Raw genomic sequence first — 57,263 nt, forward strand, 5'->3', positions numbered from 1 at the left:
TTGCGACGCCCATCAGCTTGTCGCGCGTCTCATTGCTCAGCACAAAATTGCTCATGCGATAAATCCCTCGTGATCAATAGATGTCGGGTTCGCCCGGCGTCGGGCCGAAGCTGCGTTCCAGGAAGTCGAAATCGCAGCCGGTATCGGCCTGCGCCACATGGCGCGAGAACATCCAGCCATAGCCGCGGCCGAATTTTTCCGCCGGCTTGACCCAGGCATCGCGCCGCCGCTTCAGCTCGTCCTCGTCGACAAGCATGTCGATGCGCCGCGCCTCGAGATCAAGACGAACGATATCGCCGTTGCGCAGCAGCGCCAGCGGGCCGCCGACATAAGATTCCGGCGAGACGTGCAGGATGCAGGCGCCATAGCTCGTGCCGCTCATGCGGGCATCGGAGAGGCGGAGCATGTCCCTGTAGCCCTTCTTCAGCAGTGCTTTCGGGATCGGCAGCATTCCCCATTCCGGCATGCCGGGGCCGCCTTGCGGGCCGGCGCCGCGCAGTACCATGACGTGGTCGGGTGTGATGTCGAGATTCTCGTTGTCGACGGCCGCCTTCATCTCCGGATAGCTGTCGAAGACCAGTGCCGGTCCCTGATGCTTGTGGAAGCGTGGGTCGCAGGCGGCCGGTTTGATGACGGCGCCGGTCGGCGCAAGATTGCCCTTCAGCACCGCAAGCGACCCCTCATGATAGACCGGATTGTCGAGCGAGCGGATGACGTCGTCATTGTAGCATTTCGCCCCCTCCAGCGTCTCGCCGAGGGTGACGCCGGAGACGGTCAGCGCCGAGAGATCGAGCTTGGAAGAGAGCTTCGCCATCAGCGCGCGCAGGCCGCCGGCATAGTAGAAATCCTCCATCAGATAGGTCTTGCCGGTCGGTCTGATATTGGCGAGCACCGGCGTCGTGCGCCCTGCCTTGTCGAGATCGTCGAGCGAGAGATTGATGCCGGCGCGCCTGGCCATCGCGATCAGATGCACGACGGCATTGGTGGAACAGCCCGTCGCCATCGCCACCGCAACCGCATTGTTGACGGCGGCCTGCGTGACGATCTTCGAGGGGACCAGATCTTCCCAAACCATCTCGACGATACGCCGGCCGACAGCTGATGACATGCGGATGTGATTGGCATCCGGCGCGGGGATCGAGCTTGCACCAGGCAGGTTGAGGCCCAGCGCCTCGGCGATCGCCGTCATCGTGCTTGCCGTGCCCATGGTCATGCAGTGACCATAGGAGCGGGCGATGCCGGCCTCGACATCGACCCATTCCTTCTCCGAAATGGTGCCGGCGCGGCGCTCATCCCAGAATTTCCAGGCATCGGATCCCGACCCCAGATATTCGCCGCGATAATTGCCGCGCAGCATCGGGCCGGCCGGGAGGTAGATCATCGGCAGCCCCATGGAAAGCGCGCCCATGACGAGGCCGGGCGTGGTCTTGTCGCAGCCGCCCATCAGCACGGCGCCGTCGACAGGGTGCGAGCGCAAGAGTTCTTCTGCTTCCATCGCCAGCATGTTGCGATAGAGCATGGTCGTCGGCTTCACATAGCTTTCCGACAGCGAAAGGGCAGGCAGTTCCAGAGGGAAGCCGCCGGCTTGCAGGATGCCGCGTTTGACGTCCTCGACGCGATGCTTGAAATGCGCATGGCAGGGATTGGCGTCGGACCATGTGTTCAGGATGGCGATGACGGGCTTATCGGTCCATTCTTCGGGCGCATAGCCCATCTGCATCGTGCGTGAGCGGTGTCCCGAGCTTCTGAGATCATCAGGCGCAAACCATCTGGCACTGCGCAAGTCCTGGGGCTTCTTCCTGCTGTTCATCGTATTTGCGCCTTGTCTTTAACGAGGGGCGAAGAGTGGGGCGATGTAAGCGTCGCACAATTCCGATTGCTGGCTGCGACATCTGCACGCTCAATCCTGTTGATTGCGCCAACTGCCAGAAATGAGGTTGGCGTCGGCTCACTAAAGCACTAATGTATCAGTGCATCAAGCCATGAATTGTGCTTAATGAGTAGACGCTCTTGACCAGAAAGGCCGCCGGTGAAGCTCAATCCGAAGGAATTTGCCCTTGATCGCTCCCGCCAAGTCGCGCCTCAGATTCTGGAGATCCTGCGATCACGCATTCTTTCGATGAGCCTGCCGCCAACGACAGTCTTGTCGCGCATCTCGCTGCAACGCGAATTCAATGTCAGCCAGACCCCCGTGCGCGATGCCCTGATCCGGCTTGAGGAGGAGGGGCTGGTGGAGGTCTATCCGCAATATGCGACTGTCGTTGCGAGGATCGATATTCGCAACGCGACCGAGGCGCATTTCCTGCGATTGTCGATCGAACTCGAGGCGGTCCGCAGGCTGGCTGCGGATTCGCCTGCGGAAACCGCAGCAATCCTCGAAGGCATCCTGGCGCGCCAGAAGCATATGGCGTCACAGGAAACCTATGATCTCTTCGACATGCTCGACAAGGATTTCCATCGCGTTCTCTATGAGCGGGCCGGCATTCTCGGTCTCTGGTCTACGGTCCGGCGCCAAAGCGTGCATCTCGACCGGCTGCGCATGCTCAACCTGCCAATGCCAGGCAAGCTCGAGCAGATCATTGTCGATCATCAAGCCGTGGTCGATACTGTCCGCTCGGCCGATGCGGAAGCCGCCGTCGCTGCTCTGCGCCGGCATTTGTCAGGCACCTTGTCGATCGTCGATCTCATTTGCGAGCAATATCCGGATTATGTGAGCCGTTAGCCTGTCGGCTTTTCGGACCGATGTGAGGTGTGGAGCGTACCAGAACCCGCATTGGCTTGTGTCTTACTTCATGCGACAAGGTTTACAGGCAAACAAATCATGGAGTTCGCTTGACCATCGGGCTTGCGCATGCCGAGTTGATCGCAGTTTTGACGGCCGTTACGGGCGGCGATCCAAGGGTGATGACGGTTCGGTCGGGCGATGCCTTGCCATCCGGCCCGTTTGAACTCGGACATCGCACGCTGCAGAGCGGATTGCGCGAATGGATTCAGGAACAGACGGCCCACCCTGTCGGCTATCTGGAGCAGCTCTACACGTTTGCTGATCGCGATCGAAACAACGAAATTCTCGGCGGGCGCACGATTTCCATCAGCTATCTGGGGCTCGTGCGCGAGCAGGCGGCCCCCGGGGGCGGAACGCCGGGCTGGCATGGCTGGTATGAATATCTCCCTTGGGAGGATCATCGGGGCGGGCGACCGGCGATGCTGGACGATATCGCCGCTCGGCTCACATCCTGGATCGAGGAGGACGCGATGCGCAGGGGCCAGCGCCGCCGGCGGGCCGACTTCGATTTCGGGCTGAATGGTGCGGCATGGAACGAGGATCTCGTTCTGCAGCGCTATGAACTGCTCTACGAAGCAGGGCTCGTTGCCGAGGCGGGCTGCGATCTCAAGCATAATTTCGGCCGGTCGATGTTTGCCGATCATCGCCGCATCCTTGCGACCGGCATGGCCCGGCTGCGGGCCAAGATCAAGTACCGTCCCGTCGTCTTCGAGCTCATGCCCGAGAATTTTACGCTGCTGCAATTGCAGAAGACGGTCGAGGCGCTCGCCGGCCTGACGCTGCACAAGCAGAATTTCCGCCGGCTTATCGAGCAGCAGGAGCTGGTCGAGGAAACCGGCGGCACTGAAAGCGAAACCGGCGGCCGTCCCGCCAAGCTCTTCCGCTTCCGCCGCGCCGTGCTTGAAGAGCGTGAATTCGCCGGAACGAAATTACCCCTCTCCCGCAATTGACATATGCTCACACTGAGAATATCTATTTGCTCATAATATACTCAAAATGAGTATAATAAGGAGCCGGTCATGAATCTTCCCGTATCCGCATCCCCACTCTACGATCGTGTCAGCCGCGTCATCCCGAAAGCCGAATGGCTGTCATTCCAGGACGACGTCGAGGCGATCCTTGGTTTGAAGCGGCGGCACAATGCCGTCATTCTCGCCCACAACTATCAGACACCGGAAATCTTCCATGGTGTTGCCGATATCGTCGGCGACAGTCTCGCGCTTGCGCGGAAGGCCGTGGAGGTCGATGCCGACATCATCGTCCTGGCCGGCGTGCACTTCATGGCAGAGACTGCCAAGCTACTGAACCCGGAAAAGACCGTTTTGATCCCTGATCTGGAGGCCGGTTGCTCCCTCGCGGAATCGATCACGCCGGAGGATATCGCCTTGCTGCGTCAGGCTCATCCCGGCGTTCCCGTCGTCACCTACGTCAATACGTCGGCAGCCGTGAAGGCGGCTTCCGATATCTGCTGTACTTCGGGCAATGCCCGGCAGGTGGTGGAATCGCTCGGCGTGCCGAAGGTGCTGATGCTGCCGGATGAATATCTTGCGCGCAACGTCGCGCGCGAAACCAATGTCGAGCTCATCGCCTGGCATGGGCATTGCGAGGTTCACGAACTCTTCACAGCGGACGATATACGCCAGCTCCGTGAGAATTATCCCGGCGTAACCGTGCTGGCTCATCCGGAATGCCCGCCCGATGTCGTCGAGGCGGCGGACTTCGCCGGCTCGACTGCCGTCATGTCCGACTATGTCGGCAAGAAACGTCCGTCGCGCGTCGTCTTGCTCACCGAATGTTCGATGAGCGACAATGTCGCTGTGCATCATCCGGACGTCGAGTTCATCCGGCCCTGCAATCTCTGCCCGCATATGAAGCGCATCACCCTCGGCAACATCCGCAAGGCCCTGGAAGAAGGGCGGCATGAGGTGACGGTCGACCCGGCAATTGCCGCCGACGCCCGTCGGGCGGTAGAAAGGATGCTGGCGATATGAGCGAGATCCTCGAAGAACTTGGCGGCCGCGTCGTCATCGTCGGCAGCGGCCTTGCCGGATTGATGACGGCGCTGACGCTGGCGCCCGAGCCGGCCGTTATCGTCACCCGTGCCCTGATCGGAGCGGAAACGTCGAGCGCCTGGGCACAGGGCGGCATCGCCGCCAGTATCGGCAAGGGCGATAGTGCAGCCCTGCATCTCGCCGATACGCTTGTCGCCGGCGACGGGCTTTGCGACGCGAAAGTGGCGGCAAGGATCGTCGCCGAAGCGCCTGCGGCCATTGCGGCGCTGGAGCGTTTGGGCGTCGAGTTCGACCGCAACGATGCCGGCGAATTGTCCCTCGGCCTCGAAGCTGCCCATTCGCTTCGACGTATCGTGCATTCCAGGGGCGATGGTTCGGGGGCTGCCATCGTCCGCGCGCTCGCCGAGGCGGTCGCCCGCGCGCCATCCATCACGGTGCTCGAGGGCTGTCAGGCGCAACGCCTGTTGCTGGATGGGGATCGCGTCGCCGGCCTTCTGTGCCTGACCGGCAAGGGCAATATCGTCTTGCCGTCCTCCCGTATCGTCCTTGCTACCGGCGGCATCGGCGGTCTCTTCGATGCCACGACCAATCCGGTTGGCAATTTCGGGCAGGGGATTGCGCTTGCGGCACGGGCCGGGGCACGGCTTGCCGATATGGAGTTCGTGCAATTTCATCCGACGGCGCTCGACAGCCGCCGTCGCCCCCTGGCGCTTGTCAGCGAGGCGGTTCGCGGCGAGGGCGCGCTGCTCGTCAATGAAAGCGGCGAGCGCTTCATGGCCGGTGTCGAAGGTGCCGAGCTTGCACCGCGCGATGTGGTTGCCCGTGCCATCAGCGCGGAAATCGCCCGCGGCGGTCGGGTCTTCCTCGATGCGCGAGGCGCGCTCGGCAATCGTTTCGCCGCGCGCTTTCCAGTCATCGAGGCCCTTTGCCACGAGGCGGGCGTTGATCCGTCGAGCGATCTCATCCCGGTGCGTCCGGCCGTTCACTATCACATGGGCGGCGTTGCGACCGACGAGAGCGGCCGCAGTTCGGTTCCCGGCCTATGGGTTGTCGGCGAGGCGGCTTCCACCGGCTTGCACGGCGCCAACCGCCTTGCCAGCAACTCCCTGCTCGAGGCCGCGGTCATGGGCATGCGGGCGGCGCGCGATATCGCTGGCACGGATGCAAGCCTCGCAAGATTGCCGAAGCAACATCCCGAGACATTCGCGCCAGACCCGACGACCGTCCGGCCGATTGTGTCGCGGCATCTCGGCGTGTTGCGCAATGCCGGTGCCATCCATGGCGCGATCGCGGCCCTTCTGCCGCTTTGTGAGAACGAAAGCACGGCAACTAACCCTGCGCTGGTGGCCTTGCTGATCGCCGTCTTCGCAAGTCTCCGGATGGAATCACGCGGCGCCCATGCGCGCACGGATTTTCCGCTGAAACTGCAATACGCGCAGCGCCGCATGATGTATCTCACCGACGCCCTCGATATCGCCCGGTCCGTCGTTCCCTATTCGATGGCAAGGAGTGCCTGACATGACGCTTGCTCCCCTCCCGCGCGTGATCGTTGAGCCGCTTGTGCGCAATGCGCTTGTCGAAGATCTCGGCCTTGCCGGCGACGTAACGTCCACCGCCGTCATTCCGGCGGAACATCGGTCCCGCGTTGCTATGGTACCCCGCGAGCCGGGCGTGGTCGCGGGCCTCGATGCCTCCGAGCTGGCCTTCCAGCTGGTCGATCCCGCCATCGCCATGACCCGTCATGTGCCCGACGGTACGAAGGTTGATGTCGGTGAGGTCATCGCGACGATCGAAGGACCATCCCGCGGCCTGCTGACAGCGGAACGCACCGCGCTCAATTTCCTCGGCCATCTCTCCGGTATTGCCTCCGTGACCGGCAGCATCGTCGAGGCGATCGCCGGCACGAAGGCATCGATCGTCTGCACGCGCAAGACGACGCCGGGCCTCAGGGCCCTGGAAAAATACGCCGTGCGCGCCGGCGGCGGCATGAACCATCGCTTCGCGCTCTATGACGCCGTGTTGATCAAGGATAATCATGTCGCCATTGCCGGGGGTATCGCCGAAGCCATCCGCCGCGCCAAGGCGGGCGTCGGTCATATGGTCAAGATCGAAGTCGAAGTGGATACGCTCGCGCAGCTTCGCGAAGCGATGCAGGAGGGTGTCGACGCCGTGCTGCTCGACAACATGACACCGGATCAACTGCGCGAGGCAGTTGATATTGTCGGCGGCCGGGCCATCACGGAAGCCTCCGGCCGCATTACGCCGGCAACGGCTTCCGCAATCGCCGCTACCGGCGTCGATCTCATCTCCGTCGGCTGGCTGACGCATAGTGCGCCGACGCTCGATATCGGGCTGGACTGGAAGGCTGCGGCCTGAGGCAGAGCGAGCTTCTACATTTTGGGCTGTCGGCAACGCAAGGTTGCTGGCAGCCCAGCTTCCAGTTGGTCATTTATTTCGTCAATGCGGATTGCACGTCGGTCAACGCAAAATCATCTCCGACATAGAGCAAAGGGGCTGAATGTCGTTTGGCAAGGGCATAGGCGAAGCAATCGCCGAAATTCAGGCCGCCTCGCGTGCCGAAACCCTTACCGTATTTCACACGGGCCTTCATCGCGGCTCGCGCGAGATTTTCGTCTATCGAGGCAATCCCGATGCGGAATTCGGTCAAAAACTCGTCTAGATCGGCAATCGCCTCATACCGGTCTCCTTCTTTGATCCTGCCCGCCATGACCGTGCCGGCTTCGACGTAATTCACAGCCGATATGAGACGCTGAGCGTCCGTCTGGAGGGCCATCACGCAGTCTGAAGCTTCCGCCTCCTCGAACATGATCGCTATGATGGCAGACGCATCAACGATCATCATCGGGGGAAATCGAGTTCTTCAGCTGTGTCGCCGACCGCTTCATCCCATTCCTGTTTCGTGACGGGTCGCCGATCGTAGCGGCCGGCGCGCCGGCGGACGAAAGCTTTCATACGGGCAGCATAGTCGCCCTGTGTCTCCTGCTCGGCACGCAGCCGTTCAAGCCGCTCGCGCATGGCCTGGGTAATGGCGTCGGTCATGGTTTCGCCGGTCAGGCGGGATAATTCCCGCGCCAGCCGATCCGCCTCTTCAGTCTTGATGCTCAACGCCATGATCGCTGCCTTTCTAGATGAACGATCTAGATAGCACGTGTATATCGCTTCTTCAATGCAAAAGGGTCTCGATCAAGTTGATCCCGGTGAACACGTAAGCCAAATTTACTCCTTGATTCTGATGCGACCAAGTCGCTGCTCAGCTTTCACACCACGACCGGCACCTGCGCGCCGTCCATGCTGATCACGACGCCGGTGACATAGCCGGCCTTGGCCGAACTCAGGAAAGCAACGACATTGGCGATGTCGCCTGGATCGGCCATGCGGCCGATCGGGATGCGCTTAAGGGCATCCGCTAGCGCTTCCTTCTCGGTCAAGCCGGAAGCCTTCACGGCCGCCTTCAGGCCCTCGGCGACACGGTCCGTCTCGGTGAGGCCAGGATTGAGGCCGACGACACGCACACCTTTGCCGGCATAGGCGTTGGCAAGGCCGACGCTTGCGAGCATCAGGGCGGCATTGGCCGATCCACCGGCCAGGTGGACGGGCGAGGCGATCTTGCCGCCATTACCGATGATATTGATGACGGCACCTGAGCCGCGCGCGCCCATGCGTTTGATGACGGGATCGATCACGTTGATGTAGGAAAAATACTTCGCATCCATCGCAGCCCGCCAGATGGCAGGCGTCAGCTCATCCGCCGGCGTGCGTGCCGCGGCACCTGCGCTGTTGACGAGGATATCGATCGGGCCGACATCGGACTCGACCTTGTTCACCACGGCAAGTGCCTGCTCGTCGGAGACCAGGTCGGCGGCGTAGCCGCGTGTGCCGGGAAGCCTGGAGAGGGCGGCATCGATATTGGACTGCGAGCGCGAGCAGATCGCAACCCGTGCGCCTTCCTGCAGGAAGAGCTCGGCGCAGGCAAAACCGATGCCCTTCGAGCCGCCCGTGATCAGAACGATTTTATCCTTGAGGCCAAGGTCCATGGAATGTCTCCGGTATGATTTGCTTGGATCGCCAAGCTACGTCCCGAAATCACCATCGTACAGGGTTGCGGTCGTCACAGCTTGGTTACCGGAGCGCGATCTTACGAAAGACGCTTGGCCTTCAGCACGGAAACGGCCGTCTCGCTGTTATGGACATAGTCGTTGGCGTCAGGCTGACGCTGCACCAGGAGAATGAACAGCAGGTCGGTCAGCATCAACTGTGCGTCGCGGGCGGTGATCGCCGACGACCGCACGCGATCCTCGTCGCCGACGGTATGGAGGCAGATATCGGCGACGCGGGCAAGCGGGTTGTCCTGCAACCCGGTGACGGCAATGACGGTCGCCTGGCGCTGGCTTGCCAGCTCTGCAATCCGCAGCGTCTCGATGCTGGCGCCGGAATAGGACAGCGCAAAGAGCAGGTCGTCAGGCCCAAGCGTCGATGCGTTGGCCATCTGCACATGGCTGTCGCTATCATGCAGCACGTTACGGCCGAGCTTCATCAGCTTGTAGGAAAAATCGCGCGCCACCAGCGACGAGGCGCCGACGCCGGCCAGATGGATGCGCCGGGCATCATGCAGCGCTTCGAGCGCCTTTTCGATATCGGCTTCGTTGTTGACGGAAATGGTCTGCTGCATGGCCTGCATCTTGCTGCCGAGCAGCTTCTGCAGGATTGTGAGATAGCCGTCGCCCACCTCGATCGTGCCATGGATCATGCCGGCCGGCGCCTGCCATTCCTGCGCTTTCGCCTCGCTGACGGCAAGCTTCATTTCCTGATAACCGGCATAGCCGAGCTTCTGGCTGAATTTCACGACACTCGACTGGCTGCGGCCGGTTTCCGCCGCGAGAGCGGCGGAGGAGAGGCGCAGCATCTGATCGGGATTGTCGATGATGAACTGTCCGATCTGACGATCGGCGGGGGCCATGCTTTCCAGCTGCGCGCTGATTTTCTTTAAGATCGACATTTGTCCCTTCAAGCCATCAAGGCCGCTTTACCCACTGACACGAGCGCATCGAAAATAGCATCCGGTTCAAGCTCGGCAATCTCGCTTCGTGCGATCGGACATTATCACAGCAGGTTGGAATAAAAAATTCCAAATCCGGTTGACACTCTGGAATGGCCGATTAGTCTTTGGAGGAGACGCGTGAAGGACTCGTGGCGTCCTCACCTTTTCCTCGACGGATTTTCATCATGGACAGACTTCGCATCTCCGGCGGCAAAAGGTTGCAGGGCGCGGTGACCATCGCCGGCGCCAAGAACGCCGCCTTGCCGCAGATCGCCGCAGCGCTCTTGAGCCCACATCCGCTGGAGCTCACGAACCTGCCCGCCGTCAGCGACGTCGAGAACATGCTCGGCGTTATTGCGCTGCACGGCGCCAAGATCGCACGCGGGCCGCATGGCACGACGGTCGATGCGAGCGAGATCGTCTCGAAGGAGACCTCCTATGATACGGTCCGGCGCATGCGGGCGACTGTGCTGGTGCTGGCGCCGCTGCTTGCCCGCTTCGGCCATGCGCGTGTTTCGCTTCCGGGCGGCTGTGCCATTGGCGCCCGGCCCGTCGATATGCATATCAAGGCCCTGGCGACTTTGGGCGCCGATATCGCGATCGAAAGCGGCCTGATCGTCGCCTCGGCGCCGAGCGGGCTGAAGGGCGCACGGATCGTGCTGAGCTCGCCATCCGTCGGCGCGACGGAGACGGCCATGATGGCCGCCTGCGCGGCCAAGGGCGAAACCGAGATCCTGAATGCCGCCCGTGAGCCGGAGGTGGCTGATCTCGCGGCTTGTCTTTGCGCCATGGGTGCACGGATCGAAGGAGCGGGAACCCATCGCATCTTCATCGATGGTGACACCGATTGGCGGTTCGCCAAGCATCACGGTATCCCTGACCGCATCGAAGCCGGCACCTATGCCATAGCAGCCGCGATCACCGGCGGTCAGCTCGAACTTATCCATGCACGGCTGGAAAATCTGGCTTCGGTCGTCCAGGCGCTTGAGGCTATGGGAGTGAGTGTCTGGCCGAGCGATCGGGGTCTCGTTGTCTCGCGAGACGGTCCGCTCAAGGGAGCCGATATCACCACCGAACCCTATCCCGGCTTCCCGACGGATCTGCAGGCACAGTTCATGGCTCTGGCCTGCTGTGCGGAAGGCGCGTCGCTGATCCGCGAAACGGTATTCGAAAACCGCTTCATGCATGTACCGGAGCTGACGCGGCTGGGCGCCAACATCACCCTGCAGGGCACGACGGCACTGGTGCGCGGCGGTGCGCCGCTCAAGGGCGCGCAGGTGATGGCGACGGACCTCAGGGCATCCGTGTCGCTGGTTCTCGCCGCCCTCGTGTCCAAGGGCGAAACCATCGTCAACCGTGTCTATCATCTCGACCGCGGTTACGAGCAGCTCGATCGCAAGCTGCGCCTCTGCGGCGCCGATATCGAACGGCTGACATCATGACGGCCGCATCGGAAAACGCTCCCTATTTCCTCGGCATTGACGGCGGTGGCACCGGCTGCCGGGCTCGCATCGAGGATGCTGAAGGCACGGTCTTGGGGCAGGGATTGTCCGGGCCGGCAACGACCCGGTTCGGGATCACTGAAGCATGGGCATCGATTTCGCGTGCCTTCGATGCCGCTATCGAGGAGGCGGGGCTGAATGCCTCCGATCTTGGGCGCGTCCATGTCGGTGTCGGTTTGGCCGGGATCGGCCGCAAGGGCGCCCTTGCCGCACTGAAGGCGATCGAACATCCCTTTGCCAGTATCCATTTTATCAGCGACGGCGAGGGCGCCTGCCTCGGCGCGCATTCCGGTCGCGATGGTGCCATTGTCATTGCTGGGACGGGCTCGATCGGCCTCGGCCTTGTCGAAGGACGGCAATTGCGGGTCGGCGGCTATGGTTTTCCCATTTCGGATGAAGGCAGCGGCGCCTATCTCGGGCTGAAGGCCGTGCAGCTTGTATTGCGTGCCCATGACGGCCGTGAACAGAAGACCGCATTGCTGGCCGAAATCATGCAACGCTTTCAGAACGATCCGATGGAGGCGGTCGCTTGGATGGACCGGGCATCGGCGACGGATTATGCCGCTCTTGCGCCCATGGTCCTTAGGCATGCCGATCAGGGCGATGCTGCCGCGCGGCGGATCGTGCAAAGCGCGGCCGGCCATATCGATACTCTGGTTCGCACCCTGTTCGAAAAAGGTGCGCCGCGCGTCTGCCTGCTCGGCGGTCTCGCAAGCCCGCTCGAGCCCTGGCTCTCGCCCGATGTACGCCGTCGATTGAAACCCAGCGATGGTGACGCGGTATCCGGTGCGATCATTTTGGCAAGACAGGCAATTTGCGGCTCTCGAACCGAATGACCTGGGATGCAATAGACGTCTTTCTCTTTCCCCTTGATTCCAACGACGGTAGGCCCTATTTTGACTATATATGGTCATTTTAGATTGAGGGCCGTGATGTCAACAATTAGCGTAGCAGAGGCAAAGGCAGGCTTTGCCAATCTGGTCGATGAGGCCGCCAACGGTGATTTTGTCACCATTACGCGCCACGGGAAGCCCGCTGCCGTACTTGTGTCGGTCGAAGCGGCAGAGGCCGCGAAGAAGGCTCTGAAGAAGCCAAGGCCGAATTTCGGGGATTTCCTGCTCACCTTCCCCGGTGGTGTCGATCTGGATCGAAACTCCTCAAAAATGAGGGACGTTGATCTGTGACGGAGTACCTGCTCGATACGACTATTATCAGCAGGTTTGCGCCGGATAAGGTGCCGCCCTCCGATGCCATCCGGATCTGGTTCCACAATCAGGGCGAAGCCGATGCGCTCTTTCTGTCGGCCATGTCCGTGTCGGAGATCGAAAAGGGAATACGCTCCCTTCATCGTCGTGGCGGAACTGAGCGAGCCAAGCGTCTCTCTGACTGGCTCGATTTCATCACGCACAGTTTCAGCGATCGTATCCTACCCATGGATGCGGTGGTTGCGCGGATCGCCGGTGCTCTGGAAGACGACGCCCTGAGCAAGGGCCACAATCCTGGCCTCGGCGACATTATCATTGCAGCGACGGCGCGGGCTTATGACCTGACGGTCATCACCGAGAACTTGCGGCATTTTCAGCCGCTCGACGTATCGGCTGATCTTCCGGCGGTTTTCAGATCGGAATGATCGCTATCTCCACAATGAATGGCAACCAGCGCGATGATGGCGACGTCTACGATCAAGCTGACTGATCTGGAGTCGAAGCGTTAGCTGGCGTCGGTCGGTAAATCACACTTACCCGCTGTGTGCTGTCGCCGCATAATCGCAGTGGTGAATTTGCGCGGCAGAATTGGAATATTTTATTCCTTTATAGATTGACGAAAGGAATAATCAGACATAGTGTTAACCAAGGTAAACAGGGAGTGGGCAGGAAGCGGAGCCGAAAAGGCCGCCCGAGCCCTGGCTGATTTTGATCGGCCGTCTGACTGAAAACCGATCCTTGCTGTGGCGTGTTCGATATTAAAGTGATCGAACTTGCCACTGCGAGCTGTTGATATCGAAGCGTTATTTCGCGAGCAGGCCCATGACAGAACAGACGTTGATATCCGAACTGGAACAATTGGTTTCCGAAGGGCGCAATCCGAATACGATGCATATCGATCTGTTGCCGACCTTCGATATCCTGCGTGAAATCAACTACGAAGATCAGACGGTGCCCCTCGCCGTCGAGAAGGTGATCCCAGCGATTGCCGCCGCCGTCAATCAGATCGTCGCCACCTTCCAGAAGGGCGGACGGCTGATCTATATGGGGGCCGGCACCAGCGGCCGTCTCGGCGTTCTCGACGCCTCCGAATGCCCGCCCACTTTCAGCGTGCCGCCGGATATGGTCATCGGCCTGATCGCTGGCGGCCCGGATGCGCTGCGGCGCTCGATCGAGGGTGCGGAGGATGATCCGGCCCAAGGGCGCCAGGCATTGGAAGAGATCAAGCTGAGCAAGGATGATGTCGTCGTCGGCATCGCCGTCAGTGGCCGCACGCCCTATGTGATCGGTGGCCTGAACTACGCCAAGAGTATCGGTGCCTTTACCGTCGCGCTCTCCTGCAATCCCAATTCCATCATCGCCGGCATTGCCGATCTGGCGATCTCGCCCGTTGTCGGCCCGGAAATCCTGACCGGTTCGACCCGGCTGAAATCCGGCACGGCGCAGAAACTCATTCTCAACATGCTGACGACAGCAAGCATGATCCGCATCGGCAAGAGCTATCAGAACCTGATGGTCGACGTCAGCGCCAGCAACAAGAAGCTGGTGGCGCGCGCCTCGCGCATCGTCATGCAAGCGACCGGTTGCACCCAGCAGGAGGCCCGCCGGGTGCTTGATCTCACCGGCAATGACGTCAAGCTAGCCATTCTCATGGAAATTACCGGGATGGGCATTGAAGAAGCCCGCACGGCATTGCAAAACGCTGATGGATTCCTGCGCAAGGCCATCAACGCCAGGACTGCTTGAGACAACCATCGCGGCATGCCGCGACGGCAATCAATGGGCCAAAATCGGTCGGGGACATTTAAAAAATTTGGAGGACTGAAAGTGGAAGGGAATTTTGGAAAGAAGCTGATTTCGGGTGTGGCGCTGGCCGTGGGGATCGGTCTGGCGACGGTTGCTATGCCCGTAGAGGCAGCGACGTTGCGCATGGCATGGTCGCAGGACGCAACCGGCCTTGATCCGCATAAGCAGACCGCCTTCTCCTCCATCCGCCTGCTGGAACTGATCTATGAGCCCCTCGTTCGCCTCGATGGCAATCTGCAGATCGTGCCCGGTGTCGCCGAGAGCTGGCAGTTCTCGCCCGACGGCAAGCAGTTGACCTTCAAACTCAATGCAAAGGCCAAATTCCAGAACGGCGCAGCTGTCACGTCGGCCGACGTCAAGGCCTCCTTCCAGCGCATTCTCGATCAGGCGACCGGCGCTGTCGCCCGCGCGAACTTCCTGTCGATCGCGAGCATCGATACGCCCGATGCCAATACCGTCGTTTTCAACCTGTCGCAGCCCGACGTTCCGCTTCTGACTGCCATGACGAGCCTCAATGCTGCCGTCGTGCCGGCCAGCGAAATCGCAGCCGGCACCATCGGCACGAAGGCGATTGGCTCCGGCCCCTTCAAGCTCGACAGTTGGGTTCCGAACTCCAAGGAAGTCTTGAGCGCCAACAAGGATTGGGCGGGCGGCGCCACCGGCGTCGATGGCATCAACATCAGCGTGCTGCCGGATGAAACCGCGATCCTTGCGTCGCTCCGCACCGGCCAGATCGATTTCGCGCTGCTGAACGATCCGCTCGTGGCAACGCTGGTGCCGAAGGAGCCGAAGCTGCAGCTCACCCGCACGCCGGTGCTCTCCTACAACGTTCTGCAGCTCAATCCGTTGCGTAAACCCATGGATCAGCTGGCCGTGCGCCAGGCGATCTCCTGCGCCATCGACCGCAAGGACGTGATGGATACGGCAGCACTCGGCGAGGGCAAGGTGACCGGCCCGCTGACGATGCCGCTCTACGCCACCGATCCCAGCAAGCTCTTCTGCTACACGCGCGATGTCGCCAAAGCGAAGAAGTTGATGGCCGATGCCGGCTTTGCCAACGGCTTCTCGGCGACCGTGATCGCCGCAACCGGCGAGCCGCCGACAGCCACGGCCGAAGCGCAGGTCATTCAGTCGCAGCTCGCCGAAATCGGCATCAAGCTCGACATCAAGGTGATGGAACTCAACGTCTATGTCGACACCTGGCTGAAGGGCAATTTCGACATGGCCGTGGCGCTCAATGGCGGCAGTGCCGACCCCTATTCGATGTATAACCGTTACTGGACCAAGACCGGCAACCTGCAGAAGGTCGCCAACTATATCGACGATACGCTCGACAGCCTGATGCAGAAGGGCCGCGCCGAAACCGATCCGGCCAAGCGCAAGGAGATCTTCGCCGAATTTGAAAAGCATCTTGTCGAGGTCTCACCCTGGATCTGGCTCTACACGGCCTACGGCTACACCGCCGAGCAGAAGAACGTCGAGGGCTTCGTGCCGACGCCGACCGGCTCGTTGTTCGGCCTGAGCAAAGTCACGATCAAGTAACGACGATCGGGAGCTAGAGCATTTCCCTTTCAAATGACGTTATGGAAGTGCTCTATCTCTTTGTTTTTACGCAATTTCGGCCGTAAGTTCACGTCTTGGTTCAGCTGAAATTGTTTTAGAGGAATTATAATGTCGTATCTGACGCGCCGGCTGATGACATTCCCGCTGATCATGCTGGGCGTGTCCATCTTCGTCTTCGTCGCCATCCGGCTGGTGCCGGGCGATGCGATTACGGCAATGCTCGGAACCAATGCGGGCCTGCTGACGCCGGAGCAGCGAGAGGCTCTTGCCGCCTATTTCGGCATCGATCAGTCCTGGCCGATCCAGTACTGGCACTGGCTGCTCGGTGTATTCCAGGGCAATCTCGGCATTTCCGTCACCTACGGGAAGCCGGTGCTCGACATCATCCTGGAACGCTTTCCGCTGACGCTCGAGCTTGCCTTGCTTTCCATGGTGATCGCGCTTGCCATCGGCCTGCCGGCGGGCGTCTTTGCCGCCACGCGCAATGAAAAACTGTCCGATCTTGCCGTGCGCATCGTCGCCATGATCGGGCAGTCCACGCCAAACTTCGTTCTCGGACTGCTGCTGATCTATGCCTTGTCGGCGGGATTTCGCGTATTGCCGACCATGGGCGCCTTCACACCCCTTTGGGAGAACCCGCTTGAAAATCTCGGCCAGATGATCCTGCCCGCATTGACCCTCGGTTTTGCTTTCGCCGCGTCGGTGACGCGCGTCGTGCGCTCGGCGATGCTCGATGTCCTGAGCGATGACTATGTGCGCACCGCCCGCAGCCGTGGCGTGCCGGCGCGTGGCGTCATCTGGCGGCATGCGCTACCGAATGCGCTGATCCCCGTCGTTACGCTGAGCGGTGTCGAATTCGGCTACCTGCTCGGTGGTGCCGTGCTGGTCGAGCAGATCTATGCCCTGCCGGGGCTCGGCCGAATGGTGCTCGATGCCATCCTGCAGCGCGATTACGCGCTGGTGCAGGGCAGCGTGCTGTTCATTGCCTTCAATTTCATGATCGTCAATCTGCTCGTCGATCTCGCCTATGTCGCACTCGATCCGCGCGTTCGCCTGGGGGAAGGCTGATGCGGATCGTCAGAGCCATCTTCGGACATATGAGCGGCCGGATCGGCGGCGTCATCGTCCTCATCTATATCCTGCTTGCCATTCTCGGCACGCTCGGTGTGACCCCGCACGATCCGCTGATGCAGAACCGCATCGACCGCTTGCATGCGCCGAGCCTCACATATTGGATGGGCACGGACCTCTTCGGCCGCGATGTCGCGAGCCGCCTGATGCACGGCATCGGTGAATCCTTCACAGTCGCCTTCTTTTCCGTCGCCGTCGCTACCCTGATCGGCACCGTGCTTGGCCTGACGGCGGCATGGTCGGGCAAACGCTGGGATGGCGTTATCATGCGCGCGATGGATGTGCTTTTAGCCTTCCCGGCGATCCTGCTGGCGCTGCTGATCATCGCCATTGTCGGCCCTGGTACCTGGACCAGCGTCGCCGCGATCGCGATCGTTTATACGCCGATCTTCACCCGCGTCGTGCGCGGCCCGGCCCTTTCTCTGAAGGCACGCGATTTTGTCGATGCCGCCCGTACCTTCGGCAGCAGCAGGTCCTATATTCTGACGCGGCATCTCCTGCTCAATCTCGTCGCACCCTTGACGGTGCAGGTAACACTGGCGCTCGCCTGGTCGCTGCTGACGGAGGCGGGTCTCAGCTTCCTCGGCCTGGGAACGCAGCCGCCGGCCTCGTCGCTAGGTCTGATGCTGAGCGACAGTCGCAATCTTATGGAAACGGCGCCTTGGCTGCTGATCTTCCCCGGCGTGACCATCATGATTTCCATTCTCGGCTTCAACCTGCTCGGCGATGCTCTGCGCGATATCCTTGATCCGAAGATGCGGAGGTCGACGGTATGACACCGCTTCTTTCCGTCTCCGATCTCAGCGTCGGCTTCGGGCGCAATGCGGAGGCCCATCCCATTGTCCGCGGTGTCAGCTTCGATCTCGAAGCGGGCGAGACGCTGGCGATCGTCGGCGAGAGCGGCTCGGGCAAGTCGGTAACGGCACTGTCAATCAATCGCCTCGTCGATTTCGGCGGTGGCCGCATTATCGGCGGCTCGATCCGGCTCAAGCGTGGCGACAACAGTATCCTCGATCTCACCAAGGCGGGTGAAGCGGAACTGACGAAGATCCGTGGTGCCGAGATCGGCATGATCTTCCAGGAGCCGATGACCTCCCTCAATCCGGTTTTGACCATCGGCACGCAGATTGAAGAATCCTTCCGGCTGCACCGCGGCCTGACCGGCAAGCAGGCAAAGGCTGCTGCCAAGGACGCGCTGGATCGCGTGCGTATTCCGGACGCGGCGCGGCGGCTGACCTATTGCCCGAACCAGCTTTCCGGCGGCATGCTGCAGCGCGTAATGATCGCAACGGCGCTTGCCTGCAATCCTCGTCTATTGATTGCCGATGAGCCGACGACAGCGCTCGATGTCACCGTGCAGGCGCAGATCATGGCGCTGCTCGCCGAATTGAAGCGCGAGACCGGCATGTCGATGATCTTCATCACCCACGATATCGGGCTTGTCGCCGGCATTGCCGACAAGGTGATGGTGATGCAGGCGGGCGAAGCGGTGGAGCAGGGCGAGCTTAATCAGATCCTCGATCATCCAACCCATCCCTATACGCAGCATCTATTGCATTCCGTTCCGCATTTTGCCTCGGGACAGGCTGCACGCACCGATTTTCAACGGGACGAGGTGTCGTCCCAGCCGGCATTGAAGGTCGATGGCTTGACCGTCCGTTTTCCGGTCAAGGGCGGCCTCCTTCGGCAGTCGAGCGGCGCCGTTCATGCCGTCGAAGGCGTCGGTTTCGACCTGATGCCGGGCGAGACGCTGGCAATCGTCGGCGAGAGCGGATCGGGTAAATCCACCACGGCCCGCGCGATCCTCGGATTGGTGAAATCGACCCGCGGCACCTTTACGACGAATAGCGGCAAGGCGGCGGATCGCACCAGCGCGGTGCAGATGGTCTTCCAGAACCCATACGCTTCGCTCAATCCGAGACTGCGCATCGATAGCATCCTTGCCGAACCGGTGATCGCCGCGGGCGGCCGCATCTCAGTCGAGACGCGAGACCGCATGGTCATGCTTTTGAAGCGCGTGGGATTGCCAGAAAACGCTCTCGAACGCTATCCGCACGAATTTTCCGGCGGCCAGCGGCAAAGGCTGTGCATCGCTCGTGCCCTGATGCTGAATCCCTCAGTGCTGGTGCTTGATGAGGCGGTTTCCGCGCTTGACGTCTCGGTCCAGGCCCAGGTTTTAAGCTTGTTGATCGAGCTGCAGCGCGAATATGGTCTTGCCTATCTCTTCATCTCGCATGACATGGCTGTTGTGGAACGCATCGCCCATCGCATCGCGGTGATCTATGCCGGGCAGATCGTCGAGATTGGCGATGCCGCCTCGGTCTTGTCGGAACCCAAGCATTCCTATACCAGGCGGTTGATCGCGGCGGTTCCGACGGTGGCGCGGCGCAAGGAAAACTTCACGCTCGACACCCGCCAGGTTCCGTCGCTGGTGCGCCCCTTGGGCTTCGAGCCGACTGTACCGGAGTGGCGTCGCTTCGCGGCGGATCATATCGCTCTCGTGGAAGCCTGAACGAAGTCGCAAGGAGCTGGGATGGCAGGGACGAGGATGCAGTTTCAGGAGCGTTTCGACCGGGCCTTTGTACCGCTCGAACAATCGGTTGCAACGTCCCGCATCCCCGGCGGTGTGCTTGGCATGATCGATCTCGACGGTATCAGGCAGGTCCGCGCCGTCGGTTCGGCACAGAAGGTGCCGAGCGCCAGGCCGATGCTGGTCGACACCTGGTTCGACCTTGCGTCGCTCACCAAGGTCATTTTCACCACGCCGCGCATCCTGGCCCTGGCCGAGGCTGGCACGATCGATCTCGACGCGCCGCTTACAGAACTTCTGCCCGATCTGCGCCAGTATAGTGCCGAAGCCTGGGAGCGGAAGGTGACGTTCCGCCAATGTCTCGGTCATCAGACGCCGTTTCCGGCAGTCGAGCCAATCTACACCTATGGCCGGGATCCAGAGCTTCTGCGCGCCTTCATCCTGCAGCGCGAATGGCGCGCCGGGCCGCCCGTCTATTCCGATATCAATTTCATTTTGCTTGGCCTTGCGCTGGAGCGGCTGAATGGGAAGACGATCCGCGCCATGGATGCAGGCCCGGGATTTGCTTTTTCCGCGCCGCCAGAATCATCGGCGGCTACGGAGGACTGCACCTGGCGCCATCGCGTCCTGTCGGGCGAAGTCCATGACGACAACTGCTCCGCGCTGCAGGGTGCCGGTCATGCCGGGCTCTTTGGAACGGCTGACGCAATCCTCGATTTCGCCAAAGGCCTACTCGATGGTAGCGGCGCATCTGCACAGTCGATCGCCCTGATGCGCCAGCCGCTTTCGGCGACGCGCACCCATGGCTGGGAACGGCCCCATGACGGTTGGCATGGCGGCGCTCTCTGCTCGCCCGGCACGATCGGCCATACGGGATTTACCGGCGTGGCTCTCTGGGTCGATTTCGACCAAGGCCGAGCCTGGACCCTCCTTACCAACCGCATCCATCCGACGCGCCACTTCGACAGCGGCATCCTGGCGCTTCGTCAGACCGTCAGCGATCTCGTCAACGCAGCATAGGAGCCTGACTATGGAACCAATCTGGGCAGTCGGTCTGATGACCGGAACCGTCCTCGACGGCAATATCGATGTCGCCATGCTGAAGACCGACGGCGAGCGCATCGAGGAGTTCGGCCCCTATGTTCTGGCTCCTTATCCCAGCTGGATTCGAGAGCTGCTGGAAGAGACGTTGCGGCAGGCGCGCGCATGGAATTTCGAGGGAGCCGAACCGGCGATCTTCAAGGCGGCCGAGGAAGCCTTGACGCGAGCGCAGTCGGAGGCGGTGCGGGAGCTCGTCGAAAGCAACGGTATGGCGATGGCAGACATCGGCGTCGTCGGCTTTCATGGCCAGACCGTGCTGCATCGCGCGCCGCAGAAGGACCGGCTTGGGCAGACGCGCCAGCTTGGGGACGGCGAGCTGATGCGTTCTATTCTCGGCACCAAGGTCGCCTATGATTTCCGCTCGGCCGACATGCGTGCCGGCGGGCAGGGCGCGCCGCTTGCTGCTGCCTATCATACCGCGCTGCTGCGCGGGGCGGGTGCAGCAGGAGAGGCGGCCATTCTCAATCTCGGCGGCGTTGCCAATGTCACCTGGTGGGATGGCGAGGGCAATTTCGTTGCCTTTGATACCGGTCCCGCCAATGCGCCGCTCAATGATTTCATCAAGTCCCGCGGGCTCGGCGAAATGGACCGTGACGGTGCGCTTGGAGCTGCCGGCAAGGTCGATGAGGCGCGGCTCGAGCGGCTGCTGCAGCATCCCTATCTGACTGCACCCTATCCGAAGTCGCTGGATCGGTTCGATTTCGGCGCCGCCATGGCGGATGGCCTCAGCCCGGAAGATGGCGCCGCCACGCTTTCAGCCTTCACGGCAAGCGCCGTCGGCAAGGCGCTGGACCTGCTGCCGCGCAGGCCCACCAAGGTCGTCGTCAGCGGCGGCGGCCGGCACAATCCGACGATCATGTCGATGCTGAAAAGCCGGGCCGGAGTCGAGCCGATCTTTGCCGAAGATCTCGGCTGGCGCGGCGATGCTGTCGAGGCGGAGTGCTTTGCGTTTCTCGCGGTGCGCGTTCTGCGTGGCCTGCCGATCAGCTTTCCCGGCACGACGGGCGTGCCGGCGCCGATGCGCGGCGGCCGCCTCGCGGAGTAACAGGCCTTAGCGCTGGCTGTCGCGTGAGAGGTTTTCGCTTCCGTCGATCGATGATATGAAGAGGCCGCGAAGTTGCGATCGGTTGGTCTCGGACGGATATCGCTTATATGGCAGGCAGGCAGTATCGGGCAGGCTTCGTCGGCATCATCGTCGCTTTTGCGGTCGCATTTGCCATTAGTGCCCTTGCTTACAGCCCCGCAATCGCTCAGCCGGAATGGCGAGTTGCGCCTCCCGTCTGCATTTCCGGACCGATGACGACGAAGACGGGCGAAACGCTGTGCCTGCGCAAGGACAGCTACAATCGCGATCTGTGCACGGCCATCGAATATTTCGCTCATACCAACCATCTGCCGCCGGATTATCTCGCACGGCTCGTCTGGCGCGAAAGCCTGTTTCGCTCCGATGCCATCAGCCCCAAGGGGGCGCGAGGCATCGCGCAATTCATGCCGGGAACGGCGAAGCTGCGCGGCGTTCGCGACAGCTATGATGCGCTTGAAGCGCTCGGCAAGGCGGCGACCTATCTTGATGAGTTGCGCGACCGTTTCGGCAATCTCGGTCTTGCTGCTGCTGCGTATAATGCCGGTGAGGGCGGTCTTGCCAATTTCCTCAATGCCGGCGGGCTTCCCTATGAGACGCGTAACTATGTGAGCGCGATCACTGCTCACAGTGTCGAAGAATGGCGCGACGATCCGCCCGATATCGCAGCCCCGGTGCTGGATAAGAGCAAGCCGTTCGTCGATTCCTGCGTCGCGCTTGCTCAGAGCCGGCGCCTGAAACCGACGCCTTTTGAGCAGGAGCGGCCCTGGGCGCCATGGGGCGCGCAATTGGCCGAGCATTTTCAGCTGGATGCCGCGCGGCGCCTATTTACCGCGAATATCCGCAAGTTGCCGTCTCCGCTGAATGCCGAAAAGCCCTTGATCGTACGTCAGCGCAATGCCGATTTCGGCCGCCGAGTCCGCTATGCGGCGCGCATAGGGCGGCAAACACGGGAAGAAGCGGATGCCGTATGCACTCAGATCCGGCAGCAAGGCGGCTCCTGCCTGGTCTTCAGGAACTAGCGCTTTGCATGGGTTCATCGCCGGTGGCGATTGTTCGATCCATCACCGCTTGATTGTGCTTTACTCCCTGATGTCGCAAGCTTATTTCTTGTAGGCCCGACCTTTGGGAGGAAGCCGTTTGGGTAGCCGAAGGAGCGTATGATGGCGCAGAAGCGTGAAGTCCCCGGTATTCGTCCCTACAACAGCCCTGCCGGCGGTTGGGGTGCATTGAAGGCCACGGCCAAGGCGGTGCGCCAGCAGATGGACATCACCGAGGCGCCGGGCCTTCTCCTGCGCACCAACAAGCCCACAGGCTTCGATTGCCCGGGGTGCGCATGGCCCGACAAAGAGCACACCTCCACCTTCCAATTCTGTGAAAACGGTGCCAAAGCGGTTACCTGGGAAGCGACGAACAAGCGTGTAACGCCGGAATTCTTCGCCGAACACACGGTCAGCGAACTTCTGACCTGGAGCGACTACGAGCTCGAGAATGCCGGCCGATTGACCCATCCGATGGTCTATGATCGGGCATCCGACACCTACCGGCCGATTGCCTGGGAAGATGCTTTTGCCCGCATCGGCGAAGTCATGCGCAGCCAGCCCGATCCCGACATGGTCGAATTCTATACATCCGGCCGCGCTTCCAACGAGGCGGCCTTCCTCTTCCAGATCTTCGCGCGCGAATACGGCACCAGCAATTTCCCCGATTGCTCGAACATGTGTCACGAGGCGACCAGCGTCGGTCTGCCGCAATCGATCGGCATCGGCAAGGGCACCGTATCGCTCGACGATTTCGACGAATGCGATCTGATCATCTCCATGGGGCACAATCCCGGCACCAACCATCCGCGCATGATGGGCACGCTTCATGAATGCTCGCGGCGAGGCGTGCCGATCATCGTCTTCAACCCTTTGAAGGAGCGGGCGCTGGAGCGTTTTGCCGATCCGCAGGATCCGATCGAGATGGGAACCTTCAGCTCGACCCGGATCGCCTCGTCCTATTATCAGGTGAAGATCGGCGGCGATGCCGCCGCGCTCAAGGGCGTCATGAAGGCAGTCCTGGCGCTGGCCGAAACCTCTCCTGACGTTCTCGATCACGCCTTCATTGCCGAACACACCGCCGGCTTCGACGCCCTTGTTGCCGATATCAGCCAGACGGAGTGGGCCGATATCGAGCGGGTTTCGGGTCTTGCCCGCGCCGATCTGGAAAGGGTAGCGGAGATCTATGCCAAGTCGAAGGCAACGATCGTTGCTTATGGCATGGGCATCACGCAACATGCCAAGGGGACGGCGAATGTCCAGCAGATCGCCAATCTCTTGCTGCTGCGCGGCAATTTCGGCAGGTCCGGTGCCGGCATCTGCCCGCTGCGCGGCCATTCCAACGTGCAGGGCAATCGTACCGTCGGGATCACCGAGAAGCCGACGCCCGCATTGATCGAGGGCATCGAACGGGCATTCGGTTTCACCGCGCCGGCTCATCATGGTCACGATGCCGTCGCCGCCATGCAGGCGATGGCGGAGGGGCGCTCCAAGGTGCTCATCTGCCTCGGCGGCAATTTCTCGATCGCGCTTCCCGATCCGGACTTGTGTGCCGAGGCTATGCGCAAGCTCGATCTTGCCGTTCATATGAACACCAAGCTCAACCGCTCCAATCTGCTTATTGGCAAGGAATCCTTCCTGTTCCCCGTGCTTGGCCGCACCGAGCAGGACGTTCAGGCGACCGGCGCTCAATCGGTGACGATCGAGGATTCCATGTCGATGGTGCATGCGTCGCGCGGGCGGCTGAAGCCGGCCTCCGATCAGCTGCGCTCGGAACCTGCGATCGTCGCTGGAATAGCGCAGGCGACCCTGCCGAACAGCAAGGTCGCCTGGATGGAGCTCATCACCGACTACGATCTGATCCGCGACAAGATCGAAGTGGTCTATCCGGATTTCGCCGACTATAACGAGCGCATCCGCGTGCCGGGTGGCTTCCGCCTGCCGATCGGTCCGACGGAGCGGGTCTGGAAGACGCCTTCCGGCAAGGCGGAATTCAAGCTGTTTTCCGGCCTCAACGAAGATATTTCGCTCTCGGACGGGACGATCCTCAAGCTGGCAACGATCCGCAGCCACGACCAGTACAATACGACGATCTATGGCCTCGACGACCGCTATCGCGGCGTCTTCGGCCGCCGCGACGTTCTGTTCATGAACGATAGGGATTTGAAGGCGAAAGGGCTGGAACACGGTGATCTCGTCGAGATCGAGACCGCGCTTCCCTCAGGCGGCAAGCGGCTCTTGAAGCTGACGGCGATTTCCTACGATATTTCCGAGGGCTCCGTCGCTGCCTATTACCCGGAGGCAAATTGCCTGATCCCGATCGACTACCAGGACAAGGAAAGCGGCACGCCGTCGTATAAGTCCGTTCCGGTGCGGGTCAGCAAGGCGGCTTGAACCTCTCACAGACATTCAACCATCAGCGGCTGTCTCAATGGCAGCCCGATGAGTTAGCGGATTAAACAGACGAGATTCTACCGCAGCCGTCCTCCCTGCTTGTCGAAATAGCGTCGACGTTCGGGCGGGCAATGCAGATGGAGCATATCGCCGCGCTCGATCTCCGGTCCGTCGCGATATTCGGCGATGATCGCCTGGCCGTCCTCTGTCTGACAGTAGAGATAGCGGGTGCCGCCCAGATATTCGGTGACGTCGACTGTTACCCGCACGGCGTCGGCCGCATTTGGCGCGACGACGAAATGTTCGGGGCGCATGCCAAGCAGGATCTTTTCGCCCGCTGAGGGCTTAGTCTGTGAAAGGTCGACCTTCATGCTGCCGTTTCCGACCGTCGCTGTCCCGTCGCCGGACCACGTTGCTTCGATCATGTTCATCCTTGGCGAGCCGATGAAGCCGGCCACGAAACTGTTGGCCGGATCCTCATAGACCTCGCGCGGACTGCCCACCTGCTCGATCCGGCCGTCCCTCAGCACGACGATCCTGTCGGCGAGCGTCATGGCCTCGGTCTGGTCATGGGTGACATAGATCATCGTATTGCCGAGTTCGCGATGCAGCCGGGCAATTTCGATGCGCATGGAGACGCGAAGTTCCGCGTCGAGGTTAGAGAGCGGCTCGTCGAAGAGAAAGACATCCGGTTCGCGAACGATGGCGCGTCCGATGGCGACGCGCTGACGCTGGCCGCCGGAAAGCTGTCCCGGGCGGCGGTCCAATAGATGGTCGATCTTGAGGATCGCGGCGGCGGAGCGCACGCGTCTTTCGATTTCGGATGCATCGGTCCGGGCCATTTTCAGCCCGAAACCGAGATTGTCACGAACGCTCATATGTGGGTAGAGCGCATAGGACTGGAAGACCATGGCGATGCCGCGCTCGGACGGATCGAGATCGGTGACATCTCGGCCCTTGATGGCGATCTCGCCGTCGGTCACTTCCTCCAGCCCGGCAATCATGCGCAGCAGCGTGGATTTGCCACAGCCGGAGGGGCCGACGAAGACGACGAAAGCGCCTTCCGGTATGTCGAGATCGATGCCATGAATGACCTCCAGCCCGCCGAAACTCTTGCGGACGCCGGTCAGGCGCATGCCGTTCTTCGTCATGTCAGGCTCCGCGCTGCAGCTGATCGGCGCGGATCCAGACCAGCATCTCGCCCGGATCGCGATTATCCCAGAGATGATAGGGCACGAAACGCGCAGTGGAGGCGGTCCTTTTCGGTGATGTGGTCCGGTAAAGGTCGGAGCCCCAGTCCGCCTCATCGCGCATGACCGAAACATCGAGCGCCACCGCCCCCTCCAGTGCGGCAATTTCCGTTGTCTTGGCGGTGGCCGGATCACTCGAAAGCGAAATGCCGTTGAGGTCATGGCCATTGTCGGTGGTTTCGACGCAATAGACGAGCGGACCCCGCATCAGGGCCGCGCGTCCGGCATCCTGGCGGACTTTTGGATTGGCAAACAGCGTGCGCGGGATCAGCGGAAGGGTGAGGTCGACGCTGTCGCCCGCCTTCCACTCGCGCTCGATGCGGGCATAGCCATCGACGGTGATCGCTGCCAAATCGACCGGTGCACCATGGATTGCGAGCGTCGCGCCCTCGGCCCATTCGGGAATGCGCAGCGATAGTGCGAATTTGGCTGCGCGATCTGGATTGACCTCGAAGCGAATGGCGCCGTCCCATGGATAGCGCGTCGTCTGGGAAAGCTGCACGTTCACGCCGCCAGCGAGTGGCACGCGGGCCTTGCTCTCGCCGTAGAGGTGGACGGCGATCTCATTGTCGGCCGCGGCATACATATAGGAGCCGACGGAGGCGAGCAGGCGCGCGATATTGGGCGGGCAGCAGGGGCAATGGTGCCAGGTCCAGCGATGATGCTTGCCGGCGCTCTCCAGCGGGTTTTCGTAGAAGAAGGTCTTGCCGTCCTGCGACAGACCCGCCATGGCACCGTTATAGAGCGCCACTTCCATGATATCGGCATAGCGGCGGTTCGGGCCGCGACCGAGCATGCGGCTGGCCCAGAAGACCAGGCCGACGGAGGCGCAGGTCTCGGCATAGGCGCTTTCGTTCGGCAGATCGTAATAGTCGGTGAAGCCTTCGTTCGAGGCAGCCGGCCCGATGCCGCCGGTCACATACATCTGCTTGGTCGTCAGATCGTCCCAAAGCGTCTCGAGTGCTGCAGTCAGCGTATCGTCGTTATATTCCGTAGCAATATCGGCCATGCCGGAATAGAGATACATGGCGCGCACGGCATGGCCGACGACCTTGGTCTGTTGGCGCACCGGCAGGTGCGACTGGCTGTATTCGTAGGTCTTCTGCACGAAATTCTTCGGATCGCGGCCGTCGCGAAGCGCTTCCTCGGTGAAGAAATGCGGTTCCTGGCCGCGCTCGTCGATGAAGTATTTGGCGAGATCGAGATACTTCTTCTCACCGGTGACGCGGCCGAGCTTGACCAGTGCGAGTTCCACCTCTTCATGGCCGCAATAGCCGCGCAGCTGGCCTTCGCCATGGCCGAAAACGGTGATCATGTAATCGGCAAAACGGCTCATGATGTCGAGCAGCTTGCGCTTGCCCGTCGCCTGGTAATAGGCGACGGCCGCCTCGATCAGATGGCCGGCGCAATAGAGTTCGTGATGATCGCGCAGGTTGGTCCAGCGACGGCCCGGCTGAACGCGCTGGAACCAGGCGTTCAGATAGCCGTCCTCCTGCTGCAGCTTCTCATACATGTCGATGATGGCGTCCGCACGCGCCTCCAATTCGGTATTGGGGCGGCGATAGAGGGAATAGGCGATGGTTTCGATCGACTTGCCGAGATCGCTGTCCCAGAACATCTGCGTCGAGCCTGACCAGGTCTGCAAGGGAATGACGATGCCAGGGCTTGGTTGGTCGACGTCGATGGCCTTGATCATGCCGGCCTCGACGCAGCGGTCGAGCAAGGTTGCTGCGGTGGAATTGCAGATGGCATCCTGGCGAGCGCCGAAAAGGCCAGCAAGCTCGACATTCGGAACGGGCAGGGGGCGAAACTGGCGGCTTTGCTTGTCAGACATGGCTTTGATCCGTTGTTGAAAGGGTTATTTCACCGCGCCGGCCATGAGCCCGCGCATGTAGTAGCGTTGCAGAAGCAGGAAGACGATGACGCAGGGGATGGTCATGACGGCGATGCCGGCCTGGACCGCACCCCAGTTGACGGCACCGAGGCGACCGGTCCTAACGGCGATCATCAGCACCGGCAGGGTGAATTTCTCATTGCTCGACAAGAGCACCAACGCGGCCAGGAACTCGTTCCAGGCATTGAGGAAGGCGAAGATCGCAACGGTCGCGACACCCGGCAGCACCAAGGGGAAGAGGACGCGAAAGAGAAGCTTCAGATCGCGTGCGCCGTCGATGCGTGCCGCTTCCTCGATTTCCTTCGGCACGGCGTCGAAGGCGTTGCGCATCATGAAGACCGAGAAGGGAAGCTGCAGCGTCACATAGACGAGCGTCAGCCCGATCAGCGAATTGTTGAGGCCGAGCCGTGCCAGGATGATGAAGAGCGGTGTCAGGATTGACTGGAAGGGGATCATCAGCGTTGCGATGATCAGGATGAAGAGCGCGCCCTTGAAGGGAAAGCGATAGCGCGAAAAGCCATAGCCGGCGAGCAGGCTGACGATGACGGTCAGAAGCACGGTTGTGACGGAGACGAAGAGCGAATTCAGCGTGTGCTGAATGACCCCGGCGCCGAAGCCATCGAGCGAGCGATAGGCGTCGAAGCTGAAGCCGGTCGTCGGCCACGGCGGCAAGGGCGGAAGGCTGGCTTCGGTTCCATGCCGGAATGACGACAGCAGTGCGATGGCGAACGGCGCGAAGAAGAAGATAACGATGACAACGCCGATGCCGTGATAGCCGATGCCATTTAAGAGCTTGCGCCTTGCGCGGCGTTCCTTTGCGGTGGTCATGGCCTGGATCATTGCTTGTCCTCCCCGACACGCAGCAGCCAGAGCTGGACGATGCTGATCAGCACCAGGATGACGAGGAGCGCGATCGAGAGTGCCGCGCCATAGCCGAGATTGAAGGACACGAAGGACTGGTTGAAGATGTAGTAGACGACCGAGATCATCCGGTTCTGCGGGCCGCCTGATGTCATGATGTAGAATTGATCGAAGGCAAGCACCGAGCCGGTGATGGAAATGATCAGCGCCAGCGCGATCGTGCGGCGCATCAGCGGCAGGGTCAGATGCCGGAAGCGCTGCCAGCGCTTGGCGCCATCGATGCGAGCGGCCTCAGTCAGTTCGGAGGGGATTGCCTGCAGGCCGGTCAGCAGAATGATCATGGTGAAGCCAGCGATCTTCCAGACCACCATGACGATGATGGTTGCGAAGGCCATGTCGAAATCGGCAAGCAGGTTCGGTCGCTTGTCGACAAGACCAAGCGCCATTGCCACGGGTGCGAAGAAGCCGGCGTCGACATTGGCGAGCCAGACCCAGAGCAGCGAGGCCGTCGCGAGCCCGACGACGACGGGAAGGAAGATGATCGTTCGGTAGAAGCCGACGAAGGGCTTGTGCTTTTCGACGAAGAAGGCGAGCGGAAAGGCGACGGCGAAGATCGCGATGGTGACGACGACGGTGTAATAGGCGGTAAAGCGCAGCGCCCCCATGAAACGCACGTCCGAGATCATGCGGACATAATTGCCGAAGCCGATCCAGCGGGGATTGCCGAGCAATGGCCAGTTGTGGAAGCTCATCCAGAAAGTAAAGACCACGGGCAGCACGAAGAAGACGATAACGAGCGCCATGGCCGGCGCTATGTACAGAAACCCATGCCAGCCGGCACGCTTTCGCCGTTTTCGCGGACGCGCGGTTGCGATAGCTCCAGGGCCAGCCATGGAATGCTCCCGATGTTGCGATGGAGGGACCGGGGAGTGTCGAAGCCCCCCGGCGTTCATGGGTCGATTATTGTTGCGCGTTGTCGATGATCGACTGCATCTCCGATTGGGCATTGGAGAATGCACCATCGACATCGCTTCCGAAGATGGCTGCGTTGGTGAAGCCCGCCCAGGGACCGTTGGCGCTGTTGATCAGGTCATTGAATTGCAGCGTATAGGGCGTCTTGGCGACGGCGATCGCCTTCAGGCCGACCTGCATACGGGGATCGAGACCCTGCAGCACCTGGTCGGCGATATCGCCGCGTGTCGGAAGGCTACCGTATTTCGCCATGATCTTCTGTCCCTCGAGCGAATAGGTGTATTCGAGGAACTTCTTCACGGCATCGAGCTTCTTCGTGCCTTTGGAGATGACGAAATTGTCGCCGCCGGCAAAGGAGGACGGCTTGCCGTCGACGCCGGGGATCAGCGTCACGCCGAAATGGATATCGGGATATTGCGTGATCAGCGTGCCGATCGAGAAGGCGCCGATGCTCTGCTGACCGATCTTGCCGTTGCTGATGCTGAGGAAGTTGGCGCCGGTGTCGCTTGCGGCTCCCGCCGGCACCAGATCCTTCTTCACCAAATTGCGGTAGATGTCGACCGCCTTGCGCATTTGCGGCGTGTCGAGCGTCGCCTTCTTGCCATCTTCCGAGAGAATGTCGGCGCCGGCACCCCAGACGAGCGGCGTAAAGGTGAAGATCATGCACCCGCCGCAGCCGCCGCCAGAGAAGTAGAAGCCGTAGGTATCGCTTCCGAGCGCGCGGATCTTTTCGGCATTGCTCGTGATCTCGTCCCAGCTGGTCGGCGCCTTTTCAGGGTCGAGGCCCGCCTTTTTATAGAGATCCTTGTTCCACGCAAAGACCGAGGTCTCGACGGAGAGCGGCAGGCCATAGATGTGGCCGTCATAGGTGCCGAGCTTCACATGCGAGGGCGAAAGCGAATTGAAATAGGGCAGGCTCTTGGCCCAGTCCGTCAGATCCTCCAGCTGGCCGGCCGCAGCGAAGGCCGGCGTATAGATGAGGTCCATCGACAGGGCGTCGGGCGCCTGGCCGCCGGCAATGGCCGTGGCATATTTCTGCACGAGTTCGGCAAAAGGCACTTCCGTCAGCGTGACCTTGTCGTCATGGCCGGCATTATAGGCCTCCACGACCTTTTTGAAGGAATCGCCAATGCCGCTTCGCACCCACATGGAGATGTTTTCGGCAGATGCGGCGGATGCAAGGCACAAGGATATGAGGCCGGTTGCGGCCAGAAATCGCTTCATCATGTTCTCCTCCCATAGGGGTACTCCCGTCAGCCCCTTTTTCCTCTATCAACGATCGGGGCTTCCCCCGCATGATTGCCGCACGACAAGCTCGCAGGGCAAAGTTCTGATGCCAGGTTCGACGCTGCGCCCTTCCGCAAGCGCGAGAACCGTCAGCCCGGCCTCGCGGCCAAGCGCCTTGAGATTCATGTCGACCGTCGTCAGCGGCGGCCGTGTCTGGGCGGCGACGATGTCCCAATTGTCGAAACCCACCACCGAGACGTCCTCCGGCACCCGCACGCCGCGCTCGCGCAGCGCATCGACGACGGCGCGGGCGATCTGGTCGTTGCCGCAGAAGATCGCGTCCGGCTTTGCTCCGGCCGCGCTCCAGAGCTGCGCGACGGCCTCGTGTCCCCAGGCCTCGGACCACATTCCGTACATGACCGGCAGCCGGTCTCCGGCGAGGTCGCGATAGGCCTTGGCGCGCTCACGCACCGAGACGAAGCTTTCAGGGCCGGTCACATGGGCGATCCGGCGTCGGCCGAGCCCCTGCAACCATTCAACAGCAAGCGCAGCCCCCTGATAGTCATCCGCACAGAAGGTGACGCTTCCCGGTGCGCCTTCGGTGAATGCGTAGATCACCGGAACCGGCAGGTTGGAGAGATCGACAGGCAGGCGGCGGTCGATCCGCTTTCCCGAGGCGATGATACCATCCACATGCTTATCCAACATGGCGTCCACATGAACCTTTCCAAGCGCCGGATCGTCCTCGATCGTGCAAAGAAAGACCGAGACGCCGTGATCGACAAGTGCTTCCGTGATGCCGGCCATGACCGGCAGCGTGAAGCGACCGTATGTATCATTTGTCAGAAGACCGATCGTAAAGGTGCGATTGCTGAGCAAGCCCCTGGCCAAGGCATTCGGACGGAAGCCTATGTCGGCGGCAGCGCGCTTGACCCTCTCGCGCGTCTCGTCGCCCATGCGGCCGGTATTGTTCAAAGCCTTGGATGCCGTTGAAATGCTCACACCTGCAGCCGCCGCAACGTCGTGAATCGTTGCGCGTCCGCTTTTCGCACGCTGATTTTCCAGATGTCTTCTCCCAGTCAGTTTTCATGAGAAAAGCTTTTCTCTAGGCGAGAGTCAATATGAGAAAAGCTTTTCTCAAAAATTTCTGTACAGAAGAGAAGGAGGTCCGGAAGCTGGATGTGGGCCGTAGCGAATTTGCAGGTCACTGCAGATGTGCGCCATGAAAACGAAGCGGCGGCTGAGACACTGTCGGTCCGGCCGCCGCGTAAGTTCTAGATCGCTGTCAGCTTTAGCCGATCGTCATCAGGCTGGCATTGCCGCCGGCAGCCGCGGTGTTGATCGATGTCGTCACCTCTTCGAGCAGCCAGTTGAGGCAATAGGCATCGGTGTTCTTGGCAATTTCCTCGCTCGACGCAGCCTGTGTGAGAACCAGCGGACCGGGGATAGCCGAGATCGTCTTGATCGCCTGCTGGACGCGTGCTGCATCACCTTCGATGAGAGCGCCGGCAAACGGTCCATCCGCTGTCCAGTCTTTCGTCCAGGAAATGCGGTTTGCGATCTGCGCCGGCAGGCCATCGAGCTCTTTATGCAAGCCGGATGCTGCATCGATGACGATCGAATTGCCTGTTGCAAGGCCTGCGGCGATTTGGACATGCAGGCCAAGTGCTGTCTGTGGAGCGAGCAGGATTCTCCCTCGCGGATGCAGCGCATAGAGGTTCATCTCGCCGACCGGGCCTTGCAGCTCGGTATTGAAGCCGAGCGACGACTGGGCGGTGACGGCGCGCGCCTGTTTGGCCGCATCCGCAGCGCCCTTGCTTTCGAGCCAGGCGATGAACTGCTGTGCAGCCGGATCAGCCTGCACGGAGGCATCGCGCAACGGTTCTGTCGGGGAAGCTACCAGACGGCGCAAATACATCGGGCCACCAGCCTTCGGGCCTGTGCCTGAGAGGCCGCGGCCGCCAAAAGGCTGGACGCCGACGACAGCGCCGATGATGTTGCGGTTGACGTAGAGATTGCCGGCGCGGACGCGCTCCGTGACATGGGCGATCGTATCGTCAAGCCGGGTGTGCAGGCCGAAGGTCAGGCCGTAGCCGGATGCATTGATGGCGGCGATGAGCTTATCCAGCCCCTTACGCTGATAGCGCATGATGTGAAGGACCGGGCCGAACACCTCGCGCTTCAGATCGCTCAGCTTCTTCAGCTCGATAATGGTCGGAGCAACGAACGTGCCCTTCTCAGCGCTTTCGGGAAGGTCGAGCTGTTCGACGTTGCAGCCAAGCTTGCGCATGCGTTCGATATGCTCGTCGATGCGACGCTTGGCGTTGTCGTCGATGACGGGGCCGATATCGACGGCGAGCTGGTCGGTCTTGCCGACGGAGAGCTCGCGAAGCGCGCCGCGCAGCATGGCCAACGTGCGGTCGGCGACTTCCTCCTGCAGGCAGAGGACGCGCAGGGCCGAGCAGCGCTGACCGGCGCTGTCGAAGGCCGAGGCGATGACGTCGCCGACCACCTGTTCGGCGAGGGCAGAGGAATCGACGATCATGCCGTTCTGCCCGCCGGTTTCGGCGATCAACGGGATCGGCTTGCCGAATTTGGAAAGCCGCTCGGCCAGCTGCGCCTGGATCAGGCAGGCAACTTCCGTGGAACCGGTGAACATGACGCCGGCGGTTTCGGGAGCGCCAACGAGGGCGGCCCCCATTTGTCCGCCGCCCGGGACAAATTGCAGAACATCGCGCGGAATACCGGCCTCATGTAGGATGCGGACGCCTTGGGCTGCGATCAGCGGTGTATTGCCGGCCGGCTTCGCAACGACTGGATTGCCCGCGACCAAAGCGGCCGCGATCTGGCCGGTAAAGATCGCCAATGGGAAGTTCCATGGGCTGATGCAGACGACGGGGCCAAGGGGCACGCTCTCCGGCTTCAGTATTTGGCGTGCCTGAGCGGCGTAATAGCGAAGGAAATCGATCGCCTCCCTAATTTCGCCGACCGCGTTTGCGGCCGATTTGCCGGCTTCGCGGATGGTCAGGCCGACGAGAACAGGCATCTCGCTCTGCATGAGATCGGCAGCACGCTCAAGGATCGCGGCGCGCTCATTAGGGTGCACGGCTGCCCAACGCTCGGTAGCCGCGGCCGCAAACCGCATGACGTCGGGTGCATCCTCCGGCTCCAGTTCTGTGACATGGCCAACAATATCGGCGTGGTCGGCAGGATTGAGGACGGCGCGGCCCACGCCGCGTTCGGAGCCATCGGCGAGAAGCGGCTTGGCGGTCCAGTCTCTGGCTGCCGAGGCTTGTAGCTGCGCGGATAGGTCGGTGAGCGCTGCTTCATTCGAGAGATCGACGCCGGCGGAATTCCGTCGCGCGCCGCCGAACAGATCGGCCGGGAGAGCGATCTTGTCGTGCTGCGCGCCGACTACGCTCATGGCGCGCACGATCTCGACGGGATCGGCAATCAGCTCGGAAACGGACACGGCTGGATCGGCGATCTTGTTGACGAAAGAGGAGTTGGCGCCGTTTTCGAGCAGGCGGCGGACAAGATAGGCGAGCAGCGTTTCATGGGTGCCGACCGGCGCGTAGATCCGGCAGGGGCGATTGAGATTTTCGGCGCCAACCACCTCTTCATAGAGTGGCTCGCCCATGCCGTGCAGGCACTGGAATTCGTATTTGCCGACCGCAAAATCGTCCCCAGCCATATGGTAGATTGTGGCCAGGCTCTGCGCATTATGGGTGGCGAACTGCGGGAAGACCACGTCGGTCGCGGCCAGCAGCTTTTTGGCGCAGGCAATATAGGAGACATCTGTGTAGATCTTGCGGGTATAGACAGGGAAGCCTTCGAGGCCATCCAGCTGCGCGCGCTTGATCTCGGCGTCCCAATAGGCGCCCTTGACGAGGCGGACCATGAGGCGATGCCCCGAGCGGCGGGCAAGATCGATGATGAAATCGAGGACGAACGGGCAGCGCTTGCCATAGGCCTGGACGACGAAGCCGATGCCGTCCCAGCCGGAAAGATCCGGATCGAGGCACAGCTCTTCCAGCAGATCGAGCGAGAGTTCCAGCCGATCCGCCTCCTCGGCATCGATGTTCAGGCCGATATTGTAGCGCTTGGCGAGCAGCGCCAGCGCCTTTACCTTCGGTAGAAGCTCGCCCATCACCCTGTCGGCCTGCGAACGCGAATAGCGCGGGTGCAGCGCGGAGAGCTTGATGGAGATGCCGGGGCCTTCATAGATGCCGCGGCCGGCCGAGGCCTTGCCGATCGCATGGATGGCGTTTTCATAGTCGCGATAATAGCGCTCGGCATCGGCGTGGGTCGTCGCGGCTTCGCCGAGCATGTCGTAGGAATAGCGGAAGCCCTTCGCTTCGAGCGCACGTGCTCGTTTCAATGCTTCATCGATGGTCTCGCCGGTGACGAACTGTTCGCCCATCATGCGCATGGCCATGTCGACGCCGCGGCGGATGACGGGCTCGCCGGCGCGGGCGATCAGCTTTGTCAGCGCGGCAGAAAGGCCGCCTTCGTTGACGGTGGAGGTCAGTTTGCCGGTGACGACGAGGCCCCAAGTCGCGGCATTGACGAACATCGAACGGCCGCCGCCCAGATGCGACCTCCAGTCACCGCCGGCGATCTTGTCTCGGATCAGCGCATCGCGCGTCGCCGTGTCGGGAATGCGCAGCAGCGCCTCGGCAAGGCACATCAGTGCGACGCCTTCCTGGCTGGAGAGGGAATATTCCTGCACCAATCCCTCGACGCCGTCGCCCTTGTGTTTGGCGCGCAGCACTTCGATCAGCTTCCTGGCTGTCTTCTTCGCCGCTTCGCGCGTCGCGTCCGGCAAGGTCGCCGCTTCGACGAGGAAGGGCAGGCACTCGGTCTCGGGGCGCCTGTAGGCGGCAGTGATCGCCTGGCGAAGCGGGCTCTGCTCACGAATGGGCGGTGCGAAATGCGAAAATGGGGCAGCGTCCGGAGCTGGTTCTTCAGTGGCGAGCTTGGCAGAGACAGTCATGATAACCTCAAGGTGCAAGGGTCCCGATGGCTTGTGGGCGTCGGCGATATCGCCCACGCAGCCCTCCCGTTGCTTCGACGCGAACATACTTCATTCCAGAAAAGCATTCCGCCTTGAAACCGCGGCTTTCCAGTCATATTGAACTTCAATAGCGCTTATTTCAAATAGGAATGCCTGCAAAAATGACCAAATCCAGTGAAATTGACCAGTTCGACCAAAAGATCCTCGATGCACTCGTCGAAGACGGCCGTATGTCGATCACGGAGCTTTCAGAGCGGGTCGGCCTTTCCAAGACTCCCTGCCAGGCGCGCCTGAAAAAACTGATCGATTCCGGCTATATCGATGGCTTCAAGGCCATACTCAATCCGATCAAGCTCGGCCTCGATCACGTCGCCTTTGCCGAGGTGAAGCTGACCGATACCCGCGAGGAAGCTTTGCTCAGCTTCAACAACGCCGTCAAGAAGATCAAGGAAATCGAGGAGTGCCACATGATCGCCGGCCGCTTCGACTATCTCCTCAAGGTGCGGACCTCGGATATCCGCCGCTACCGCATCGTTCTCGGCGAGAAAATTTCCAGCCTGCCTTTCGTGGCTAGCACATCCACCAATGTGGTGATGCAGTCGGTCAAGGAAAACTGGTCGTGAAGCCGCTTTGCCCGTCGTGCGCGTTCTCACGCGCTGGATGAGCCCCCCATCAGCCAACTCATCTTGCTGGCTAAACAATGGTCTAGATTTTGCCATCCGAATCGGATCATTGCGAGGTGCTAAAATAAGTAAGCCAGAATAGTTGAGATGGAGTGGGCATGGAGATCAATGCCGGCGATCGCGACCTTGTCGAAGTCATGAAGCGGTACTTTGCTGTCAAGGCCGAGGTCGAGGACGTGAAATCCCGCCTGGAGGCGGCAAGGCAAGAGAGTGGCGAAGAGATCGGCACATTCTACAATCCGCGCACCAATCCGAACCATGCAGCCGACATCATCCGTTCCCACGCTCTCAAGCAGGAGATGGTGCGCTTGATGGATTGGGCCGAAGCCTGGGGACGCCGGAATCTGATACCGGACGAGGCCTGACGGTCAGCTACGATCGCCAGGCCATCATCGTGAAATCGGATCAATTATCGGATTTCAGTTTGCCCGCCGTCGCCCAGGACTCCTTCGAAATCTCGGTGATGACGATTTCCACCGATTCCGGCGGGCAGACGAGCGTTTCGACGGCGACCCTGGTCGCTTCGCGAACAAAGGCGCGTTTCTGGTCCTGTGTGCGTCCGGGGTGCATTTCCAAGCGAAGGATGGGCATGGTGACTCCTGATGGATTGGGGCGATAGATTATGGCGCTTGACCTCAAGCACCACGGACTATCTTGCAAAACCGGTGAGTGATAAATACGCCCGCATTTGCTTCACTCCAAACTTATAGGTATGCAATCGTGGATAAATTGGCCGGCATGGCGATGTTCGTCAGGGTGGTCGAGCATGGCAGCTTCGCCGCCGCGGCCGACATCAGCCAGGTGTCGTCAGCCATGGTGGCCAAACATATCAAGACGATCGAGCAGCGGCTCGGCGCGCGCCTGCTACACCGCACGACGCGTCGTCATCAACTGACCGAGGTCGGCAAGCTCTATTATGAGCGCTGCAAGACGGTGCTGGCGGAAGTCGAGCTTGCCGAATCTTCGGCATCCGAACTGCAATCGGTGCCGCGCGGGCGCTTGCGGCTCGTCGCGCCTGTCAGTTTCGGAACGCAAAGCCTCGTGCCGGCGCTTGTCGACTATCTGCGTGAGAATCTCGAGGTCAGTGTCGACCTGGCGCTCGACAACAATCCGCATGATCTGATCGGCGAGGGATATGAACTCGGCTTCCATATCGGCGAGCTAACGGATACCAATCTGGTCGCTCGCCCGCTGAGGCCCTACCGGCGCATTCTCGCGGCGTCGCCGGATTATCTGGATCGTTGCGGCAGGCCGCAAACCCCCGAGGATCTCGCCAATCATATGTGCCTCGGCCATTCCTATTGGCGCCTGCAGGGCCGCTGGCATCTCGTCGGCCCGGAGGGAGAAGTCCGCGAAATCGCCATAAAGGGCCGGTTCACCACGAACCAGGGCGGGGCTCTGCGCGTTGCCGCCCTGCATGGAGCCGGTATCGTGCTGCAGCCGGAATTGCTGCTCGCAGCCGATCTCGATGCCGGCCGGCTTGAGCCGGTGCTGCCGCAATGGTCTTACAAGCCGACACCGATGCATCTGGTCTATGCGCCGGATCGGCGTCCGACGGCCATGCTGCGTAGCGTCATCGATTTTCTCGTGGCCCGCTTCGGTTGACGGCCGATCCTCTTTCGCCGGCTGCCGATAGCAATGGTCCGGATGGCGGCACCTTGATTTTTGAAGTTTGCGGAGTTAAGTATATCCCAGTTGCATATCCCAGCATCGGGAGGCGGAACATGGCGAGTTCGACTGTATTCATCAGCAATCGAAGCCAGGCGGTGCGCCTGCCCAAAGCTGTCGCATTCCCTGAAGACGTGCATCAGGTCGATATCCTGAAGATCGGCCGCAGCCGTATGATCGTCCCGCAGGGCAAGCGCTGGGATGATCTCTTCCTGCATGGTCCCCGTGCCAGCGACGATTTCCTGGGTGAGCGAGAACAGCCGGTGGCGGAAGAGCGCGAGTCCTTTTGATGCTGGCCTATATGCTCGATACCAATATTTGCATTTATGTGATGAAGACCTATCCGCCCGCCGTCCGGGAGAAGTTCAACGCGGTAGCAGAACAGCTTTGCATATCGAGCATAACACTTGGTGAGTTGCACTACGGCGCCGAGAAGTCAGCCCGGCGCACGGAAAACCTGACTGCCATCGAGCATTTCGTGGCGCGGCTGGAAGTTCTGCCTTTCGACGCTAGGGCAGCTGCGCATTATGGACAGGTCCGGGCCGAGCTGGAAGGCGCCGGAACTCCTTGTGGTCCGCATGATATGCAGATCGGCGCCCATGCCCGCAGCGAGGGACTGATCGTGGTGACGAACAACATCAAGGAGTTCGTCCGCATGCCCGGCCTCCGGGTGGAGAATTGGGTGTAACCATCGCCGCGAACGCAATGGCCTTCCTGCAAACAGCGAAAGGCCTGACCCCTGCAATTCGTCTAATCGGTCTATTTACAGATCCGTCGCCGCAACGGCTTCGCCGGTCGCGGCAATCAGCCATTCGCGAAAGATCCGCGCCTCATCGGAAAGTCGGCTGGCCTCGAGCAGCCAGTAGGATTTCTCCGTGTCCGACGGCGTATTGAACAGGGTGACCAATGTCCCATTGGCCAGTTCCTCGGCAATGAGTGCGGTCGGGCAAAGACCAACGCCCTGTCCCCCGACGACGGAACCGATCATCAGGCTGAAATCGGCAAAGATCGGGCCGGGTTTCGGAGGCCGGTGGATGCCCTCAAGGGCGAACCAGCGTGTCCAGGCTGCTGTCGTTTCATCGTGCAGCAGATCCAGATCGAGAAGATCGGCCGGCTTCCTGATCGGGCCACGACGACGCTCGTATTCTGCCGCGCAGGTCGGCCTCGTTTCCGCAGTCAGAAGCGAGATGGCGTTTGCACCGGGTTTCGGGCCATGGCGTATCAGCAGATCGACGCTTGCCGCTTCCGGCGTCACCGCATCAAGTGCATAGACGATATTGATATGGATCTCGGGATGTTTCTTCCTGAATTCAGGCAATCGCGGTATCAGCCAGCGGGTGGCGACGGAAGCAATACATGCGATGCTGACTGGCCTCTCATTGCCATTCAGCCGCAGCTGCCGAGCGGCGATCTCGATATGTCCGAGACCATTTGCGACTGCCGTCCCGAAATCGCGGCCCGCCATCGTCGCCGTCACGCCGCGGGCATGACGCGTAAAGAGCTTGACACCCAGCCATCCCTCCACTGTGCGCACATGCTGGCTCACTCCCGCAGCCGTGAGATTGAGTTCGCTCGCCGCCTTGGCGAAGCTCTCGTGACGGACGGCTGCCTCGAAGGCGCGAAGGGAGGCAAGCGGGACATGTTGCATCGTTCAAGGCTAAGTAAAACTTAGCCAAAGCACAAGCGCAATCAACGTTGCGCGGAAGCTTTATATCCTTACATTGCAGGCAAACCAGTGGTTCGGCTCTCAATCGGTAAGGAATGAAACGTCGCTATGGACAATCTTTTTGATACGCCTGTTCCCGCGGATGCCGAGGAGCGTCGCCGCAAGCCGCCCGTCGTCGTCTATCCGAACGGGACGCTGCCGCCGGCCGACATGGATGTGCTGCGTGCGGCCCGCCAAGACATGGCCAAGATAGAGGACATCATCGTGCCGCCGCGCGATGGCGGCAGCTTTCGTGTGCCGAAGGGGCATTTCTTTCGCATCGTCGGCATGGAGGGCTCGCAGGTCGGCGATCTCAATCTGTGGAATGCCGATGATCTTTCCGAACGGTTCTTCAGCGGCAAGACCCGTGCGCTGCACGGCACGCATGTCGGCGTCGGGGACAGGTTATGGAGCAATCTGCCCTACCTGCGGCCGATGGCGACGATCACGCACGATACGCTCGGCTGGTACGGTTTTGATGCGGATGGAGCCGGTATCCACGATGTCATCGGCACGCGTTGCGATCCCTATACGAACCGGCTGCTGAACGGCGGCGATTATCACCGTTGCTGCCATTCCAACCTGTCGCGTGCTCTCGCCAAGGAGCTGAATATTTCCGTCCAGGACGCCGAGTTTCACGTCCACGATGTGCTGAATGTCTTCATGTGCACCGGTTTCACGCGCGACACCTATCAATATTTCATGAAGGCAAGTCCGGTGCGGCCGGGCGATTTCATCGAGTTCTTCGCCGAGATCGATCTTCTCGGCGCGCTTTCGGCCTGCCCGGGCGGCGATTGCGGCAGCGAGCATTCGAGCGATACGGTGCCCTGCTATCCATTGCGGGTGGAGATCTGGCGTCCCGAGCCTGCACGCCTTGCCGGCAGGGTTTTTCCGGAGCGCAACGCCTATCCCCGGACACACGGCCTGTAATCCGATCGTCCGAAAGGCTTCAAAAAAACATTTGCCGGCGGTTTCGTCCGCCGGCAATCCCAAAATCGTCCGTCAAGCCAAGCATCCGTCAGAAGGCAGATGCTCAGCGGATTGCTTAGTTGCACACGCGAACGCGTTCGTAGTGCCAACCGTCGTCATAGGCGTTGTCGACCTGACGATCCTCGTACCAGCACCTCGGCGGAGGCGCTTCGTACACCGGGCCTCTGTTGGCAAGGGCGCCACCGACGATCAGGCCGCCGAGGAGACCTGCGGCGACGCCGCCTGCGATCGCGCCACCATTGTGGTGATGATGGTGGCGGCGCCAGTCACCATCGCCACGCCAGTCGCCGCGATAGGGCGGGCGACCGTCGTAATACTGCGCCTGTGCGCTGCTGACCGGCGCCAACGCACCGCCGACGACCGTGGCAGCCAGCAAAACCGTGAGAATCTTCTTCTTTATCATGACTACCTCCAAAGCAGTCTTCTTGCTCAGCGAATGCGCGAGTCAATTAATCAACGTCCCGAGCATGATTATGTTCAGCTGAATATATCATGAATGTGCCGTTCATCGGGCAAAGGATTGGGAAATCGAGGCCAGAACAGCGGTGCCGGTACGAGCTCAGTGCGGAGGCAGCCGTCGCGTCGCTCCTATCCACTCAAGGGCCCGCGATTCGGGGTCGCTATTGCGGGTGATATCCGTCACGACAGCCGCGCTGTCGGCGCCATGCCCGAAGACGCCGGCAAGGCGCTCGACGGTCAATCCGCCGATCGCGACAAGTGGGAGATTGCCGATGCAGCTTTTCCATTGGCCGATACGCGCAAGACCCTGCGGCGCCCAGGCCATGGCTTTGAGAATGGTCGGATAGATCGGTCCAAGCGCGATGTAATCGGGCCCGGCAGCCAGTGCCGTTGCCAGCTCCGCCTCGTCGTGAGTCGAGAGCCCCAGCTTCAATCCGGCGGCGCGAATGGCAGCGAGATCGGCGTCGGCAAGATCCTCCTGGCCGAGATGGATGAAATCGCAGCCTTCTTCGATCGCGAGCTGCCAATAGTCGTTAATGATCAACTGGCATCCATATGCGGCACAAATTGCCTTCGATTCGCGTATATCGGCGCGGATTTCCGCCGGCATACGATCCTTGATGCGTAGCTGCACCAGTTTGACGCCGAGCGGCACCAGCCTCTTTATCCAGGCGGCGCTGTCGACGATCAGATAGAAGGGATCGAGTATCATGAGAAAACCGCCTTTCCGATGACCGGTGTCGATGGCACCGCCATATCGCGCGGCTCGAGCATGCCAGCGGCGAACGCCTGTCTGCCGGCATCGATCGCCTTGGCAAAGGCTTCCGCCATCATGGCCGGATCGCCGGCGCCGGCGACGGCCGTATTGAGCAGCACGGCATCGAAGCCGAGTTCCATGACGGTGGCCGCGTGCGAGGGCCTGCCGATGCCGGCATCCACGATCAACGGTATTTCCGGAAAATGTGCTCGCATCGATCGCAGGGCGGAAAGATTGAGAGGACCGGCCGCCGTTCCGATCGGCGCACACCAGGGCATCAGCACCTTGCATCCCGCCTCCAGCAGTCGTTCGGCGACGACGAGGTCGTCCGTCGTATAGGGAAAGACCTCGAAACCCTCGTCGGCAAGGATTCTCGCCGCCTCCACCAGCGCGAAGACATCCGGCTGCAGCGTGTCGTGGTTGCCGATGACTTCGAGCTTGATCCAGTTGGTCCGGAAGACCTCACGTGCCATCTTCGCTGTCAGCACCGCCTCGGAGACGCCGTGGCAGCCGGCGGTATTGGGCAGAATGCGAACGCCAAGTCCACGAATCATCTCGAAGAACGCACCGCCATTGCGGCCGCCTGCCGTTTCCCGGCGCAGCGATACGGTGACGATTTCGGTTGCCGAGCGCTTGACGGCCTCCGCCAGCACGGCCGGAGAGGGATAGCGCGCCGTGCCGAGAAGAAGATGCGATGTGATACGGGTTCCGTAGAGTTCGATCATGGTCAGCCTCCCTGCATTGGCGTCAGGATCTCGATCCTGTCATTGTCGGCCAAGGCGTGGTCGTCGCGTTCTTCGCGATGGATGAGTTCGCCATTGACGGCGGTTGCCAGCCACTCGCCTTCGTATTCGAGCGCGGCGAGAAGCTGCGAAAGCGTGGCTGCCTCGACGATCTGTGTTTCGCCATTGATGATCAGGCGCATTGGCGGCTCCTGTCGTTGTTGTGTCCGGAAAAGAGGAGATCCGCGGCCTCTGCCGCCATCGCCGGCGCGAGAAGGAAGCCGTGGCGATAAAGGCCGTTGATAAGAATGGTCTTGCCCTCCCGCGTCACGCGCGGAAGATTGTCTGGAAAGGCGGGACGAATGCCGGCCCCCGTTTCGACGATGGCGGCGTCGGCAAAGGCGGGATGCAGCGCATAGGCGGCGTTCAAAAGTTCCATCAGCGAGCGGGCGGTGATCGGTCCCTCGAAATCCGTCTCGATCATCGTCGCGCCGATCATGAACAGACCTTCGCCGCGCGGCACGATATAAACGGGAAATCGCGGATGCAGCAGCCGGACGGGCCGCGCAAGGGCGACCTCCTGCGTCTGTAGATAGAGCATTTCGCCGCGCACACCCCGCAATTCCCTGCTCTCGCCGACATTTGCAGCGCCCGTGCAGTCCATGACGCCGGAAAATCCGGCATCATTCGCGATGCGATCGACAAAGGTCACACCCTTCGCCGAAAGAGTGCCCTTCAACGACTGCAAGACGTCGCGAGGATCGAGATGTGCTTCCTGGGGGAAGAACAGGCCATGCCTGAAGCGACCGGCAAGGAAGGGTTCGAGGGCGGCAATTTCGCGCTCATCGATCCAGCGATAGCCTGTCGTGCGGCTGGCGAATCGCTTCAGCTCGTTTTGATCTCGGTTCGGCGCGACGACGAGCGTCCCGTTGCGGACGACCTTGCCGGGCAGAATCGCGTCCCAACGATCGGCGGAATCGCGTCCGCGCTCCAGCACGGGCTCATCGGCACTTTCCCGTTCGCACCATGGCGCCAGCATTCCGCCGGCAAGCCATGAGGCTGCTCGGCGGAAATTCGCATGGGGGTCGGCAACCGTCACCTCGGCACCGCGGGCATGCAGTTCGTGGGCGACGGTGAGGCCGGCAACGCCGGCCCCCTTGACGAGGATGCGCATGTCACTCGGCCGGCTGGGTGGAGGTTTCCACCGGCATATAGAGATCGCCGCCCTCGCGATATTTCGCCGCCATCGCTTCCAGTCCTTCCTTCTGCGCCTCGGCGCGGATGTCGTGTGAAATCCGCATGGAGCAGAATTTCGGCCCGCACATCGAGCAGAAATGCGCAACCTTGTGAGCTTCCTTCGGCAGGGTCTCGTCATGGAAGCTGCGGGCGGTATCCGGATCGAGCGAGAGGTTGAACTGGTCCTCCCAGCGGAATTCGAAGCGGGCGCGCGACAATGCGTCGTCGCGGACTTGCGCTGCTGGGTGTCCCTTGGCGAGGTCGGCCGCATGGGCGGCGATCTTATAGGTGATGACGCCTGTCTTGACGTCGTTGCGGTCGGGCAGGCCGAGATGCTCCTTCGGCGTGACATAGCAGAGCATCGCCGTCCCGAACCATCCGATCATGGCAGCGCCGATGCCCGAGGTGATGTGATCGTAGCCCGGCGCGATATCCGTCGTCAGCGGTCCGAGCGTGTAGAAGGGCGCCTCGCCGCAGACGGCGAGCTGCTTGTCCATGTTCTCCTTGATCTTGTGCATCGGAACATGGCCGGGGCCTTCGATCATCACCTGGCAGTCTTTTGCCCAGGCGATCTTCGTCAGTTCGCCGAGCGTTTCGAGCTCGGCAAACTGCGCGGCATCATTGGCATCGGCGATCGAGCCGGGGCGCAGGCCGTCGCCGAGCGAGAAGGAGACGTCATAGGCCCGGCAGATATCGCAGATTTCCTCGAAATGCTCGTAAAGGAAGCTCTCGCGGTGATGATGGAGACACCACTTGGCCATGATCGAGCCGCCGCGTGAAACGATGCCGGTAACGCGATTGACTGTCAGCGGGATGTAATGCAGCCGCACGCCGGCATGGATGGTGAAATAGTCGACGCCCTGTTCGGCCTGCTCGATCAGCGTGTCGCGATAGATCTCCCAGGTGAGCTCTTCGGCAATGCCGCCGACCTTTTCCAGCGCCTGATAGAGCGGGACGGTGCCGATCGGCAGCGGCGAATTGCGGATGATCCACTCGCGGATATTGTGGATGTTGCGGCCTGTCGAAAGGTCCATGACGGTATCGGTACCCCAGCGGGCGGCCCAGACCATCTTCTCGACTTCTTCCGCCATGGAGGAGGTGACGGCGGAATTGCCGATATTGGCGTTGATCTTCACCAGGAAGTTCCGGCCGATGATCATCGGTTCGCTTTCCGGGTGATTGATGTTGGCCGGGATGATGGCCCGGCCGGCCGCGACTTCCTGGCGGACGAATTCGGGTGTCACATGATCCGGAATATGGGCGCCGAAGCTCTCGCCGTCACGAATCAGGGTCTCGGCTTTCGCCTTGCGGCCGAGATTCTCGCGGATGGCGATGAATTCCATCTCGGGCGTGATGATGCCGGCGCGCGCATAGGCAAGCTGGGTGACGGCCTTGCCATCCTTGGCGCGCAGCGGCTGGCGCTTGGCCGGAAATTCCGGTGTCAGCCGTTCGCCGGTGACGAAGCCATTGTCTTCGGGACGCACATGCCGGCCTTCATAGGCCTCGACATCGCCGCGTGCGAGCACCCAGCTGCGGCGGAGCTGCGACAGGCCCTGTTCGATGCTGATATCGGCACCCTCGATGGTATAGGGGCCGGAGGAATCGTAGACGATAACAGGCGGCTCACCCGATGTCGGATGGACGCTGATCTCACGCATCGGTACGCGGATGTCGGTATGGATATCCCCGGGGACGTAGATCTTTCGAGAGGCCGGCAGCGGACCGGTCGTGACCGTCGGGATGAGGTTCTTTGCGGCAATGGTCATGGTTTGAGGCTCCAAGTTGCGGTTGGAGACCCAGTCAATCAGCCGGAATGATGATAAGACGCCGACATGGAATCCACGCGGGAATCCGAAGTCTTCGAGCGCTCGCACCGTCCCTACGCCAGTATGAACTGGATCAGGTTCAACGGGTCACTGCGCCCACAATCGGCAAAGCCGTATTGTTCAGCAGTATCTCAGCCCCTTGCCGGGACCCCCCTGGTGAATGCTGGAAGGCTATGCTCTTGCTTTGGCTTCTGTCAACCCTGCAATGATGACTGCATTTTTCCGCGAGCCAGCGCTTGGCGCATTGGAGAATCCACAATTTAAGCGTGTTTACACGTGAGGCGCGGCATGGCGCTCCCTCAATAATGAGGCGCCGTGTTGCCGATAAAGCGGTAGGGGACGACACCAGCGTACTGCGTTGCGGGTAATCAGCGCGTCATTGCCGAGAAGGGCGAGCGTCAGTTGCACGCCGGCCTACGCGCCGGTCTGCATCAGGGAAAAGATGGATTGCATATAATCCCTGGTGACGAGGCCGCCGAACGGGGGGGCGCTATGAAGATCAGCCGATTCTCATTCATGCGCGATTCTTCCCTTCCTATGGCCCGAATAGCTGGAATCTGGGAAGATTCGACGTTTCTGTGTGTGGCGATTTGTTGAGTTTTGTTTCTCAGCCTTGTCGTGCATTCGCGCCTTTGGCGGTCTTCCCGCGTTCCTCGGGTGAAACGAACCTCGCCCTGCCGTCCCCAGTTGCATTTAAGCAACAGCCGGCAAGACTAACGCTGGACCGGCGCTCGCCACGGTTTCACATAATTGACAAACATACGGGCTGTTTGTAAGTCAGAAGCAGGACAGAAATTGTCTTACGGTCGAGCGATCGGCCGGATCGGTAGGGGCATTTCAAGACCTTTGCCGCGGGGACAATCATGGAGGTTCGAGGGGACTCAAGCCAACATTACGTGCGTACTTGCCGGGCTGCGCGGTCGCGTTTTCGACCGGGTCGATCTTCAAGGTGGTTTCCAGCTCAGCACTCGTGGCAAATTAGAAATGCATATTACAACCAGGAGTTTAATATGAATATCAAGAGCCTTCTTCTCGGCTCCGCTGCTGCGCTCGCAGCAGTTTCCGGTGCCCAAGCAGCTGACGCTATCGTTGCTGCAGAGCCGGAGCCGCTGGAATACGTCCGCATCTGCGACGCTTACGGTGCTGGTTACTTCTTCATTCCGGGCACTGAAACCTGCCTCAAGATCGGCGGCCGTGTCCGTACCGAAGGCGAGTGGTACGATGCCTACAACCCGAACAGCAAGAACGGTACGCTGTGGCACACCCGTGCAGAGCTGAGCATCGACACCGCGACCGACACCGAATACGGCCCGCTGAAGACCAACACGGTCGTCCGTTGGGACTGGAACGACGGCAACTCCACCTCCACCAAGCTGCTGTTCGCCAATATCAGCCTCGGCGGCTTCCTCGTCGGTAAGGCCGACTCCCAGTATAACTACTACATCGGTTATGCCGGCGACGTCATCAACGACGACGTGATCTATGACGGCCCGTACGAACTCAACCAGTTGACCTACAGCTACGATGCCGGCAACGGCTTCACGGCTGTGATCTCGGTTGAAGACTCGAACTCCAGCGGCTCCGACGCCTCCTACGGCTCAAGCTGGTGGTCCGACGACAAGGGCAATCACTATGCTCCTGACGTCGTCGCCGGTGCCGGCTTCAAGTCTGGCGCATGGGGCTTCAAGGTCGTTGGCGGTTACGACTCGATCGTCGAAGAAGGCGCTATCAAGGCTCGTGTCGATGCCGACTTCGGCGCGTTCTCGGCCTTCTTGATGGGTGGCTGGAACACCGATGGCGACAAGCTCAACAAGTATGCAGGTACCAACCTCGACCGTTCGGCTTGCCCCATCGACGATGCATCCAAGTGCGGCTGGGGTGACTGGGCCGTTTGGGGTGGCGTTGCCGTTCCGATCAACGAAAAGCTGAAGTGGAACCTGCAGCTCGCCTACACCGACTCGAAGATCTTTGCCGCAACCACGAACGTCAAGTGGAACCCGGTCAAGAACCTGCTCATCGAGCCGGAAGTCTCCTACACCAACTTCGATTCTGTGAACGAAGATCAGTGGGCTGGTATCCTGCGCTTCGAGCGTAGCTTCTAATTTTGAATTACCCGGCCTCGTGCCGGGTATAGGGAAGCCTGATGTTCCAATCCGTCAGGCTTCTTTCACCGATCGGTTGACCTCCGATCAAAGTAAAGGATCCGGCTTTCCCTCCGGATCCTTTTTTGTTCAAGGCTTTGATATCGCGTGACCCGCCTTATGCAGCCGAGGTCTCTACCTCATGTGTCCGCTCCTGCGGGAACCATGTCTTCAAGATCATCTTGATGAACATCTGTCCGCAAGGCACGAGCTGGAAATTACCCCTGTCGAGCGTCCATTCGGTGATCAGCCCGCCGATGACCGCCGTCAGCGCGGAGGCGGCCGTATCCGGCGTCCATGGCGCGGGCAGCTTCGTCTTTTCATTCATCAGGGTGAATATGCGTTCGAAATGCTCGTGCATATCGTGGCGGAAGGAGCTGGCGCGGTTCGTGGTGCCGTCACAAAAGGCCATGTCGAGGTGCATCATCACCTTCAGCATGCTTCTCTTGCGCGGGTCGCCCTGGACATCGTCGAATATCCCGGCAATCGCCTCGGCCACGAGATCAAGCGGATTTGTCGGGAGTTCCTTCGACATCCGCTCAGCCAGCTCCTGAAACGGCTGCTGGGCCTCATCGCGGATCGCAAACATCAATCCCTGCTTGTTCTTGAAATGCCAGTGCACCGCCCCCCGCGTTACACCAGCCGCTGCGGCTATCTCCTCAAGGCTGACATTCTCGTAACCCTTGTCGAGAAACAGAGCCTTTGCAGAGTGCAAGATCTCGCTCCTCGTTTCCGCCGCCTCCTCCTTAGTGCGCCTCATTCATGTCTCCACAGAAATCAGTCAAGCTGTACCCCTCTTTTTTGGCATTCTTACCCCACCATCGCCGCTTATCGCTGGAAACTCCTCACATCAGCAATGCACAAGAAAGCGGCCCAATTACATAATCCCCTAAAATTAAGGAAGGAAATCGCAACGGGAGCGCTTCGTCAAGCGCCTAAAAGCCAGGCGCAAGTTTCCGTGTGCAGTTTCCTCGCGTTGGGGAGTGAAAGGTCGAAAATGTTCGGATGCTAATATGTAGCCATAGCGGCAATATATTGGCGGTACGAAGCCGAGTTCGCCTGTCCCGGAAACGATGCGCCAGTCAAATCGGGGCACAGGGCATGTTTGATCTCCGGCGTTAGCAACTCCATCCGCTCATATCGATGAGGCTTCCACGTCCGGCTGAGCCGGCTCTTTTTGTATTCGCTCGATAGATAGTTGCCGGGGAAGGGAGGAAAATCCAAAAATCCTCGACGTAAGAGCGACGGAATTCGGCGGATAGGCCGTTCAATCCCTGCGACCCCATACTTCTTGCGAACCCATGCTTGATGTCGAAGGATGATACGCTGACCGAGATGCTGCGATCTGACGGAAGCCGCTTGCCGGATTTGACGGCCAGGCCGAGCTTCCTTGCTAAAAGCCCGAACCGGGTGGCGCGTCACGCCGGTATCGCGCGAAACAGGAGCGGTGGCGATTGTCGATGAAGTGGGATCGCACGCCCGGGAGCGGCGATGCGGATGAGGATCTGCTCGGCCGTATCGCCGCTGGTGACGTTCCGGCAATGCGTATGATGGTGGCAAGGCAGCTGCCACGCATCATGGCCGTCGCAACCCGCATGCTCGGCGATGCGAGCGAAGCCGAAGATGTGGCGCAGGAGACGTTTCTACGCCTCTGGCGCAACGCCGGCGGCTGGCGCCAGCGCAATGCCCGCTTCAGTACCTGGGTGCATCGCGTGGCGATCAACCTTTGCTACGATCGCTTGCGCCGACGCAAGGATGTTCTTGCCGAGCATCCGCCCGACATCGAATATGAAGGGCCGGCGCCGGATGCGGGCCTGATGAGCGAGGACGATCCGTCCAAGCGTGTGGAACGGGCGATGCAGATGATCGCGCCCCGGCAGCGCGAGGCGATCATCCTGGTCTATTATCAGGCGCTGTCGAATGCCGAGGCGGCCGAGATCATGGACGTCAGCGTCGACGCATTGGAGAGCTTGCTTGCGCGTGGAAGACGCTCGTTGCAGCTGCTTTTGTTGAAGGAACAGGGCGATGGTTGAGAATATCGCAGGTCCGATGAATGCCGGGCGGTTCGAGGAACTGACCGCCGCCTATGGTGGCGATATCGCTCGGTGGCCGCAGACCGAGCGCGCCGCCGCGCGTGAATTCGCAAAAGACCCGGCCGCCGCCGGAGTTCTCGCGCGCGCCGCCGATCTGGATGCGCTGCTCGATACCTATGTCGTCAGACCGGGCCATGTGGATCTGCAACGCCGAATCCTTAAAGGCTTCGTCCGCCGCCTGGCGGTTAGAAGCTGGTTCCGCTTCGGCTCCGCCGGCATCGGCCTTGTCGGCGTCGGCATTGCTGGCGCGCTCGCCGGCAGCATCGCTATCGCGGTGCTCACGCCCAGCCTGACCTCCGATGCTTCGGTCGTCTCCGACGGAACCGCAACCATGTTCGGCGACATCGGGCCGGACGCGGGCATAGTGCAGGACAGCCAATGACGGATCGCAGTTTTAGAATAGTGGTCATTTCCCTACTGGTACTGAACACGTTCCTCATCGGAGCATTGGCGGGCGGCGGCCTGACGTGGATCCGCAAGACGCAGGCACGTGCGGGGATGATGCCGCTTGCCGGCGAGCAACTGCCTTCCGTTCAGAAGAAAGCTTTGCGTGCCGCACTCAACGAGGCGCGTAAGGACAACCGGCAGGCCATTCTCGAGGCGCAGCAGGCCAAGGTAGACGCCGCTTCCATTCTGGGTCAGCCGATGCTGGACAAGGAAGCGCTTCTGGCTGCCTTGGCGCGGGCGCGAAATGCCGATATCGGCCTCAGAACGAAGCTGGAGGAACGCGCTGTCGACTTCGCCGCAACGCTCTCCTACGACGAACGCCGCGCGCTTGCCGAAAGCCTCGTTCGCCGCAGCGCGTCGAGGGCCGCTGCCACAAAATGATCATACTTGCCAAGCGACGGATCGGAACGAACCTCGCGTTTAAGGAGCATGTTTGATGCAGGAGTTGGCAGGAATATGGCTCAGCAATCGAATGACGTTTATGCCGCGCTCGCCCTTTCCCGATTTGGGCTAGGGGCGGATCATAACGGCATTGCGTCGATCGCATCGGATCCGCACGGAGCGCTGATGGAGGAAATCACCGAGCGCTTTGTACCGGTACCCGTCGGGCCGCAGCTTCAATCCACCGCCGATCTTCTCGTTTCCCTCTATGCCTTCCAGGAGCAGCGCAAGGAGGCAAGGCAGCAGGCCGCGACACAGCCGGATAAGGCGGCGCAGGGGCCACAGCAGCCGCAGTCGCAACAACCTCAGGCGCAGCCATCGGGCACCATGGGAATGCAGCCAAACAATCAGGCCATGGCGGCTGTCATCGGCAAAGCCGTCGAGAAGCTGGAAAAACCCGCAATGCCCTACCTTCCGCAGCAGGTCCTGCTGGCGGAAGTGGATGCCCGCTTTAACGGCACCATCCGGCAGCCATTGATCGGCTTTGGCGAGCGGCTTGCCATGTTCTGGGCAAACCATTTCGCGGTCGCCGTCTCGAAGAGCGAAGAGGTTCATATCGTTGCCGGTGCCTTCGAGCGCGAGGCCATCCGGCCGCATGTCTTCGGTCGTTTCTCGGATATGCTGCTCGCCGTCGAGAGCCATCCGGCCATGCTCGCCTATCTCGACAATCAGCAGTCGATCGGGCCGAACTCCAAGGCCAATGCCAACAGGAAGCGCGGTCTCAATGAAAATCTTGCCCGCGAGACGCTGGAATTGCACACACTCGGCGTCAATGGTGGCTATACCCAGGCCGACGTGACGACGCTTGCCAAGATCATTACCGGCTGGACGGTGGCGCGCGCCGAGGGCAAGCTCGGGACACCCGGCACCTTCGTCTTCAACGCGGGCGCGCATGAGCCCGGTGATCAGACGCTGCTTGGCCTCACCTATGCCGACAATGGCGTCGGACAGGGGCGCGAAGCGCTGCGCGATCTCGCCCGCCATCCGGCAACAGCACAGCATATCGCCACCAAGCTCGTCCGTCATTTCGTGGCCGATACGCCTCCGCTAGGGCTTGTCCAGACCGTTGCTGCGACGTTCAGCAAGACGGATGGCGATCTTTCCGCCGTCTATCGGGCGCTCGTCGGCTCCGAGGATGCATGGAACCCGACATTATCGAAGGTTCGCTCGCCGCTCGAATTCATGGCGGCACTTTTGCGGGCAAGCGGCGAGACCCCGAAACCGAATGTCATTCTCGGCGCGTTGACCGCGATGGGCCAACCCTTCTGGGCGCCGGCCGGACCGAACGGCTTTGCCGATACTGCCGATGTCTGGGCTTCCAGCGAGAGCCTCAGCATGCGCATGGATGTCGCCAATATGATCGCCAATGCGGTGCCGCCGCAGGTCGACCCGCGCAGTTTCGTGTCCGACAGCCTGGGGCCGCTGCTTTCCAATGAAACGCTGCAGGCCGTATCGCGTGCGGAGACCCGCAAGCAGGGCCTGACGATCGCATATCTTTCCCCCGAATTTCAAAGGCGCTGACCATGACCTGCGAACTCATGACCCCCACTCGTCGTGCCGTGCTCGGCGCTTCCGGCGCCTTGTTCGCCTGGGCCTTCATCCCGCGCTTCGCCCATGCCGCCGGCGGGCGCGATCCGCGCTTCATCACCATCATCCTGCGCGGCGCGCTCGACGGTCTAACGGCCGTGCCGCCCGTCGGCGATCCCGATTATCAGACGCTGCGGCAATCGATCGCCATGACGACCAGCGGCCCCGATGCCGCTCTCCCGCTCGACAGTTTTTTCGCGCTGCATCCGTCGATGCCGAATTTCAACCGGCTCTATCGCGCAGGGCAGGCGGCCGTCGTCCATGCCAGTGCGACGCCCTATCGCGACCGGTCGCATTTCGACGGACAGGACGTGCTGGAGTCCGGCTACGAGGTGCCCGGCCGCGTCGATTCCGGCTGGCTCAACCGGATGCTGGAGGGATTGCCGAAGGGCGACAAGGTTTCGCCGGGAGCTTCGGAGATCCGCGGCCTGTCCATCGGCGCCAATGCACCACTCGTCATTCGCGGCAAGGCACCGGTGCTGGGCTGGTCGCCATCCAATCTGCAGCCGGTCAGCGACGACCTGCCGCCGAGGCTGATGGATCTTTACAACCACACCGATCCGCTCTTTGCGAAAATCCTCGCCGAGGGCATTTCGACCGGCAAGATTGCCGCCGGTCTCGACGTCAAGGCCAGAGGCGGCCCCGGCGATCCAACAGGCATGGAACAGATGGCGAGAGGTGCCGCGCGTCTATTGGCGCAGGACGACGGCCCCCGCGTCGCGGCGCTGGCCTTCGAGGGGTGGGATACCCATGCCGGCGAAGTGGATCGGCTCAACAAGCTTCTGGTCGGGCTCGACAATTCCTTTGCCGCGTTCCAGCAGGAACTCGGCTCAGCATGGAAGGATACCGCCATCCTGGTCGCGACCGAATTCGGCCGCACGGCGCAGGTCAACGGCACCCAGGGCACGGATCACGGCACCGGAACGGCGGCATTCCTCGCCGGCGGCGCCATTCGGGGCGGCCGGGTGATTGCCGATTGGCCCGGGCTCAAACAGGCGCAATTGCGCGATGGCCGCGATCTTGCCGCCACAACGGATCTGCGCGCCATCGTCAAGGGGATCGCCGTCGATCTGCTTGGCACATCGCCTTCCATATTGGCGCGCGATGTCTTTCCGGGCTCCGATCATGTCCTGCCGATGAAAGGGCTGATCGCCTGAGCCGCGATCCGATCACTTGACCAATCGCGACCGGCCTAAATAATCACCCATTAGCTGTAGGTGTTGTGCCGCACGATGCACAGCTGCTGCGAATAGCAACCGCCAATGTTGCGGAATCGACACGCTTCCCCAGAAACGTGCACGAATCATTGCGCAGTGCCCGCTACTTTCTGATGCATGGATTAGAATTCTGCTATGTAACGCCTTAACCGATGATCGGCCGCGCCGCGTATGAGGTGCATTCTCATGAATTTTGACGATTTGCCGATTGAGCAAGGTGCGCCTTGCGCAAGCGAATGGCTTTGACTTTGGAAAGTTAGAATGTCCCTCACGAGTAAGACGTTTTCCATCAAAATCCTGACATCCGTCATGCTTTTGTCGAGTGCGCTCCTTGCATCCTCCGCAACGGCCCAGGAGCAGCCAGCACCAGCCGCAAATCCCCCTTCCAATACAAGCACTGCTCAAACTCCCGCTCCAGCGGCAAATGAACAGCAGCCGGCCCCGCAGGCGCGGGTGCAGAAGTTCGACGACTGGTACTATCGCTGCGTCGACGGCAAGGGGGCGGACGGATCGGCGATCACGAACTGCGAAGTGGCGCAGATCGCCACGATCAAGCAGGGCGACCAGGACGTGAACGTCTTGACGATGGCGTTCGCCAAGGCGGCGGATGCGCCGGCCGCATCAAACAAGAAGGCAGCAAAGCAGCCTGCCAGCGATCTCGTGCTGACGACGCTGGTGCCGCTGAACATGTACATTCCCGCCGGTCTTGGCATCGACGTGGCTGACAAGCCCGTGGTGCAGTTGGCCTACCGCAACTGCAACCAGGCCGGTTGCTGGGCACAACAGAAACTGGACGGCAAGATGGTGGCGGCATTGACCAAGGCTGCCGATGGCACCGGCCATGTCCAGATGATGAATGGCCAGAAGGTCAACATCAAGTTCTCGCTGAAGGGATTGCCGGCGGCGCTGGATGCGCTGCAGAAGCCTGTCTCCAAGTAACCGGACGACAGGAATAGCCCCATGATATCGGCGTTGGGGCCGATCACCGCTCCGCGGTGCGGCCAAGGCTTTCAGAAGTGGTCTTCTACCCCTTCGTTAACGGTTGCATTGCTGTCAGGAATTCTGATGGTGTCTGAGGCTGCGGCTCAGACACCCAATGACGATTTCGCGCGCCGGCAGGCGCAGGAGACCGAGCAGCAGCGCCTGAAAGCCCTGGGTGACATGACGCCGAAGTCTTCTCCGGCGGAAGGCCAGCAGCCTGCGGCTGCCAATGGCAAAAAGGTCGGCCCCTGTTTTGCGATCGCCCATGTCGAGGTCGAAGGCGTCAGGCAGTTTTCGGCCGACACCGTAGGCAAAATCACGGCACCTTATGCGAACCGCTGTGTCGGCGTCGGTGAGATCAACGGGCTGTTGCGTGACCTGACGCATCTTTATCTCGACAAGGGGTTCGTAAGCTCCCGTGTCTACGTGCCGGCGCAGGATATTGCCGGGACCAAGGTGCTGCGCCTGGTCGCGGTCGAAGGCACGCTTGCCGACATCTACATCAACGGCAAGCCGGCGCCGGATTCCGCTGTGATCGCCACGGCCTTTCCCGGCATGAAAGGCGAGATCACCAATCTGCGCGACATCGAACAGGGCCTCGACCAGATCAACCGCCTGACCTCCAACAATGCCAAGACCGCGATGCTGCCGGGAAAGAGGGATGGCACCTCGATCCTCAATATCGAGAACAAGCCGGATCACCCCTGGCATCTTTCCTTCGGCAACAGCAATCTCGGTCAAGAGCAGACGGGATACTCCAAGTCCTCGGCCTCGATCGGCTATGACAATCTGTTCGGCGTGAACGACCAATGGAACTTTTCATACGAGCATAGCGGCCCGGATTATCCGTGGCGGGACGACGGGCTGGGCAAGAGCAACAGCTATTCCGGCAATGTCAGCGTGCCCTACGGATACTGGACGTTCTCGGCGAACGGCTCCTGGTACGAATATAACAGCTCGGTTCCGGGGAACTTTGGGCCGCTCAACACCTCGGGCGATTCCAAACAGGTTGGGATCGGCGCCGATCGCGTGATCTTCCGCGACAAGGATTCGATCACCACCTTCAACAGCGGCCTGACCTATAAGGAAACCAACAATTTCCTGCTCGGCAACAGAATAGAGGTCGGCAGCCGCAAATATACGGTCGGTGATCTCGGTATCTCGCATTCGCGCCGTATGCTGGGCGGCCTTTGGGTCTTTGATCTCTCCTACAGTCAGGGGCTCAACCTCTTTGACGCCGTCGCTCCCGGTGATGCCGGAGCAGGGGATGCGGATCCTCGCTTTTCGAAGTTCACTGGCACGATCACCATGACACGGCCTTTCGAGCTTGCCGATCAGCGCTTCGAACTCAATTCGCTCGTCACTGGCCAATATTCGCCCGACAACCTGTTCGGGGCCGAGCAGATATCGGCTGGCGGTTATTCCTCCGTGCGCGGTACGCGCGAAACCATGCTGTTCGGCAATAACGGCTTCTTCATCCGCAACGATCTCGTCTGGCGTACGCAGCCTTTCGGCGAGAATGCCGAGCTTGCCAAGATCCTTGGCGAGTTCCGGCCTTACATCGGCCTGGACTATGGCCGGATCGCTTCGCAGGCGCGCTACCGCATCCAGGGTGGCGACATGCTCGGCTGGACGGTCGGTGCCAAGCTCGCCGGCGGGCATGTGAATTTTGACATGGGTTATTCGGATGTGCTGGGCGGCACGGTCGATCGGCATGAGGCCGGACTTCTGTTCGTCAGCACGTCGGTGAAATGGTGATCATATTTTGAGGGAAATCATGATTTTGGGAAAGAAAGATGATCGGGCCACGTTGATGCCGCTCGCGATCACGGCGCTGGTTTGCTGCACAATCATACTCTCCGGTTGCGGCGGTCGTGAAG

General features: G+C 60.9%; 54 protein-coding genes, 1 pseudogene and 1 riboswitch (2 of these 56 running past the window's edge). Of the genes and pseudogenes, 33 read left to right on the top strand and 22 right to left on the bottom strand.

The window, feature by feature from the left end; translation table 11 throughout:
• Positions 1-55: the 5' end (the start) of a ribonuclease activity regulator RraA gene (locus PH552_RS17470; RefSeq protein WP_112342294.1), read on the bottom strand. It extends 671 nt beyond the left edge of the window; the window shows 55 of its 726 coding nt (coding positions 1-55); its start codon is at positions 53-55; its stop codon lies off the left edge, out of view.
• A gap of 18 nt (positions 56-73) precedes the next feature.
• Complete coding sequence (gene araD, locus PH552_RS17475; RefSeq protein ID WP_112342293.1) at positions 74-1,810, bottom strand: L-arabinonate dehydratase; 1,737 nt, start codon at positions 1,808-1,810, stop codon at positions 74-76.
• 219 nt (positions 1,811-2,029) lie between these two features.
• On the opposite strand from araD, the gene PH552_RS17480 reads away from it, so the two are divergent.
• From PH552_RS17480 to nadC, 5 genes are all read left to right on the top strand, one after another.
• A complete protein-coding gene (locus PH552_RS17480) occupies positions 2,030-2,722 on the top strand; it encodes a GntR family transcriptional regulator (RefSeq protein ID WP_183764078.1) in 693 nt (230 codons plus the stop codon).
• Between the two features lie 110 nt (positions 2,723-2,832).
• Positions 2,833-3,735 carry an NUDIX hydrolase gene (locus PH552_RS17485; protein WP_112342291.1) on the top strand — a complete coding sequence of 301 codons (903 nt, stop codon included), beginning with the start codon at positions 2,833-2,835 and terminating at the stop codon, positions 3,733-3,735.
• 69 nt (positions 3,736-3,804) lie between these two features.
• On the top strand, positions 3,805-4,776 hold the full coding sequence (nadA, locus tag PH552_RS17490; protein ID WP_112342290.1) for a quinolinate synthase NadA: 972 nt from the start codon (positions 3,805-3,807) through the stop codon (positions 4,774-4,776).
• A complete protein-coding gene (locus PH552_RS17495; protein ID WP_112342289.1) occupies positions 4,773-6,314 on the top strand; it encodes an L-aspartate oxidase in 1,542 nt (513 codons plus the stop codon). Before nadA ends, PH552_RS17495 begins: the two co-directional genes overlap by 4 nt.
• 1 nt (position 6,315) lies before the next feature.
• Positions 6,316-7,173 carry a carboxylating nicotinate-nucleotide diphosphorylase gene (gene nadC, locus PH552_RS17500; protein WP_183764081.1) on the top strand — a complete coding sequence of 286 codons (858 nt, stop codon included), beginning with the start codon at positions 6,316-6,318 and terminating at the stop codon, positions 7,171-7,173.
• Between the two features lie 73 nt (positions 7,174-7,246).
• Here nadC and PH552_RS17505 read toward each other — a convergent pair whose 3' ends face one another.
• From PH552_RS17505 to PH552_RS17520, 4 genes are all read right to left on the bottom strand, one after another.
• Positions 7,247-7,660 (bottom strand): type II toxin-antitoxin system VapC family toxin, encoded by a 414-nt coding sequence (locus PH552_RS17505; RefSeq protein ID WP_112342287.1) that lies wholly within the window; start codon positions 7,658-7,660, stop codon positions 7,247-7,249.
• Entirely contained in the window at positions 7,657-7,929 is a 273-nt protein-coding gene (locus PH552_RS17510; protein ID WP_112342286.1) for a type II toxin-antitoxin system VapB family antitoxin, read from the bottom strand. Before PH552_RS17510 ends, PH552_RS17505 begins: the two co-directional genes overlap by 4 nt.
• 146 nt (positions 7,930-8,075) lie before the next feature.
• Positions 8,076-8,852, bottom strand: coding sequence for an SDR family oxidoreductase (locus PH552_RS17515; protein ID WP_112342285.1), 777 nt, complete (start codon positions 8,850-8,852; stop codon positions 8,076-8,078).
• 101 nt (positions 8,853-8,953) lie between these two features.
• Positions 8,954-9,814 carry a MurR/RpiR family transcriptional regulator gene (locus PH552_RS17520; protein WP_112342284.1) on the bottom strand — a complete coding sequence of 287 codons (861 nt, stop codon included), beginning with the start codon at positions 9,812-9,814 and terminating at the stop codon, positions 8,954-8,956.
• Positions 9,815-10,041: 227 nt separating this feature from the next.
• On the opposite strand from PH552_RS17520, the gene murA reads away from it, so the two are divergent.
• The 13 genes from murA to PH552_RS17585 all read left to right on the top strand — a co-directional run bounded on the left by murA (position 10,042) and on the right by PH552_RS17585 (position 25,209).
• Positions 10,042-11,298 (top strand): UDP-N-acetylglucosamine 1-carboxyvinyltransferase, encoded by a 1,257-nt coding sequence (gene murA / locus PH552_RS17525; RefSeq protein WP_112342283.1) that lies wholly within the window; start codon positions 10,042-10,044, stop codon positions 11,296-11,298.
• Complete coding sequence (locus PH552_RS17530; protein ID WP_112342282.1) at positions 11,295-12,194, top strand: glucosamine kinase nucleotide-binding domain-containing protein; 900 nt, start codon at positions 11,295-11,297, stop codon at positions 12,192-12,194. Before murA ends, PH552_RS17530 begins: the two co-directional genes overlap by 4 nt.
• Positions 12,195-12,290: 96 nt before the next feature.
• Positions 12,291-12,542 (top strand): type II toxin-antitoxin system Phd/YefM family antitoxin, encoded by a 252-nt coding sequence (locus PH552_RS17535; RefSeq protein ID WP_112342281.1) that lies wholly within the window; start codon positions 12,291-12,293, stop codon positions 12,540-12,542.
• On the top strand, positions 12,539-12,988 hold the full coding sequence (locus PH552_RS17540) for a type II toxin-antitoxin system VapC family toxin (RefSeq protein ID WP_183764083.1): 450 nt from the start codon (positions 12,539-12,541) through the stop codon (positions 12,986-12,988). The genes PH552_RS17535 and PH552_RS17540 overlap by 4 nt, the downstream gene beginning before the upstream one ends.
• Before the next feature lie 397 nt (positions 12,989-13,385).
• Entirely contained in the window at positions 13,386-14,309 is a 924-nt protein-coding gene (gene murQ, locus PH552_RS17545; protein WP_183764086.1) for an N-acetylmuramic acid 6-phosphate etherase, read from the top strand.
• Positions 14,310-14,465: 156 nt separating this feature from the next.
• Entirely contained in the window at positions 14,466-15,911 is a 1,446-nt protein-coding gene (locus PH552_RS17550; RefSeq protein ID WP_246698599.1) for an ABC transporter substrate-binding protein, read from the top strand.
• Positions 15,912-16,040: 129 nt separating this feature from the next.
• Positions 16,041-17,000 (top strand): ABC transporter permease, encoded by a 960-nt coding sequence (locus tag PH552_RS17555; RefSeq protein WP_183764091.1) that lies wholly within the window; start codon positions 16,041-16,043, stop codon positions 16,998-17,000.
• A complete protein-coding gene (locus PH552_RS17560) occupies positions 17,000-17,839 on the top strand; it encodes an ABC transporter permease (protein ID WP_183764094.1) in 840 nt (279 codons plus the stop codon). Before PH552_RS17555 ends, PH552_RS17560 begins: the two co-directional genes overlap by 1 nt.
• Positions 17,836-19,575 (top strand): ABC transporter ATP-binding protein, encoded by a 1,740-nt coding sequence (locus PH552_RS17565; RefSeq protein WP_183764097.1) that lies wholly within the window; start codon positions 17,836-17,838, stop codon positions 19,573-19,575. The genes PH552_RS17560 and PH552_RS17565 overlap by 4 nt, the downstream gene beginning before the upstream one ends.
• Positions 19,576-19,596: 21 nt before the next feature.
• Positions 19,597-20,613 carry a serine hydrolase domain-containing protein gene (locus PH552_RS17570; RefSeq protein WP_183764100.1) on the top strand — a complete coding sequence of 339 codons (1,017 nt, stop codon included), beginning with the start codon at positions 19,597-19,599 and terminating at the stop codon, positions 20,611-20,613.
• Positions 20,614-20,623: 10 nt separating this feature from the next.
• A complete protein-coding gene (locus tag PH552_RS17575) occupies positions 20,624-21,739 on the top strand; it encodes an anhydro-N-acetylmuramic acid kinase (protein WP_183764103.1) in 1,116 nt (371 codons plus the stop codon).
• Positions 21,740-21,846: 107 nt separating this feature from the next.
• Positions 21,847-22,797, top strand: coding sequence for a lytic transglycosylase domain-containing protein (locus tag PH552_RS17580; protein ID WP_112342274.1), 951 nt, complete (start codon positions 21,847-21,849; stop codon positions 22,795-22,797).
• 141 nt (positions 22,798-22,938) lie between these two features.
• Positions 22,939-25,209: an FdhF/YdeP family oxidoreductase gene (locus PH552_RS17585; protein WP_285166199.1), complete on the top strand. Its 2,271-nt coding sequence runs from the start codon at positions 22,939-22,941 to the stop codon at positions 25,207-25,209.
• Positions 25,210-25,286: 77 nt separating this feature from the next.
• On the opposite strand, the gene PH552_RS17590 is transcribed toward PH552_RS17585, so the two are convergent.
• From PH552_RS17590 to putA, 7 genes are all read right to left on the bottom strand, one after another.
• Positions 25,287-26,360 (bottom strand): ABC transporter ATP-binding protein, encoded by a 1,074-nt coding sequence (locus PH552_RS17590; RefSeq protein ID WP_183764108.1) that lies wholly within the window; start codon positions 26,358-26,360, stop codon positions 25,287-25,289.
• Position 26,361: 1 nt separating this feature from the next.
• Positions 26,362-28,293, bottom strand: coding sequence for a glycoside hydrolase family 127 protein (locus PH552_RS17595; RefSeq protein WP_183764111.1), 1,932 nt, complete (start codon positions 28,291-28,293; stop codon positions 26,362-26,364).
• 24 nt (positions 28,294-28,317) lie between these two features.
• Entirely contained in the window at positions 28,318-29,181 is an 864-nt protein-coding gene (locus tag PH552_RS17600; protein WP_183764155.1) for a carbohydrate ABC transporter permease, read from the bottom strand.
• Between the two features lie 8 nt (positions 29,182-29,189).
• Positions 29,190-30,107 (bottom strand): carbohydrate ABC transporter permease, encoded by a 918-nt coding sequence (locus tag PH552_RS17605; RefSeq protein WP_183764114.1) that lies wholly within the window; start codon positions 30,105-30,107, stop codon positions 29,190-29,192.
• 67 nt (positions 30,108-30,174) lie between these two features.
• Positions 30,175-31,413 (bottom strand): ABC transporter substrate-binding protein, encoded by a 1,239-nt coding sequence (locus PH552_RS17610; RefSeq protein WP_183764117.1) that lies wholly within the window; start codon positions 31,411-31,413, stop codon positions 30,175-30,177.
• 45 nt (positions 31,414-31,458) lie between these two features.
• Positions 31,459-32,415 carry a LacI family DNA-binding transcriptional regulator gene (locus PH552_RS17615; RefSeq protein ID WP_348647369.1) on the bottom strand — a complete coding sequence of 319 codons (957 nt, stop codon included), beginning with the start codon at positions 32,413-32,415 and terminating at the stop codon, positions 31,459-31,461.
• 289 nt (positions 32,416-32,704) lie between these two features.
• Positions 32,705-36,409, bottom strand: coding sequence for a trifunctional transcriptional regulator/proline dehydrogenase/L-glutamate gamma-semialdehyde dehydrogenase (gene putA / locus PH552_RS17620; RefSeq protein ID WP_113249758.1), 3,705 nt, complete (start codon positions 36,407-36,409; stop codon positions 32,705-32,707).
• Between the two features lie 182 nt (positions 36,410-36,591).
• Between putA and PH552_RS17625 the strand changes: the two genes are divergently transcribed.
• Together PH552_RS17625 and PH552_RS17630 are read left to right on the top strand one after the other, a co-directional pair.
• Positions 36,592-37,053, top strand: coding sequence for an Lrp/AsnC family transcriptional regulator (locus PH552_RS17625; RefSeq protein ID WP_112342267.1), 462 nt, complete (start codon positions 36,592-36,594; stop codon positions 37,051-37,053).
• 158 nt (positions 37,054-37,211) lie between these two features.
• Complete coding sequence (locus PH552_RS17630) at positions 37,212-37,478, top strand: hypothetical protein (RefSeq protein WP_112342266.1); 267 nt, start codon at positions 37,212-37,214, stop codon at positions 37,476-37,478.
• 40 nt (positions 37,479-37,518) lie between these two features.
• On the opposite strand, the gene PH552_RS17635 is transcribed toward PH552_RS17630, so the two are convergent.
• Positions 37,519-37,704, bottom strand: a complete 186-nt coding sequence (locus PH552_RS17635; RefSeq protein WP_112342265.1) for a 4-oxalocrotonate tautomerase — start codon at positions 37,702-37,704, stop codon at positions 37,519-37,521.
• 129 nt (positions 37,705-37,833) lie between these two features.
• Between PH552_RS17635 and PH552_RS17640 the strand changes: the two genes are divergently transcribed.
• The 3 genes from PH552_RS17640 to vapC all read left to right on the top strand — a co-directional run bounded on the left by PH552_RS17640 (position 37,834) and on the right by vapC (position 39,469).
• Complete coding sequence (locus PH552_RS17640; RefSeq protein WP_112342264.1) at positions 37,834-38,718, top strand: LysR family transcriptional regulator; 885 nt, start codon at positions 37,834-37,836, stop codon at positions 38,716-38,718.
• 119 nt (positions 38,719-38,837) lie between these two features.
• Positions 38,838-39,071 (top strand): type II toxin-antitoxin system VapB family antitoxin, encoded by a 234-nt coding sequence (gene vapB / locus PH552_RS17645; protein WP_112342263.1) that lies wholly within the window; start codon positions 38,838-38,840, stop codon positions 39,069-39,071.
• Complete coding sequence (gene vapC, locus PH552_RS17650) at positions 39,071-39,469, top strand: type II toxin-antitoxin system tRNA(fMet)-specific endonuclease VapC (RefSeq protein ID WP_112342262.1); 399 nt, start codon at positions 39,071-39,073, stop codon at positions 39,467-39,469. Before vapB ends, vapC begins: the two co-directional genes overlap by 1 nt.
• 75 nt (positions 39,470-39,544) lie before the next feature.
• Here vapC and PH552_RS17655 read toward each other — a convergent pair whose 3' ends face one another.
• Entirely contained in the window at positions 39,545-40,429 is an 885-nt protein-coding gene (locus PH552_RS17655) for a LysR substrate-binding domain-containing protein (RefSeq protein ID WP_112342261.1), read from the bottom strand.
• A gap of 126 nt (positions 40,430-40,555) precedes the next feature.
• Here PH552_RS17655 and PH552_RS17660 point away from each other — a divergent pair, with 126 nt between their 5' ends.
• Entirely contained in the window at positions 40,556-41,416 is an 861-nt protein-coding gene (locus PH552_RS17660; RefSeq protein WP_183764120.1) for an urea carboxylase-associated family protein, read from the top strand.
• 115 nt (positions 41,417-41,531) lie between these two features.
• On the opposite strand, the gene PH552_RS17665 is transcribed toward PH552_RS17660, so the two are convergent.
• The 6 genes from PH552_RS17665 to thiC all read right to left on the bottom strand — a co-directional run bounded on the left by PH552_RS17665 (position 41,532) and on the right by thiC (position 46,416).
• On the bottom strand, positions 41,532-41,879 hold the full coding sequence (locus PH552_RS17665; RefSeq protein WP_112342259.1) for a hypothetical protein: 348 nt from the start codon (positions 41,877-41,879) through the stop codon (positions 41,532-41,534).
• A gap of 156 nt (positions 41,880-42,035) precedes the next feature.
• The gene (locus PH552_RS17670; RefSeq protein ID WP_112342258.1) at positions 42,036-42,647 is read right to left on the bottom strand and encodes a thiamine phosphate synthase; all 612 of its coding nucleotides are present in this window, start codon (positions 42,645-42,647) and stop codon (positions 42,036-42,038) included.
• Entirely contained in the window at positions 42,644-43,417 is a 774-nt protein-coding gene (locus PH552_RS17675; protein WP_112342257.1) for a thiazole synthase, read from the bottom strand. Before PH552_RS17675 ends, PH552_RS17670 begins: the two co-directional genes overlap by 4 nt.
• Before the next feature lie 2 nt (positions 43,418-43,419).
• Positions 43,420-43,617 carry a sulfur carrier protein ThiS gene (gene thiS / locus PH552_RS17680; RefSeq protein ID WP_112342256.1) on the bottom strand — a complete coding sequence of 66 codons (198 nt, stop codon included), beginning with the start codon at positions 43,615-43,617 and terminating at the stop codon, positions 43,420-43,422.
• Complete coding sequence (gene thiO, locus PH552_RS17685; protein ID WP_112342255.1) at positions 43,608-44,588, bottom strand: glycine oxidase ThiO; 981 nt, start codon at positions 44,586-44,588, stop codon at positions 43,608-43,610. Before thiO ends, thiS begins: the two co-directional genes overlap by 10 nt.
• Before the next feature lies 1 nt (position 44,589).
• A complete protein-coding gene (gene thiC, locus PH552_RS17690; protein WP_183764123.1) occupies positions 44,590-46,416 on the bottom strand; it encodes a phosphomethylpyrimidine synthase ThiC in 1,827 nt (608 codons plus the stop codon).
• A 92-nt stretch (positions 46,417-46,508) separates the two neighbouring features.
• Positions 46,509-46,641, bottom strand: a riboswitch (TPP riboswitch).
• Positions 46,642-47,486: 845 nt separating this feature from the next.
• On the opposite strand from thiC, the gene PH552_RS17695 reads away from it, so the two are divergent.
• A complete protein-coding gene (locus tag PH552_RS17695; RefSeq protein ID WP_113249703.1) occupies positions 47,487-48,578 on the top strand; it encodes a porin in 1,092 nt (363 codons plus the stop codon).
• Between the two features lie 157 nt (positions 48,579-48,735).
• Here PH552_RS17695 and PH552_RS17700 read toward each other — a convergent pair whose 3' ends face one another.
• Complete coding sequence (locus PH552_RS17700; RefSeq protein ID WP_183764126.1) at positions 48,736-49,377, bottom strand: TetR family transcriptional regulator; 642 nt, start codon at positions 49,375-49,377, stop codon at positions 48,736-48,738.
• Between the two features lie 676 nt (positions 49,378-50,053).
• On the opposite strand from PH552_RS17700, the pseudogene PH552_RS17705 reads away from it, so the two are divergent.
• The 8 genes and pseudogenes from PH552_RS17705 to PH552_RS17740 form a co-directional block, all read left to right on the top strand.
• Positions 50,054-50,650, top strand: a pseudogene (locus PH552_RS17705) (RNA polymerase sigma factor); the annotation flags it as partial.
• A complete protein-coding gene (locus tag PH552_RS17710; protein ID WP_183764128.1) occupies positions 50,643-51,092 on the top strand; it encodes a hypothetical protein in 450 nt (149 codons plus the stop codon). The pseudogene PH552_RS17705 and the gene PH552_RS17710, both read left to right, overlap by 8 nt.
• The gene (locus PH552_RS17715) at positions 51,089-51,538 is read left to right on the top strand and encodes a periplasmic heavy metal sensor (protein ID WP_183764130.1); all 450 of its coding nucleotides are present in this window, start codon (positions 51,089-51,091) and stop codon (positions 51,536-51,538) included. Before PH552_RS17710 ends, PH552_RS17715 begins: the two co-directional genes overlap by 4 nt.
• Before the next feature lie 75 nt (positions 51,539-51,613).
• Complete coding sequence (locus PH552_RS17720; RefSeq protein ID WP_183764133.1) at positions 51,614-53,119, top strand: DUF1800 domain-containing protein; 1,506 nt, start codon at positions 51,614-51,616, stop codon at positions 53,117-53,119.
• Between the two features lie 2 nt (positions 53,120-53,121).
• Complete coding sequence (locus PH552_RS17725) at positions 53,122-54,342, top strand: DUF1501 domain-containing protein (protein ID WP_169643870.1); 1,221 nt, start codon at positions 53,122-53,124, stop codon at positions 54,340-54,342.
• A gap of 321 nt (positions 54,343-54,663) precedes the next feature.
• On the top strand, positions 54,664-55,341 hold the full coding sequence (locus tag PH552_RS17730; protein WP_112339811.1) for an invasion associated locus B family protein: 678 nt from the start codon (positions 54,664-54,666) through the stop codon (positions 55,339-55,341).
• A gap of 21 nt (positions 55,342-55,362) precedes the next feature.
• A complete protein-coding gene (locus tag PH552_RS17735) occupies positions 55,363-57,141 on the top strand; it encodes a ShlB/FhaC/HecB family hemolysin secretion/activation protein (RefSeq protein ID WP_183764137.1) in 1,779 nt (592 codons plus the stop codon).
• Between the two features lie 19 nt (positions 57,142-57,160).
• A protein-coding gene (locus PH552_RS17740) for a hypothetical protein (protein WP_183764162.1) crosses the window boundary here: on the top strand, positions 57,161-57,263 show its beginning. It continues 356 nt past the right edge of the window; the window shows 103 of its 459 coding nt (coding positions 1-103); it begins with the start codon at positions 57,161-57,163; its stop codon lies off the right edge, out of view.

It is taken from the genome of Rhizobium aureum, from assembly GCF_030182495.1.
In the GTDB taxonomy this organism is placed as follows: domain Bacteria; phylum Pseudomonadota; class Alphaproteobacteria; order Rhizobiales; family Rhizobiaceae; genus Rhizobium; species Rhizobium tropici_C.

Coding starts and splice junctions, on each gene's coding strand:
- PH552_RS17660 (WP_183764120.1), top strand. CDS start 40,556: ATGGACAATCTTTTTGATACGCCTGTTCCCGCGGATGCCGAGGAGCGT.
- PH552_RS17670 (WP_112342258.1), bottom strand. CDS start 42,647: ATGATACTCGATCCCTTCTATCTGATCGTCGACAGCGCCGCCTGGATA.
- PH552_RS17730 (WP_112339811.1), top strand. CDS start 54,664: ATGTCCCTCACGAGTAAGACGTTTTCCATCAAAATCCTGACATCCGTC.
- PH552_RS17715 (WP_183764130.1), top strand. CDS start 51,089: ATGACGGATCGCAGTTTTAGAATAGTGGTCATTTCCCTACTGGTACTG.
- PH552_RS17585 (WP_285166199.1), top strand. CDS start 22,939: ATGGCGCAGAAGCGTGAAGTCCCCGGTATTCGTCCCTACAACAGCCCT.
- PH552_RS17735 (WP_183764137.1), top strand. CDS start 55,363: ATGATATCGGCGTTGGGGCCGATCACCGCTCCGCGGTGCGGCCAAGGC.
- PH552_RS17605 (WP_183764114.1), bottom strand. CDS start 30,107: ATGGCTGGCCCTGGAGCTATCGCAACCGCGCGTCCGCGAAAACGGCGA.
- araD (WP_112342293.1), bottom strand. CDS start 1,810: ATGAACAGCAGGAAGAAGCCCCAGGACTTGCGCAGTGCCAGATGGTTT.
- PH552_RS17515 (WP_112342285.1), bottom strand. CDS start 8,852: ATGGACCTTGGCCTCAAGGATAAAATCGTTCTGATCACGGGCGGCTCG.
- vapC (WP_112342262.1), top strand. CDS start 39,071: ATGCTGGCCTATATGCTCGATACCAATATTTGCATTTATGTGATGAAG.
- PH552_RS17560 (WP_183764094.1), top strand. CDS start 17,000: ATGCGGATCGTCAGAGCCATCTTCGGACATATGAGCGGCCGGATCGGC.
- vapB (WP_112342263.1), top strand. CDS start 38,838: ATGGCGAGTTCGACTGTATTCATCAGCAATCGAAGCCAGGCGGTGCGC.
- PH552_RS17495 (WP_112342289.1), top strand. CDS start 4,773: ATGAGCGAGATCCTCGAAGAACTTGGCGGCCGCGTCGTCATCGTCGGC.
- PH552_RS17550 (WP_246698599.1), top strand. CDS start 14,466: ATGCCCGTAGAGGCAGCGACGTTGCGCATGGCATGGTCGCAGGACGCA.
- PH552_RS17610 (WP_183764117.1), bottom strand. CDS start 31,413: ATGATGAAGCGATTTCTGGCCGCAACCGGCCTCATATCCTTGTGCCTT.
- PH552_RS17700 (WP_183764126.1), bottom strand. CDS start 49,377: ATGAGGCGCACTAAGGAGGAGGCGGCGGAAACGAGGAGCGAGATCTTG.
- PH552_RS17530 (WP_112342282.1), top strand. CDS start 11,295: ATGACGGCCGCATCGGAAAACGCTCCCTATTTCCTCGGCATTGACGGC.
- putA (WP_113249758.1), bottom strand. CDS start 36,409: ATGACTGTCTCTGCCAAGCTCGCCACTGAAGAACCAGCTCCGGACGCT.
- PH552_RS17725 (WP_169643870.1), top strand. CDS start 53,122: ATGACCTGCGAACTCATGACCCCCACTCGTCGTGCCGTGCTCGGCGCT.
- PH552_RS17590 (WP_183764108.1), bottom strand. CDS start 26,360: ATGACGAAGAACGGCATGCGCCTGACCGGCGTCCGCAAGAGTTTCGGC.
- PH552_RS17625 (WP_112342267.1), top strand. CDS start 36,592: ATGACCAAATCCAGTGAAATTGACCAGTTCGACCAAAAGATCCTCGAT.
- thiO (WP_112342255.1), bottom strand. CDS start 44,588: ATGCGCATCCTCGTCAAGGGGGCCGGCGTTGCCGGCCTCACCGTCGCC.
- PH552_RS17580 (WP_112342274.1), top strand. CDS start 21,847: ATGGCAGGCAGGCAGTATCGGGCAGGCTTCGTCGGCATCATCGTCGCT.
- PH552_RS17555 (WP_183764091.1), top strand. CDS start 16,041: ATGTCGTATCTGACGCGCCGGCTGATGACATTCCCGCTGATCATGCTG.
- murA (WP_112342283.1), top strand. CDS start 10,042: ATGGACAGACTTCGCATCTCCGGCGGCAAAAGGTTGCAGGGCGCGGTG.
- PH552_RS17520 (WP_112342284.1), bottom strand. CDS start 9,814: ATGTCGATCTTAAAGAAAATCAGCGCGCAGCTGGAAAGCATGGCCCCC.
- PH552_RS17695 (WP_113249703.1), top strand. CDS start 47,487: ATGAATATCAAGAGCCTTCTTCTCGGCTCCGCTGCTGCGCTCGCAGCA.
- murQ (WP_183764086.1), top strand. CDS start 13,386: ATGACAGAACAGACGTTGATATCCGAACTGGAACAATTGGTTTCCGAA.
- PH552_RS17655 (WP_112342261.1), bottom strand. CDS start 40,429: ATGCAACATGTCCCGCTTGCCTCCCTTCGCGCCTTCGAGGCAGCCGTC.
- PH552_RS17510 (WP_112342286.1), bottom strand. CDS start 7,929: ATGGCGTTGAGCATCAAGACTGAAGAGGCGGATCGGCTGGCGCGGGAA.
- PH552_RS17595 (WP_183764111.1), bottom strand. CDS start 28,293: ATGTCTGACAAGCAAAGCCGCCAGTTTCGCCCCCTGCCCGTTCCGAAT.
- PH552_RS17720 (WP_183764133.1), top strand. CDS start 51,614: ATGGCTCAGCAATCGAATGACGTTTATGCCGCGCTCGCCCTTTCCCGA.
- PH552_RS17665 (WP_112342259.1), bottom strand. CDS start 41,879: ATGATAAAGAAGAAGATTCTCACGGTTTTGCTGGCTGCCACGGTCGTC.
- nadC (WP_183764081.1), top strand. CDS start 6,316: ATGACGCTTGCTCCCCTCCCGCGCGTGATCGTTGAGCCGCTTGTGCGC.
- PH552_RS17710 (WP_183764128.1), top strand. CDS start 50,643: ATGGTTGAGAATATCGCAGGTCCGATGAATGCCGGGCGGTTCGAGGAA.
- nadA (WP_112342290.1), top strand. CDS start 3,805: ATGAATCTTCCCGTATCCGCATCCCCACTCTACGATCGTGTCAGCCGC.
- PH552_RS17570 (WP_183764100.1), top strand. CDS start 19,597: ATGGCAGGGACGAGGATGCAGTTTCAGGAGCGTTTCGACCGGGCCTTT.
- thiC (WP_183764123.1), bottom strand. CDS start 46,416: ATGACCATTGCCGCAAAGAACCTCATCCCGACGGTCACGACCGGTCCG.
- PH552_RS17600 (WP_183764155.1), bottom strand. CDS start 29,181: ATGACCACCGCAAAGGAACGCCGCGCAAGGCGCAAGCTCTTAAATGGC.
- thiS (WP_112342256.1), bottom strand. CDS start 43,617: ATGCGCCTGATCATCAATGGCGAAACACAGATCGTCGAGGCAGCCACG.
- PH552_RS17675 (WP_112342257.1), bottom strand. CDS start 43,417: ATGATCGAACTCTACGGAACCCGTATCACATCGCATCTTCTTCTCGGC.
- PH552_RS17630 (WP_112342266.1), top strand. CDS start 37,212: ATGGAGATCAATGCCGGCGATCGCGACCTTGTCGAAGTCATGAAGCGG.
- PH552_RS17565 (WP_183764097.1), top strand. CDS start 17,836: ATGACACCGCTTCTTTCCGTCTCCGATCTCAGCGTCGGCTTCGGGCGC.
- PH552_RS17575 (WP_183764103.1), top strand. CDS start 20,624: ATGGAACCAATCTGGGCAGTCGGTCTGATGACCGGAACCGTCCTCGAC.
- PH552_RS17635 (WP_112342265.1), bottom strand. CDS start 37,704: ATGCCCATCCTTCGCTTGGAAATGCACCCCGGACGCACACAGGACCAG.
- PH552_RS17505 (WP_112342287.1), bottom strand. CDS start 7,660: ATGATGATCGTTGATGCGTCTGCCATCATAGCGATCATGTTCGAGGAG.
- PH552_RS17535 (WP_112342281.1), top strand. CDS start 12,291: ATGTCAACAATTAGCGTAGCAGAGGCAAAGGCAGGCTTTGCCAATCTG.